This window comes from Pseudomonas sp. PDM32, assembly GCF_019219225.1.
Classification (GTDB): domain Bacteria; phylum Pseudomonadota; class Gammaproteobacteria; order Pseudomonadales; family Pseudomonadaceae; genus Aquipseudomonas; species Aquipseudomonas laurylsulfatiphila.
Genome location: NZ_JAHUWE010000002.1, coordinates 1 through 53,770 on the forward strand (window position 1 = coordinate 1; position 53,770 = coordinate 53,770).

At 56.5% G+C, this 53,770-nt stretch carries 66 protein-coding genes, 1 tRNA gene and 6 pseudogenes (1 of these 73 cut by a window edge); 33 read left to right on the plus strand and 40 right to left on the minus strand.

Annotated elements, in window-relative coordinates; translation table 11 throughout:
* The 5 genes and pseudogenes from KW846_RS03345 to KW846_RS03365 form a co-directional block, all read left to right on the plus strand.
* Positions 1-134 (plus strand): annotated as a pseudogene (locus KW846_RS03345) (electron transfer flavoprotein subunit beta/FixA family protein); the annotation flags it as partial.
* A gap of 2 nt (positions 135-136) precedes the next feature.
* Positions 137-1,081 carry an electron transfer flavoprotein subunit alpha/FixB family protein gene (locus KW846_RS03350; protein WP_218481317.1) on the plus strand — a complete coding sequence of 315 codons (945 nt, stop codon included), beginning with the start codon at positions 137-139 and terminating at the stop codon, positions 1,079-1,081.
* 25 nt (positions 1,082-1,106) lie between these two features.
* Entirely contained in the window at positions 1,107-1,949 is an 843-nt protein-coding gene (locus tag KW846_RS03355; protein ID WP_218481318.1) for a MaoC family dehydratase N-terminal domain-containing protein, read from the plus strand.
* The gene (locus KW846_RS03360) at positions 1,946-2,761 is read left to right on the plus strand and encodes a CoA ester lyase (RefSeq protein WP_218481319.1); all 816 of its coding nucleotides are present in this window, start codon (positions 1,946-1,948) and stop codon (positions 2,759-2,761) included. The genes KW846_RS03355 and KW846_RS03360 overlap by 4 nt, the downstream gene beginning before the upstream one ends.
* Before the next feature lie 104 nt (positions 2,762-2,865).
* Positions 2,866-3,207 carry a hypothetical protein gene (locus KW846_RS03365; RefSeq protein WP_218481320.1) on the plus strand — a complete coding sequence of 114 codons (342 nt, stop codon included), beginning with the start codon at positions 2,866-2,868 and terminating at the stop codon, positions 3,205-3,207.
* A gap of 369 nt (positions 3,208-3,576) precedes the next feature.
* On the opposite strand, the gene KW846_RS03370 is transcribed toward KW846_RS03365, so the two are convergent.
* Positions 3,577-4,788 carry an MFS transporter gene (locus KW846_RS03370; protein ID WP_218481321.1) on the minus strand — a complete coding sequence of 404 codons (1,212 nt, stop codon included), beginning with the start codon at positions 4,786-4,788 and terminating at the stop codon, positions 3,577-3,579.
* A 44-nt stretch (positions 4,789-4,832) separates the two neighbouring features.
* The gene (locus KW846_RS03375; RefSeq protein WP_218481322.1) at positions 4,833-5,978 is read right to left on the minus strand and encodes an alpha/beta hydrolase; all 1,146 of its coding nucleotides are present in this window, start codon (positions 5,976-5,978) and stop codon (positions 4,833-4,835) included.
* A gap of 96 nt (positions 5,979-6,074) precedes the next feature.
* Here KW846_RS03375 and KW846_RS03380 point away from each other — a divergent pair, with 96 nt between their 5' ends.
* From KW846_RS03380 to KW846_RS03390, 3 genes are all read left to right on the plus strand, one after another.
* Entirely contained in the window at positions 6,075-6,968 is an 894-nt protein-coding gene (locus KW846_RS03380; protein WP_218474657.1) for a LysR family transcriptional regulator, read from the plus strand.
* Positions 6,969-7,130: 162 nt separating this feature from the next.
* Complete coding sequence (locus KW846_RS03385; RefSeq protein WP_218474660.1) at positions 7,131-7,589, plus strand: DUF6130 family protein; 459 nt, start codon at positions 7,131-7,133, stop codon at positions 7,587-7,589.
* A 197-nt stretch (positions 7,590-7,786) separates the two neighbouring features.
* Positions 7,787-9,262: a DUF1254 domain-containing protein gene (locus tag KW846_RS03390; protein ID WP_218481323.1), complete on the plus strand. Its 1,476-nt coding sequence runs from the start codon at positions 7,787-7,789 to the stop codon at positions 9,260-9,262.
* 44 nt (positions 9,263-9,306) lie between these two features.
* Here KW846_RS03390 and KW846_RS03395 read toward each other — a convergent pair whose 3' ends face one another.
* Entirely contained in the window at positions 9,307-9,486 is a 180-nt protein-coding gene (locus KW846_RS03395; protein WP_218481324.1) for a hypothetical protein, read from the minus strand.
* Between the two features lie 426 nt (positions 9,487-9,912).
* Here KW846_RS03395 and KW846_RS03400 point away from each other — a divergent pair.
* The 4 genes and pseudogenes from KW846_RS03400 to KW846_RS03405 form a co-directional block, all read left to right on the plus strand.
* A pseudogene (locus KW846_RS03400) lies at positions 9,913-10,140 on the plus strand (site-specific integrase); the annotation flags it as partial.
* A 315-nt stretch (positions 10,141-10,455) separates the two neighbouring features.
* A pseudogene (locus KW846_RS29915) lies at positions 10,456-10,664 on the plus strand (hypothetical protein).
* A gap of 18 nt (positions 10,665-10,682) precedes the next feature.
* Positions 10,683-10,875 (plus strand): annotated as a pseudogene (locus KW846_RS29920) (integrase); the annotation flags it as partial.
* Between the two features lie 178 nt (positions 10,876-11,053).
* Positions 11,054-11,833, plus strand: a complete 780-nt coding sequence (locus KW846_RS03405) for a hypothetical protein (protein ID WP_218481325.1) — start codon at positions 11,054-11,056, stop codon at positions 11,831-11,833.
* 205 nt (positions 11,834-12,038) lie between these two features.
* Here KW846_RS03405 and KW846_RS03410 read toward each other — a convergent pair whose 3' ends face one another.
* Complete coding sequence (locus KW846_RS03410; RefSeq protein WP_218481326.1) at positions 12,039-12,290, minus strand: hypothetical protein; 252 nt, start codon at positions 12,288-12,290, stop codon at positions 12,039-12,041.
* A gap of 23 nt (positions 12,291-12,313) precedes the next feature.
* On the opposite strand from KW846_RS03410, the gene KW846_RS03415 reads away from it, so the two are divergent.
* The 3 genes from KW846_RS03415 (at position 12,314) to KW846_RS03425 (ending at position 13,499) form a co-directional block, all read left to right on the plus strand.
* Positions 12,314-12,748: a hypothetical protein gene (locus tag KW846_RS03415; protein ID WP_218481327.1), complete on the plus strand. Its 435-nt coding sequence runs from the start codon at positions 12,314-12,316 to the stop codon at positions 12,746-12,748.
* A 1-nt stretch (position 12,749) separates the two neighbouring features.
* Positions 12,750-13,106: a hypothetical protein gene (locus KW846_RS03420; protein ID WP_218481328.1), complete on the plus strand. Its 357-nt coding sequence runs from the start codon at positions 12,750-12,752 to the stop codon at positions 13,104-13,106.
* A gap of 81 nt (positions 13,107-13,187) precedes the next feature.
* Positions 13,188-13,499 (plus strand): hypothetical protein, encoded by a 312-nt coding sequence (locus KW846_RS03425; RefSeq protein ID WP_218481329.1) that lies wholly within the window; start codon positions 13,188-13,190, stop codon positions 13,497-13,499.
* A gap of 324 nt (positions 13,500-13,823) precedes the next feature.
* Here the strand turns inward: KW846_RS03425 and KW846_RS03430 are convergent, their stop codons facing one another.
* On the minus strand, positions 13,824-14,129 hold the full coding sequence (locus KW846_RS03430) for a hypothetical protein (protein ID WP_218481330.1): 306 nt from the start codon (positions 14,127-14,129) through the stop codon (positions 13,824-13,826).
* A gap of 113 nt (positions 14,130-14,242) precedes the next feature.
* On the opposite strand from KW846_RS03430, the pseudogene yejK reads away from it, so the two are divergent.
* Positions 14,243-15,250 (plus strand): annotated as a pseudogene (yejK, locus tag KW846_RS03435) (nucleoid-associated protein YejK).
* Positions 15,251-15,345: 95 nt separating this feature from the next.
* Here the strand turns inward: yejK and KW846_RS03440 are convergent.
* Both KW846_RS03440 and KW846_RS03445 read right to left on the minus strand, forming a co-directional pair.
* Positions 15,346-16,116 (minus strand): hypothetical protein, encoded by a 771-nt coding sequence (locus KW846_RS03440; protein ID WP_218481331.1) that lies wholly within the window; start codon positions 16,114-16,116, stop codon positions 15,346-15,348.
* Between the two features lie 69 nt (positions 16,117-16,185).
* Entirely contained in the window at positions 16,186-16,461 is a 276-nt protein-coding gene (locus KW846_RS03445) for a hypothetical protein (protein ID WP_218481332.1), read from the minus strand.
* A 60-nt stretch (positions 16,462-16,521) separates the two neighbouring features.
* Here KW846_RS03445 and KW846_RS03450 point away from each other — a divergent pair, with 60 nt between their 5' ends.
* Positions 16,522-18,327 carry a DNA cytosine methyltransferase gene (locus KW846_RS03450; protein ID WP_218481333.1) on the plus strand — a complete coding sequence of 602 codons (1,806 nt, stop codon included), beginning with the start codon at positions 16,522-16,524 and terminating at the stop codon, positions 18,325-18,327.
* A gap of 307 nt (positions 18,328-18,634) precedes the next feature.
* Here the strand turns inward: KW846_RS03450 and KW846_RS03455 are convergent, their stop codons facing one another.
* Positions 18,635-19,075, minus strand: a complete 441-nt coding sequence (locus KW846_RS03455; protein ID WP_218481334.1) for a hypothetical protein — start codon at positions 19,073-19,075, stop codon at positions 18,635-18,637.
* Positions 19,068-19,547 (minus strand): hypothetical protein, encoded by a 480-nt coding sequence (locus tag KW846_RS03460; protein WP_218481335.1) that lies wholly within the window; start codon positions 19,545-19,547, stop codon positions 19,068-19,070. Before KW846_RS03460 ends, KW846_RS03455 begins: the two co-directional genes overlap by 8 nt.
* A 161-nt stretch (positions 19,548-19,708) precedes the next feature.
* Between KW846_RS03460 and KW846_RS03465 the strand changes: the two genes are divergently transcribed.
* Genes KW846_RS03465 through KW846_RS03475 form a run of 3 tightly spaced genes read left to right on the plus strand, consistent with a single transcriptional unit; the run spans position 19,709 to position 21,241 of the window.
* Complete coding sequence (locus KW846_RS03465; protein ID WP_218481336.1) at positions 19,709-20,296, plus strand: hypothetical protein; 588 nt, start codon at positions 19,709-19,711, stop codon at positions 20,294-20,296.
* Entirely contained in the window at positions 20,293-20,472 is a 180-nt protein-coding gene (locus KW846_RS03470) for a hypothetical protein (protein ID WP_218481337.1), read from the plus strand. The genes KW846_RS03465 and KW846_RS03470 overlap by 4 nt, the downstream gene beginning before the upstream one ends.
* Before the next feature lie 46 nt (positions 20,473-20,518).
* Entirely contained in the window at positions 20,519-21,241 is a 723-nt protein-coding gene (locus KW846_RS03475; RefSeq protein WP_218481338.1) for a hypothetical protein, read from the plus strand.
* A gap of 31 nt (positions 21,242-21,272) precedes the next feature.
* Here KW846_RS03475 and KW846_RS03480 read toward each other — a convergent pair whose 3' ends face one another.
* A complete protein-coding gene (locus KW846_RS03480; RefSeq protein WP_218481339.1) occupies positions 21,273-21,737 on the minus strand; it encodes a hypothetical protein in 465 nt (154 codons plus the stop codon).
* A 131-nt stretch (positions 21,738-21,868) separates the two neighbouring features.
* Here KW846_RS03480 and KW846_RS03485 point away from each other — a divergent pair, with 131 nt between their 5' ends.
* The 3 genes and pseudogenes from KW846_RS03485 (at position 21,869) to KW846_RS30310 (ending at position 24,108) form a co-directional block, all read left to right on the plus strand.
* Positions 21,869-22,603, plus strand: coding sequence for a metallophosphoesterase (locus tag KW846_RS03485; protein WP_218481340.1), 735 nt, complete (start codon positions 21,869-21,871; stop codon positions 22,601-22,603).
* A gap of 35 nt (positions 22,604-22,638) precedes the next feature.
* The gene (locus tag KW846_RS29925; protein WP_256356591.1) at positions 22,639-23,058 is read left to right on the plus strand and encodes a hypothetical protein; all 420 of its coding nucleotides are present in this window, start codon (positions 22,639-22,641) and stop codon (positions 23,056-23,058) included.
* Positions 22,944-24,108, plus strand: a pseudogene (locus KW846_RS30310) (tyrosine-type recombinase/integrase). The gene KW846_RS29925 and the pseudogene KW846_RS30310 overlap by 115 nt, the downstream one beginning before the upstream one ends.
* A gap of 79 nt (positions 24,109-24,187) precedes the next feature.
* Here KW846_RS30310 and KW846_RS03495 read toward each other — a convergent pair.
* The 9 genes from KW846_RS03495 to thrS form a co-directional block, all read right to left on the minus strand.
* Positions 24,188-24,264, minus strand: a tRNA-Pro gene (locus tag KW846_RS03495).
* A gap of 89 nt (positions 24,265-24,353) precedes the next feature.
* The gene (locus KW846_RS03500) at positions 24,354-24,710 is read right to left on the minus strand and encodes a MerR family transcriptional regulator (protein WP_003179985.1); all 357 of its coding nucleotides are present in this window, start codon (positions 24,708-24,710) and stop codon (positions 24,354-24,356) included.
* A complete protein-coding gene (ihfA, locus tag KW846_RS03505) occupies positions 24,691-24,993 on the minus strand; it encodes an integration host factor subunit alpha (RefSeq protein ID WP_002553164.1) in 303 nt (100 codons plus the stop codon). The genes KW846_RS03500 and ihfA overlap by 20 nt, the downstream gene beginning before the upstream one ends.
* A gap of 3 nt (positions 24,994-24,996) precedes the next feature.
* The gene (gene pheT, locus KW846_RS03510; protein ID WP_218481341.1) at positions 24,997-27,375 is read right to left on the minus strand and encodes a phenylalanine--tRNA ligase subunit beta; all 2,379 of its coding nucleotides are present in this window, start codon (positions 27,373-27,375) and stop codon (positions 24,997-24,999) included.
* 26 nt (positions 27,376-27,401) lie between these two features.
* On the minus strand, positions 27,402-28,418 hold the full coding sequence (gene pheS / locus KW846_RS03515; RefSeq protein ID WP_007975711.1) for a phenylalanine--tRNA ligase subunit alpha: 1,017 nt from the start codon (positions 28,416-28,418) through the stop codon (positions 27,402-27,404).
* Positions 28,419-28,527: 109 nt separating this feature from the next.
* On the minus strand, positions 28,528-28,884 hold the full coding sequence (gene rplT, locus KW846_RS03520) for a 50S ribosomal protein L20 (protein ID WP_007905879.1): 357 nt from the start codon (positions 28,882-28,884) through the stop codon (positions 28,528-28,530).
* Positions 28,885-28,912: 28 nt separating this feature from the next.
* Complete coding sequence (gene rpmI, locus KW846_RS03525) at positions 28,913-29,107, minus strand: 50S ribosomal protein L35 (protein ID WP_002553160.1); 195 nt, start codon at positions 29,105-29,107, stop codon at positions 28,913-28,915.
* A 60-nt stretch (positions 29,108-29,167) separates the two neighbouring features.
* Entirely contained in the window at positions 29,168-29,719 is a 552-nt protein-coding gene (gene infC, locus KW846_RS03530) for a translation initiation factor IF-3 (protein WP_172435703.1), read from the minus strand.
* Entirely contained in the window at positions 29,719-31,641 is a 1,923-nt protein-coding gene (gene thrS, locus KW846_RS03535) for a threonine--tRNA ligase (protein ID WP_007975710.1), read from the minus strand. The genes infC and thrS overlap by 1 nt, the downstream gene beginning before the upstream one ends.
* A 374-nt stretch (positions 31,642-32,015) precedes the next feature.
* Between thrS and KW846_RS03540 the strand changes: the two genes are divergently transcribed.
* On the plus strand, positions 32,016-32,318 hold the full coding sequence (locus KW846_RS03540; RefSeq protein ID WP_218481342.1) for a hypothetical protein: 303 nt from the start codon (positions 32,016-32,018) through the stop codon (positions 32,316-32,318).
* A gap of 291 nt (positions 32,319-32,609) precedes the next feature.
* On the plus strand, positions 32,610-32,822 hold the full coding sequence (locus KW846_RS03545; RefSeq protein WP_003179963.1) for a cold-shock protein: 213 nt from the start codon (positions 32,610-32,612) through the stop codon (positions 32,820-32,822).
* A gap of 69 nt (positions 32,823-32,891) precedes the next feature.
* On the opposite strand, the gene KW846_RS03550 is transcribed toward KW846_RS03545, so the two are convergent.
* Both KW846_RS03550 and KW846_RS03555 read right to left on the minus strand, forming a co-directional pair.
* The gene (locus KW846_RS03550) at positions 32,892-33,212 is read right to left on the minus strand and encodes an I78 family peptidase inhibitor (RefSeq protein ID WP_218481343.1); all 321 of its coding nucleotides are present in this window, start codon (positions 33,210-33,212) and stop codon (positions 32,892-32,894) included.
* Positions 33,213-33,381: 169 nt separating this feature from the next.
* A complete protein-coding gene (locus tag KW846_RS03555) occupies positions 33,382-33,687 on the minus strand; it encodes a hypothetical protein (protein ID WP_007975706.1) in 306 nt (101 codons plus the stop codon).
* Positions 33,688-33,830: 143 nt separating this feature from the next.
* On the opposite strand from KW846_RS03555, the gene KW846_RS03560 reads away from it, so the two are divergent.
* Entirely contained in the window at positions 33,831-34,043 is a 213-nt protein-coding gene (locus KW846_RS03560; RefSeq protein WP_218481344.1) for a hypothetical protein, read from the plus strand.
* A gap of 33 nt (positions 34,044-34,076) precedes the next feature.
* On the opposite strand, the gene KW846_RS03565 is transcribed toward KW846_RS03560, so the two are convergent.
* From KW846_RS03565 to KW846_RS03600, 8 genes are all read right to left on the minus strand, one after another.
* Complete coding sequence (locus KW846_RS03565; protein ID WP_218481663.1) at positions 34,077-35,084, minus strand: nucleoside hydrolase; 1,008 nt, start codon at positions 35,082-35,084, stop codon at positions 34,077-34,079.
* Positions 35,085-35,148: 64 nt separating this feature from the next.
* Positions 35,149-35,553, minus strand: coding sequence for a D-ribose pyranase (gene rbsD / locus KW846_RS03570; protein ID WP_218481345.1), 405 nt, complete (start codon positions 35,551-35,553; stop codon positions 35,149-35,151).
* Positions 35,550-36,467 carry a ribokinase gene (gene rbsK / locus KW846_RS03575; protein WP_218481346.1) on the minus strand — a complete coding sequence of 306 codons (918 nt, stop codon included), beginning with the start codon at positions 36,465-36,467 and terminating at the stop codon, positions 35,550-35,552. Before rbsK ends, rbsD begins: the two co-directional genes overlap by 4 nt.
* A gap of 84 nt (positions 36,468-36,551) precedes the next feature.
* Positions 36,552-37,571, minus strand: a complete 1,020-nt coding sequence (locus KW846_RS03580; protein WP_218481347.1) for a LacI family DNA-binding transcriptional regulator — start codon at positions 37,569-37,571, stop codon at positions 36,552-36,554.
* A 3-nt stretch (positions 37,572-37,574) separates the two neighbouring features.
* Positions 37,575-38,552, minus strand: a complete 978-nt coding sequence (locus tag KW846_RS03585; protein WP_218481348.1) for an ABC transporter permease — start codon at positions 38,550-38,552, stop codon at positions 37,575-37,577.
* On the minus strand, positions 38,549-40,102 hold the full coding sequence (locus KW846_RS03590) for a sugar ABC transporter ATP-binding protein (RefSeq protein WP_218481349.1): 1,554 nt from the start codon (positions 40,100-40,102) through the stop codon (positions 38,549-38,551). The genes KW846_RS03585 and KW846_RS03590 overlap by 4 nt, the downstream gene beginning before the upstream one ends.
* 55 nt (positions 40,103-40,157) lie before the next feature.
* Entirely contained in the window at positions 40,158-41,129 is a 972-nt protein-coding gene (locus tag KW846_RS03595; protein WP_218481350.1) for a sugar ABC transporter substrate-binding protein, read from the minus strand.
* Positions 41,130-41,322: 193 nt separating this feature from the next.
* Complete coding sequence (locus KW846_RS03600) at positions 41,323-41,784, minus strand: hypothetical protein (RefSeq protein ID WP_218481351.1); 462 nt, start codon at positions 41,782-41,784, stop codon at positions 41,323-41,325.
* A gap of 365 nt (positions 41,785-42,149) precedes the next feature.
* On the opposite strand from KW846_RS03600, the gene KW846_RS03605 reads away from it, so the two are divergent.
* The 3 genes from KW846_RS03605 to KW846_RS03615 all read left to right on the plus strand — a co-directional run bounded on the left by KW846_RS03605 (position 42,150) and on the right by KW846_RS03615 (position 44,381).
* Positions 42,150-43,238, plus strand: coding sequence for an asparaginase (locus KW846_RS03605; protein WP_007975695.1), 1,089 nt, complete (start codon positions 42,150-42,152; stop codon positions 43,236-43,238).
* A gap of 209 nt (positions 43,239-43,447) precedes the next feature.
* Positions 43,448-43,687, plus strand: coding sequence for a DUF1654 domain-containing protein (locus tag KW846_RS03610; RefSeq protein ID WP_218481352.1), 240 nt, complete (start codon positions 43,448-43,450; stop codon positions 43,685-43,687).
* 4 nt (positions 43,688-43,691) lie between these two features.
* Entirely contained in the window at positions 43,692-44,381 is a 690-nt protein-coding gene (locus KW846_RS03615; RefSeq protein WP_218481353.1) for an endonuclease, read from the plus strand.
* Positions 44,382-44,465: 84 nt separating this feature from the next.
* Here KW846_RS03615 and KW846_RS03620 read toward each other — a convergent pair whose 3' ends face one another.
* Positions 44,466-44,831: an SPOR domain-containing protein gene (locus KW846_RS03620; RefSeq protein ID WP_218481354.1), complete on the minus strand. Its 366-nt coding sequence runs from the start codon at positions 44,829-44,831 to the stop codon at positions 44,466-44,468.
* A 250-nt stretch (positions 44,832-45,081) separates the two neighbouring features.
* Between KW846_RS03620 and csrA the strand changes: the two genes are divergently transcribed.
* A complete protein-coding gene (gene csrA / locus KW846_RS03625; protein ID WP_007975691.1) occupies positions 45,082-45,273 on the plus strand; it encodes a carbon storage regulator CsrA in 192 nt (63 codons plus the stop codon).
* A 185-nt stretch (positions 45,274-45,458) separates the two neighbouring features.
* Here csrA and KW846_RS03630 read toward each other — a convergent pair whose 3' ends face one another.
* Positions 45,459-45,914: a DUF2214 family protein gene (locus KW846_RS03630; protein ID WP_218481355.1), complete on the minus strand. Its 456-nt coding sequence runs from the start codon at positions 45,912-45,914 to the stop codon at positions 45,459-45,461.
* A gap of 203 nt (positions 45,915-46,117) precedes the next feature.
* Here KW846_RS03630 and KW846_RS03635 point away from each other — a divergent pair, with 203 nt between their 5' ends.
* The gene (locus KW846_RS03635) at positions 46,118-46,870 is read left to right on the plus strand and encodes a carbonic anhydrase (RefSeq protein WP_218481356.1); all 753 of its coding nucleotides are present in this window, start codon (positions 46,118-46,120) and stop codon (positions 46,868-46,870) included.
* Positions 46,871-46,945: 75 nt separating this feature from the next.
* On the opposite strand, the gene KW846_RS03640 is transcribed toward KW846_RS03635, so the two are convergent.
* Positions 46,946-47,140, minus strand: a complete 195-nt coding sequence (locus tag KW846_RS03640; RefSeq protein ID WP_007975687.1) for a hypothetical protein — start codon at positions 47,138-47,140, stop codon at positions 46,946-46,948.
* Between the two features lie 251 nt (positions 47,141-47,391).
* Here KW846_RS03640 and KW846_RS03645 point away from each other — a divergent pair, with 251 nt between their 5' ends.
* Both KW846_RS03645 and KW846_RS03650 read left to right on the plus strand, forming a co-directional pair.
* Complete coding sequence (locus tag KW846_RS03645; protein WP_218481357.1) at positions 47,392-47,598, plus strand: hypothetical protein; 207 nt, start codon at positions 47,392-47,394, stop codon at positions 47,596-47,598.
* Between the two features lie 553 nt (positions 47,599-48,151).
* Positions 48,152-48,361 carry a hypothetical protein gene (locus tag KW846_RS03650; RefSeq protein WP_218481358.1) on the plus strand — a complete coding sequence of 70 codons (210 nt, stop codon included), beginning with the start codon at positions 48,152-48,154 and terminating at the stop codon, positions 48,359-48,361.
* Between the two features lie 88 nt (positions 48,362-48,449).
* Here the strand turns inward: KW846_RS03650 and KW846_RS03655 are convergent, their stop codons facing one another.
* From KW846_RS03655 to KW846_RS03690, 8 genes are all read right to left on the minus strand, one after another.
* A complete protein-coding gene (locus tag KW846_RS03655) occupies positions 48,450-49,421 on the minus strand; it encodes a hypothetical protein (RefSeq protein ID WP_218481359.1) in 972 nt (323 codons plus the stop codon).
* A gap of 233 nt (positions 49,422-49,654) precedes the next feature.
* A complete protein-coding gene (locus tag KW846_RS03660) occupies positions 49,655-49,954 on the minus strand; it encodes a hypothetical protein (RefSeq protein ID WP_218481360.1) in 300 nt (99 codons plus the stop codon).
* Positions 49,955-50,006: 52 nt separating this feature from the next.
* Positions 50,007-50,537 carry a DUF2514 family protein gene (locus KW846_RS03665; protein WP_218481361.1) on the minus strand — a complete coding sequence of 177 codons (531 nt, stop codon included), beginning with the start codon at positions 50,535-50,537 and terminating at the stop codon, positions 50,007-50,009.
* Positions 50,534-50,959, minus strand: a complete 426-nt coding sequence (locus tag KW846_RS03670; protein ID WP_218481362.1) for a cell wall hydrolase — start codon at positions 50,957-50,959, stop codon at positions 50,534-50,536. Before KW846_RS03670 ends, KW846_RS03665 begins: the two co-directional genes overlap by 4 nt.
* 58 nt (positions 50,960-51,017) lie before the next feature.
* Positions 51,018-51,377: a hypothetical protein gene (locus tag KW846_RS03675; RefSeq protein ID WP_218481363.1), complete on the minus strand. Its 360-nt coding sequence runs from the start codon at positions 51,375-51,377 to the stop codon at positions 51,018-51,020.
* 2 nt (positions 51,378-51,379) lie between these two features.
* Positions 51,380-52,099, minus strand: a complete 720-nt coding sequence (locus KW846_RS03680) for a hypothetical protein (protein ID WP_218481364.1) — start codon at positions 52,097-52,099, stop codon at positions 51,380-51,382.
* 64 nt (positions 52,100-52,163) lie between these two features.
* A complete protein-coding gene (locus tag KW846_RS03685; RefSeq protein WP_256356593.1) occupies positions 52,164-53,027 on the minus strand; it encodes a hypothetical protein in 864 nt (287 codons plus the stop codon).
* Between the two features lie 305 nt (positions 53,028-53,332).
* Positions 53,333-53,770, minus strand: partial view of a phage tail protein gene (locus KW846_RS03690; protein ID WP_218481365.1) — the final stretch only. 3,546 nt of this gene lie beyond the right edge of the window; 438 of the gene's 3,984 nt are visible here — the last part of the coding sequence; the start codon falls outside the window, past its right edge; the stop codon is at positions 53,333-53,335.

Genomic DNA, 53,770 nt, shown 5'->3' on the forward strand with positions numbered 1-53,770 from the left:
CTTTGGGCGTTTCCACCGCCTCCACCAACAAGACCCTGAAAGTCGAAGCGCCGGCTGCACGCAGCGCGGGTATCAAGGTCAAGTCGGTGGCTGAACTGGTCGAGAAACTGAAAAACGAAGCGAAGGTGATCTAATCATGACTATCTTGGTAATCGCCGAACACGACAACAAAGTGCTGGCCCCGGCCACGCTGAACACTGTGGCTGCCGCCGCCAAAATCGGTGGTGAGATCCACGTGCTGGTGGCCGGCGCATCCGTTGGTGGTGTGGCTGAAGCCGCGGCGAAAGTCGCTGGCGTGGCTAAAGTGCTGGTGGCCGACAACGCCGCCTACGCTCACCAGCTGCCGGAAAACGTTGCGCCGCTGGTCGCTGCTCTCGTTCAAGAAGCAGGGGCTGCGGGCTACAGCCACATCCTGGCTGCCGCCACTTCCAACGGCAAAAACATCCTGCCGCGCGTTGCCGCTGCACTGGACGTTGACCAGATCTCCGAGATCATCTCGGTAGAAAGCGCTGACACCTTCAAGCGCCCGATCTACGCCGGTAACGCCATCGCTACCGTTCAATCGAACGCTGCAATGAAAGTGATCACCGTGCGTGCCACCGGTTTCGACCCGGTTGCCGCTGAAGGTGGTTCGGCTGCTGTTGAAGCGGTTGCTGCTGCCCACGACGCTGGCATCTCCAGCTTCGTCGGCGAAGAGCTGGCCAAGTCCGATCGTCCGGAACTGACCGCTGCCAAGATCGTCGTTTCCGGCGGCCGTGGCATGCAGAACGGCGACAACTTCAAGCACCTGTACGCCCTGGCCGACAAGCTGGGCGCTGCTGTGGGCGCTTCCCGCGCTGCGGTCGACGCAGGTTTTGTTCCGAACGACATGCAGGTCGGTCAGACCGGCAAGATCGTTGCTCCACAGCTGTACATCGCCGTCGGTATCTCCGGCGCGATCCAGCACCTGGCCGGCATGAAAGACTCCAAAGTGATCGTTGCGATCAACAAGGACGAAGAAGCGCCGATCTTCCAGGTGGCCGATTACGGCCTGGTGGCGGACTTGTTTGAAGCGATTCCAGAAATGGCCGCCCTGGCCTGATTACCGACCGACAGGAGCGATAAATATGAGCAGTTCCGATTTTTCAGCCTGGATTGGACGTCGCCAGGAAAGCCAGGACCGGATCAGTTTTACCTTGGTCAAACGTATTGCCGCGACGTTGGGCGAGCCGGCACCCCGGTCGGGTGAATCGCTGCCGTCTTTGTGGCACTGGGCGTTTTTTCAGGAACCGGTTACCGCCGATGAACTGGGTCCGGACGGTCATCCGGCGCTCGGGGGATTCCTGCCCCCCGCCCACAATCGCAACCGCATGTGGGCGGGCAGTCGACTCGAGTTTTACCAGCCGTTGACGGTGGAGGCTGACGTGAACTGCGTGTCAACCATTCTCAACGTCGAAGAGAAGCACGGGCGCACGGGTTCCTTGTTGTTCGTCACGGTGCGCCATGAGTATTTTCAGGACGGCAAACGTGCCCTGCAGGATGAGCAGGACATCGTCTACCGCGAGCCCACTCCACCCAAACTGAGCGGCACCGAAGCGATCCCGCAAGGCCAATGGCGGGACCCGGTCGTCCCCTCCCCGACCTTGCTGTTCCGTTACTCGGCCGTCACCTTCAATGGCCACCGGATTCACTACGACTGGCCATACGTCACGGAGACCGAGGGTTACCCGGGTTTGGTGGTGCATGGTCCCCTGATCGCCACGCTGAATTTGCGCGCGTTTACCAAAGCGCACCCGAACGCGCGCTTGAAGCGCTTCACCTTCCGAGGCGTCCGTCCCTTGATTTCGCCTCAGCCTTTCGAGGTCGGCGGACGCCTGATCGATAGCGGCAAGGCACAGCTGTGGGCAGGCAATCAGGACGGTACGGCGCAGATCGGCGAAGTCGAGTTCAGCTTGGGAGAAACACCATGAATACCTCCATTGTTCGCTCCGCCCTGTTTGTCCCGGCCACACGTCCCGAGCGCATACCCAAAGCCATCGCTATCGGTGCGGACCGGGTCATTGTCGATCTGGAAGATGCCGTGCAGGAGAACCTAAAGGACCAGGCGAGGGATAACCTGGAGTGCTTCTTGAGTGACCATCCGCAAGCCCGGATTCTGGTACGAGTCAATGCTCCGGACCACTGGGCCCACGCGGCGGATCTGAAGCTTTGTCGACGACACGCTGGCGTGATCGGCATTTTGCTGCCCAAAGCGGAAAGCGCGGAGCACGTCCTCACGGCTGCCAAGACCCAAAAATCGATCTGGCCCATCATCGAAAGCGCCAGGGGCCTGGCCGAACTCCAAGCGATTGCCCGGGCCCAGGGCGTTGAGCGCTTGTCATTCGGAAGCCTGGACCTGGGCCTGGACCTGAATTTGACCACCGGCAGCCCTGCCGCCAAAGAGTTTCTGAGTCACGCTCGATACGCAGTACTGCTCGCGACTCGGGTGGCCGGTCTTGCTCCGGCGCTGGATGGGGTATTTCCGGCTATACAGGACACCGTCGGCCTGCACAGCACCGTTCAGTTTGCCCGCGACATGGGATTTGGTGGCGCGCTATGTATCCATCCGAGCCAAGTGGCGATTATCCATCAAGCGCTGAAACCCGGTCTGGAGGAACTGCTCTGGGCACAACGCATCATGGACGCTGCCCGATCGGGTGAAGGCGTGTTCGTGCTCGATGGGCAAATGGTCGATGCGCCTGTCATAGGCCGTGCGCAGGCGATCCTGGCGCGCGCGACCTGACTCAACGGCAGCACGCTCCATGACCTTGGGATGAGATGAAGATTTCACCCGGAACGCGCCTACACTGAAAGGCACAGCGATTGAGAGGACATGGAGCTCCACGCATGCGCCCTAGCGCCATTGTGCTACTCCTTATCAGCTATGCCGTGCTGATGGTGGTTTTTTTCAAGCTAAATGCTCGAAACAACCGACGCCGCAGAGAAAGTCTTTACGAAGCCTTTGAAACTGCAATGCGACAGCATGGGATCAGGACTTTCGAGATCATCAAGGAACGTATTCATATCGGTAACAACTTTCGGCCATCAGAACTGCACCGGATATTGTTGGACGATTCAGGGCACTACTTTCTTTACTCGCACGCCAGTAACGCGCAGCCAACTTTAATGCCGCTGACCGAGGAGCGAGCGTTACAAGCCGCACAGGGGGAGATGGGAATTCAGGCATAGGCCATCGCAACCGCCGTCACCAGGACCATGAAGAAGGGATATCGGTTAACACAACTCGCACCAAAACAGGACCATGCTCGTAGCCAAACCGCTGGTAACGATCCCGATTCCAAACATGACGCCGAGAAGCAGAGTTTTTGCCCACATGGCTCGAATCTCCGGATACCGCATTCAATGAATGCTTCAGTATGAGTACCTGAGCAAAATCCAAGCCATTTGGCATGGGCAAAGCCGGGCCCAGCGATTGCACTGAAACGGTCTATTCGGGTGGTAAAAAATTCCCCATCACGGGGTTCGCTCACCCTATATTTGGGGCTGAACCACCCAGATCCTTGAGCTACGAAACAGCTTCTTGGCATCTGCCTTCTGTTAGCCCTGGTTTCGCGATGTGAAAAAGGTCGTCACTGCCGCAAGTACCAGCAAGATAGCGCTTGCAAGAAATGTCATGCGATAACCGCTCCCGTCGAACAGCAGCCCGCCGAGGGTAGAGCCCAGCGCAATGGATAGCTGAATGACCGCCACCATCAGGCCGCCACCCGCTTCAGCATCCCCGGGTAACGCCTTGGCCAACCACGACCACCACCCCACAGGTGCGGCTGTCGCGGCCAGGCCCCACAGCCCCAGCAATACAAAAGCTGCCACGACTCCGCCGCCAAGGACAATCAAGGAAAGTGCAATGGCGGCCATCAACAGTGGAATGCAGACCAGGACGCGGTACATGCCGACTTTCAGGAAAGTGCCGATCAGAATGTTTCCGACGACACCCGCCACACCGATGACCAGCAGGATCATCGACAACATGGAGACATCTACACCGGTGACGGTCTCCAGGAACGGGCGCAGATAGGTGAACAATACAAACTGCCCCATGAAGAAAGTGCCCACACTCAACATGCCGAAACTGACCAATGGGCTCTTGAACAATCGAAAGACATTGCCCGCGCCCGCTTTGCGCGGCGCCGCCTTCATGGCTGGCAGGCTGATCCACTGCCAGATCAACGCGATGATCGCTACCGGAACAAGGCAGAAAAAAGCCCCCCGCCAACCCATGACGCTGCCCAGATAGCTTCCCAGTGGTGCGGCCACTACGGTTGCCAAAGCATTGCCGCCGTTGAAGATTGCCAGAGCCTTGGGCACGCTACGGGACGGTACCAGGCGCATGGCCATTGCCGCCGACATCGACCAGAATCCGCCGATCACCACGCCGATCAGCGCACGCCCCATCATGTACACCGTATAGTTTGGCGCCAGACCGACCACCAACCCCGACACACACATAATCCCGGTCAGTAGCAGCAACAGCGTCTTGCGGTCCATTGAGCTAGCAAGCCTGGAAATCGAAAGGCTTGTCAGCACCGCGAAGGCGCCGGAGATGGCGATCCCATACCCGGCCAGTCCTTCACTGATTTGCAGATCCAATGCAATCGGTGTGAGCAAACTGACAGGCATGAACTCCGAGGCGATGAGTGCGAATACGCACAGTGTCATCGCAAAGATGCCACTCCAGTAAGCCTGCAGTTCCCCAGCCCCCGGCGTGCCGAGGGCATCACCAGCCGGGGAGTCGAATACTTGAGTCGTCATTAAAAACCTCTCATCAAATAGTGGTTGGCTGAAACACAGGTCTTTTAGCCAACCACCGTCAGATGCCGGGTAAAAAAGGCGGTGAGTCTGGTCCAGGGAATCAAGTTCACGCGGTCGTACAGATCGACGTGCCCCGCGCCGGGAACCCAGGCCAGTTCCTTAGGTTCGGCGGCACGTTGGTAGGCCTCCTCGCTGAACTCTCTGGAGTGCGCCCGATCGCCAGCGATGAACAGCAGCCGTCGCGGGGAAATCGTCTCGATATCGTTGAATGGATAGAAATTCACGAACCGGACTTCACTGGTCAAGGCGCGGTTTTGGGTCAGCTCCAACGTTCTGCCATGAGGGATATGGATACCGCGTGGCGTACGGTAGAAGTCCCAGAATTCACGTGTAACCGGGTCTGCATCTTTACCAGGCTGCACTGGCAAATAGTTGAGGAAATGCATTTGCCCGGTAGAGAACTCGCCGTAGCGTTGCTCGGCGGCTTTGACGAGCATGGCCTGGCGTTGCTCGGCAGTCACTGAGTGCCCCAGACCATGACGAGTGACAGCCCCCATGTCGTACATGCTGACAGTGGCCACGGCTTTCAAACGAGAATCCATCTTGGCCGCACTGATGGCAAAGCCACCGCTGCCACAGATACCCAGTACGCCGATACGCTTGCGATCAATGAAATCCCGCGTACCCAAGTAGTCAACTGCAGCGCTGAACGCGTCGGCGTACATTTCGGGGGCGACCTGGTTTCGAGGCAGGCCCTCACTCTCTCCCCAGAAAGGCAAGTCAATCGCGAGCGTGACGAAGCCTTGTTCCGCCAGCTTTTGTGCATAGAGCATGGAGCTTTGCTCTTTGACTGCGCCCATGGGATGACCGACGATAATTGCAGGCGCTTTAGCGTTTGCAGCCAGATTCTTGGGCGTTACAAGATTGCCCACAATTTGAAGATTGTATGAGTTCTTGAAGGTCACCTTTTGCACGGTGACCTTGGCGCTTTTGTAAAAGTTGTCGGCACCTTCCGGCGGGCTGCCTGCACTTTTTGAGTCAGCTGCAAAGGCGGGGCCGACTGCGCCCGAAAGGACGCCAAGAGCCGCAATGCTAACGCCGGTGGCCTTCACGAACTCACGTCGATCAAGCCCTCGAGGGAGCAAGGCTTCTGTAGCTTCAAGAAGGGTTAAAGGTGTCTCGCTCATCATCAGCACTCCGTTCCAGATAGGTGACAGAGCTTGACGGATTCGAGATATCTTGATTAGTAAGGATAATCTTCATGTGATTTTGAGAAAAATTCAGCAATGGCCAATACCAAAGTCAACGATCTCCAGGCTTTTCTGGCGGTGGCACGCGACCAAAGCTTTACCAAGGCCGCCGCCAAACTGGGCGTTACGCCTTCTGCGCTGAGTCATACGATCCGGGCACTTGAACAAAGACTGGGGATACGGCTGCTGGCCCGCACGACGCGCAATGTGTCGCCCACAGAGGCGGGAGAAAGGTTAATGCGCTCGATCGCCCCGCTTTTTGACCAGATCACCGCCGAGCTTGAAGCGCTGGGCGAACTGCGGGACAAGCCCAGTGGCACGATTCGTATTTCCTGTACTGACGATCAGATTGAGTTGTGCATTCGGCCGATGCTTGCAAGCTTCCTGAAGAGCTACCCGGATATCACACTGGAGTTCTACGTCGACTATGGGTTCACCAACGTGGTCGAGGAGCGATTTGATGCGGGTATTCGCCTGGGCGAATCGATCAGCAAGGACATGATCGCCGTTCGCATAGGGCCGGATTGGCGGTTGGCAGTAGTGGGTTCTCCAGAATACTTCGAACGCAACCCGGCACCCACAACCCCCCATGAGTTGACCGGGCATGACTGCGTGAATATCCGACATAGACCATCAGGTGTGATCTACGCATGGGAATTTGAAAGAAATGGCCAGGCTTTTACAGTCAAGGCAGATGGACAACTTGTGTTCAACAGCATCATGCATGTTCTCAATGCCGCCGTTGATGGCGTTGGCCTGGCCTATGTACCAGAGGAATTGGTAGCACCGTATCTGGCCGACGGCCGACTCAAAGAAGTCTTGGCCGACTGGTGCCCTGAGTTTCAGGGCTACCATTTGTATTACCCCAACAGACGCCAGGCATCTCCCGCCTTTTCTGCGTTTGTGGAGGCGCTGAAATATAGAAGCTGAGCGCTCTGCATTCGACGCGCTGCTATCTGTCGCGAAGGGCTGCAGCCACCTGTGGGCTCAACCGGTCGCTGAAACAAGCAGCCGATTCAGATTTCAAATACACACGGGGGCAATACTCGGTTTGATCTAGGCTTGAATGAGATCACTCGGGAGAAAAACACCATGTCCCTCTCTCTCAGAAATCCATTGGCCTTTGTTTTGGCGGTGTTCTTTTGCGCAGCCGCGCGCGGTGAAGGAACAGCAGACGCCTATCACCCACCGGCAATACTTCCCCTGGAATCCGAGACGGCGCCAAGACTCATTGCCGAGCCGCCGCTTGCCGAGCCCCTTGCCCGCGGAGTCGTCATTATCCAGTACCGCACAGAGCACGCGAGGATCATGCCGGTATTTGGTAAAGCGGCGGCTGATGTATCACCCCGTCTCGGGCACCTTCACGTGACCGTCGACGACTGGAAAGGTACATGGGCGCACACCAGTGAAGACCCGATTATCCTGGTCGGACTGCCCCCCGGCACTCACCAGGTTCTTCTTGAAGTGGCCGACCCGACTCACAAGATCCTTACCAGTACGACAGTGCGTTTCATCGTTCCGGAAAAGAAACCAGCTGACGCCCCTCATTAGTCGCCACTTCGATTCCGTTGTCTGCTTGCCCCAACTGAAGAAGTTTGCCCCCAACATTGGCTGCCCCCCAGTCAATAGCGGGGGTTTGCTTCATGACCTACGCTCAGATACGGCAGTAAACCAGCTGGAGTCTCGACGTGTTCAATCGCTGATCAAGACATCCAGGGCAAAGATGATTTGGTCAGGAGCGACAAAGGATGAAACCGGAATATTCATGCATAAAATGGATCGCCATCGCTGCCACTTCGGTGGCGCTTGTATCAGGCTGTGCCAGCAAGAACGATCCCGTGGCCCAGGCCGAAAAAGCCGATGCAGCCAAGGGCATCGCCGCGCCCAGCCTCACGGAAACGAAGGCCATCGCCGAGGAAGCCTTCATCTACGGACTGCCGATCGTAATGAACTACGCGGTCATGTATGAGTACGCCGTGGACAAAAGCGGCCCGCAGTTCAAGGCCCCCTTCAACCAGATCAAGAACGAACCCCGTGTCTTCACTTACCAGGATACGGCCATCGTCACGCCCAACAGCGATACCCCCTACTCCTTCCTCTGGCTGGATCTGCGCGCTGAGCCCATGGTGCTCACGGTACCCGCAGTGGAAAAGAAACGGTATTACTCGGTGCAACTGATCGACGGCAACACCTACAACTACGGCTACATCGGCAGCCGCACCACGGGGAACGGCCCGGGTAACTACATGGTGGTAGGGCCTGACTGGAAGGGCTCTATGCCACCCGGCATCAGCAAAGTATTCCATTCGACAACGCCCTTCACGGTGGCAGGCTATCGAACCCAGCTCTTCAATCCCAAGGACATGCCGAATGTGGTCAAGGTGCAGTCCGGCTACAAAGCCCAGCCGCTGTCGGCGTTCTTGAAACAACCGGCGGCACCTGCATCGCCGGTTATCAATTTCCCTCCAAGCACCACTAAGGGGATCAAGGAGAACTTCTTCGAATACCTTGATGCCGCACTCCAGTACGTACCGCCAACACCGGAAGACCGGGAAATTCGGGCGCGAATCGCGAAAATCGGCATTGGACCGGGCAAGAGCTTCAAGCTCCAGGACCTCTCGCTCGAACACAAGGCCGCTGTCCTGCTGGGCATGAAGGAAGGTGACGAGAAGGTGGACAAGTGGTTGTCCGGCGGACTCAAGAACGTCAATGGCTGGGGCATCGGCTCGTACTTTGGCGACCGCCATTTCTACAATGGCGACTGGTTGAAGCGCGCGGCGGCGGCCAAAGGCGGTATTTACGGCAACGATGCCGTCGAAGCCACTTACCCCATCACCCGCACAACCGCGACCGGCGAACCACTGGATGGCAGCAAGCATAACTACACACTCACCTTCCCGGCGGGGCAACTACCTCCAGTGAACGCCTTCTGGTCGGTGACGATGTACGACGGCAAAACACAGCTCCTTATCAAGAACCCGATCGACCGCTATCTACTGAACTCGCCCATGCTGCCCGGCATGAAAAAGAATGCCGACGGGTCACTGACCCTCTACATCCAACAGAAGTCGCCCGGCAAGGTGCTGGAAGGCAACTGGCTGCCCGCACCCGACGGCCCGATTTACCTGGTGATGCGCCTCTATTGGCCCAAGGAGACGCCGCCTTCAGTCCTGCCGGCTGGCGAAGGCACCTGGAAGCCAGCAGGCATCGTGGTATCGAAATAGAACCCGCGCCAACTCGCGCAGATCCCCCGGCATTTGTCGGGGGTTCACCGTTCCAATACAAGCCTGTCTTCGCTGACAGGCAACGGGTGTGGGGCATTTATCCTGCCTTCCAATCTGCTCACGAATGCCAGGGCTTCGGCATAGCTGCGAAACGTGACGCACCACGCGTTCATCCAGACATTCCAGTCTTGCGGTGTCCGCGCTTTTTCGATTTTTATCAGCATCCTGGCATCCCTCCTTTGTGCGGTTTAACCCAGTCTCGAACCGGGGAAAAACCGAAATGCGGCGTGTGAACTTTCGTCTGCGAGCCCTGGTTGAAGGTGTGGGGGAACACCCCACAAGGTGAGGAGGAGCAGATTCTGCAGATGCGGATTTGGCGGCATTAGAAGCTTGCGTCAAAGCGAATTGCAGGACCTGCCTTTGCTTACCCTCGAGGCGCATTTAAAACGGCTGAAGGGGGGATTAGAAAATCAATAATCATCAAAAATGTGTCTATAGGAGGCTTGGCGGGACTTGCTGGGACAATCTGTGGGGGTGGTGGTTAGCCTGGATGTTGACGCATCCGATCAGGCTGTTTTTTGTCACTTCGGTGTTGAGACTTTATTGGTGTAGGCCTGACAGGCAATCGGCCTCGCTGCGATCGCCAGGGTGACTTTGGCGGCAGAAACGAGCGGTCAGGTGTGAAAAATGGCGATGAGCGATTGGACGTGCTGAACAGCGTGGCGAAATCGATCATCGACAAGCAGCGCGATCAGAGCAAGGACTGGTATTTTCCGTACAACGGCAATGCGATGTACCGGATGAATGATTCGGCCTGGAAGAAAGCGCGGGTGACAGCGGCGAATCTCTGGCGGGAGGAAAACCTTCGCCCCGCTCACCAATGAAAAAGCCCAACTGGTTAGAGTTGGGCTTTTCATTGAAAAATATGGTCGGGACGGAGTGATTCGAACACTCGACCCCTAGCCCCCCATGCTTGCAGGGGAGCTAAAAAGCTTTACAGATCAGCCCCTTGGAACGGCACCCACTGCAATCGATGCCATACCGTGCTTAACCGTGATTTACGTTTCCCCGCAAAAGTCCCTACAGGCTTTCGACGAGAGGGTCCCTGCATTCCGGCGTTCTGCCGATCGAACACATCCATGCCGAAACTGACCGCGACTACTACGCTTTCCCTCATCTATAGAGGTATCGCGATGCCCAACTCAGACCTGCTCCCTTCCCTGCTCTCAAAATTAACGAAAACCAACTCGCCTTCGAAACCGCCATCCTGGAGCTTTCGAACTGGGTCGAGCAACGCGGCTCGGCCGACGTAGCCGATAACGTCCGCGGCGCCTTGGACACCATCGATAAAAATGAAGAGTTCATCAAGATGACACTCCCGGTGATGATGACACTGGATTGACTGAGCAAGTAGTTTCTTCACAGGCTCCTGCGTTTGTTCTCCACCAAGAAGAACGGCCACGGGTAAACGCGACTGGATTGAGCGCCAACTTGCTCACGCAGACAGCGGCACCATCCGCGACGTGTACAACCACGCCGCCTATCTGGATCAGCGCCGGGAAATGATGCAGGAGTGGGCTGATCTCGTTACGCCCGAAATTAAAGAATCGTAACCCTCTACCCTACATCCAGTGCGGGCGCCAAAGTGGATGGGGCATACTGACTGGACGATGATCGTCAGGTATACGGGCACTGGATTCCAGATGGAGACGATCACTCAGCTAAAAAAGCTGAACGCGCCGCCATTTACAGTAGAAAATTATCTTTTGTAAAACTCAAAAAGGACGCCATATGAAACTACAAATAATGTGTATGGAATGCCATAAAGAGCTTTCACACCCTGGCTTTGAATTTATTACAACGGATTACTACGAGGAAGCTGTTGGCTACATTACTTGTAGTAGAGGGCACAAATCTGCAATTGTTTTACAAAGCCTAAAATTTGAAATATTACTTGAGTCCGCCGCCAAAGCCTTACTACATGGATATACGCTAGAAGCGGCCTCTAGTTTGTCTTCAGCCTACGAAAGAGCAATTGAGTTCGCGATCCTAGTGCTTTCGCGAAAGCTTGGGATTGACTCGAGCCTCTTTACGTTAACGTACAAGCAAATGGCCAAACAATCAGAACGGCAGATCGGCGCATTTCTCGCCATGTACTCTGCTGTATTCAAATCCGAATTTAACCTCTCCACCAAAATACCTCCTAAGCGCAATGAGATAATCCATCAAGGAAAAATACTTAATCCAACAGAGGTGATTCAGTTTGGAGAGCTCGTTTATGCGGAAATTAAACTTATTACCGATAAGCTTAGGACGCTGGACAACGACCTGATGAGAGACATAATTTTTGAGACAGTGAATTCAAGACATTTGAATTTACCCAGTGATCTTCCTAGAGCAACCACCACTGGCACCACATTTTTTGACCTTTCGAGGACCGACAATCCAGATACATTTTTTGAGGCTCTAGAACGACTTGAGGAAGCGGAGCGGGTATTTGCGGAGGCCCAACCGCATCTTGATTTGTTGGCGGCGACATTGTTGGCACTGAGACCGCCAACTGATAAATGACAGAAAAAGGCATATTTTACGCTGCTGCCCATAAAAATACTGGAGTCGGATGTGGATCCACCGGCTCCACCAACGAAGTGCGCCGAGTGCGGACTGCGCTGCAACTGGAGTTTCATACGCTGCTGAAGGATGTAGTGGAACCATATGGGATTCATACAGAGCTCTACGACTTTCAGCAGTATCCAGTCCGACGTCCTGCCAAAACTCAAGCCTCTCTGCACCACCACGACTTCGCATAAAGGCAGCCGTCGATTTCCTCCAGGCCGCTTAGCGTGAAAGCATTGGTCGCCATCCCTGAGATTCGCGCATCCAGCAGCGGCGGAAGCAGTACCGCATCAACATCGAGACGGTTTACCGAGACGAAGACTACATCGCCAACCTGCACAAAGAGCTTGTCCAGTTCAACCTGGAACTGAATCGCATGGTTGATGAGGTCGCGGACAATGCTCGAGCGCAAGCACATCGGCTAGGCGCGTGATCGTGAACGCCGCCGAACTGATGCAAGCAGTTGCCCAGTTCGAAGCCTCCGGCGGCAAGGTTCTGGTCGTCGCGGACTCATTCAGGGCCTATCCAGACCCATTGCATGTTTCTGCGCCACCGATTGACGACGACCTGGTCGAGGCCATCCGTGGCTTCACCGACGTTGGGGTCTGCGCCGCCGCAAAAGCCCTTGGCAAGTCGACCCGAACTATCAACAACATCGCCGGCCTGTACGGCATCAAGTTCGCTACAACCACCGCCGCAACGCTTGATGAGCGGCGCAAGGCTGAAGCGAAGCTGGTGCTGCGCATCCGCCGACTGGCCCGGGCCAACATGAGCCAGATGGCAATCGCTGAACAACTCGGCATCGGGCGAATCGTCCTGCGCCGCATTGCCCACTTCCACGGCATCACCCTCAACTCCCGAGCATCCTGATATGGACCAAGCATTCGAAGAAGCCGCAAAGCGGCAAAGTGGACTGGAGGCGGCGAAAGCTGCCTTCTTCGCATCTGGGGGCCGGGCTCAGTTGATCTCAACTGGCCTTGGCAAGGACAGCCCAGGCGTCAATCAAATCCCGAAGCCGGCGTACGGCTATCGGAACATCGAGGCGCCAAAGACCAAGCGCGGGCGACTCATCAGCGACGACGAAAAAGCCGCCTTGGCTGCTCAATTGGCAGAGTGCAAAGCGGCCGGCATGACGCGGTACAAGGCCAGCAAGCACCTCGGCATCAGCGAAACGCTGTGCCGCCGGATGATCGTCGATTACTCGCTCGACTTCCCGGTATCAGCCTGATGCGCAGGACGGCACGCGTGCAGCAACGCAAACGACAAACCTGGCTGGAATTGCCGGCCAGCGGAATAGAAGAGGTTGACCATGGCCAAAAGTGGACAGGAGCGGTCGGAAAAGACTGCGGCGAGGCGAAAGGCTCGCGGCGAGGAAGAGTTGCGAATGCATGCCATGGCCGGCACCCGGCAAGTGCTGGCCGACTTGATGGAATGGCACCAGATCGATGAACAGGGCGAAGCGATGACACTCGCCCTACATCACCTGCACGCTCTAGGACCTACTAGTTCCGCGCCATTCTTCGCGCCGCCGCGACACGAATACGTGATACCCGAAAACGTGTCGCGCAAACTTGAACTCGCCTACAACCGCGAAGCCCTTCGCATCTGTCACGACGAATAACCACCACCCCACTGTCGCGTCCGGTCACGGAGGGCGGCGCCCACTCTCACCACTTATTGGAAAAGTAAAGCATGAGGCATCCAACTCCGGTGGCGACGAAGCCCTTAAATATGTCATACCCGGACCCGTCGCCTACAACGAACAGGTATATTTTTGAGATCAGAAAAATTAGCGCGAAGAACAGCACGATAAATGATATCCAGCGCTGAGCCCGGAACCTGCTTTTTTCGCTGCCGTACCAAAACATCACAATCCTCCCTGAATGCACAAACCATACGATACATTGTGCTGCGCATCCGGTCACGGAGGGCGGCGCCTGATTGATTAATCCTCGAGCATGGGACTACCTGATGTTGCTTCAGCCCATTCGCAACCTAGCCGGAATGGATTGTTTGGATCATCCCAACTATTGACCTGGGATGGGGTAAGCGAATCGACGGTGATGTGTAGTTCGTTGACGAACGAGCCATCCGGTCTGAAAACCATCGCATAGATCGTCCTAAAGCCGCCTTGTGGATCAGTCACGTAGATTTCGGAAAGGTCACCATTCTGGTGAGTCATCTCCATTACTTCAACACCCGGCTGTCCATAGATAAATCGATGGTAGTAGTCCGTTCTTGCCAATCGCATTGCTTTCTCCTTGACCCAGCCCCATGCCGGGCGAACACAAATACCCCACCACCACCGAAATTGCCACTGTCGCATCCGGTCCCGGAGGGCGGCGCATACCCGAGGTAACCGCAATGCCTGTTCTCCACAGCATCATCCACAAGATCGACAAGAAACCCGACGGCAGCCCGGCAATCCTGCACTATAGCGGCGCCGAATTGGTCGAAAGCCAAGCCCGTGACGAACTTATCAACAAGTTCAACGAAAGCTACAACGCCAAGTCAGGAAAGGCCTGGGGGTTCTTTCACGCCGAATCTGGCGCCTTTCCATTCAGTGGGTGGCTCGGCAAGTACCTGGCCGGTACCGAAGGTTTCGTTTCCTTCAGCGACAACGCCGTCGAGCATCTGACGAAGCTGATGGAAGAGTCGAACCTTTCGGTCGGCGGCAACGTCTTGTTCTGCCATTACCAGCAAGGCCTGACCGATTACCTGATCATCGCCCTGCTGCAGGAAGCCGAGGCGGTGATCATGACCGAGGGGCTGACGTTGACGCCTGTTCGTCGCCTGGATCTCGATCACATCCATCTGGCCGCACGCATCAACCTCAGTGAGTGGAAGAGCAACCCAGCATCGCGCCAGTACCTCTCGTTCATCAAGGGCAAGAACGGCCGGAAGGCAAACGACTACTTCCGTGACTTCATTGGCTGTCAGGAGGGCATCGACGGCCCGGGCGAAACCCGAACACTGCTCAAGGCATTCAGTGACTTCGTGGAAAGCGAGGACCTGGGCGAAGAGTCGTCCCGCGAGAAGACTCACGCCTTGGTCAGTTAATCCATGGCCCAGGCCAAGATGGGCGAGCCGATAACCCTCGACGAACTGTCCGAGCTGATCGATGAAGACCAGCCGAAGATGTTCGCCGACTTCATCCGCGACAAGGACTACGGTCTGTCGGAAACTATCCCCGCCGACAAGAAGACCCTAAACAAATTCAGGCGCTTTACCGGTCGCGCCGAGGGCCTGTCGATCAGCTTCGAGCAGCACCTGCTGGGCTCCAAAGTCGAGTTCGATGAAGCTGGTGGTACGCTCACCCTGCGCAACCTGCCAGGCCAGCTCATCGAGCAACTCAAACGCGCAGCCGTCTGACTGCGATTCGAAGAGTTCGCCCAATTCGCTATCATGTCGCGACCTTAGATCGCAGTTACGAAACAGCAGTTGCGACAGATTGAAGGTTTAACAAGTTACAAAATCCGCTTGGCCTCGTTCAACATTAACTCACATTGATGGTCGATTTCCTCCAGTACCGAGAAAACATTCCATTTATCGTGAACTGTCAAACACGCACGAAACTCTACATAAACTTCAGCAGTGGAATAAAACTCACCTTCAAACTCTTTGAACACTTTTGCAATTTCGCTATCTACACGTAATTTTTCGGGTAGGTCTTTGACCTCAACATATATGGCTTTATCAGCATCGCCGATATTTTTGACTGTGTAATCATTTATTTTGGTTAGCGTAGGATTTAAGGTTCTATGTTTGTCATGGTTTGACATTTCACGCAGAGCCTCAAGCACCATTGTTTGATCGGCAGCGGCATTGAACGGCTGAAATCGCTTTAAAAACTCAACATCCGGCAACGCAACGTGTTTAAAGGATCTGTGCACACCCCAATCACCCTCGACGGAAAGCAGAGGAAACTGCACACCGCCTGCTTCTTTGCTTGTTGGTTCTCTTCCTAGGTTTCTACATGCAAGTTGCCACCACAGATAATCCAATGAGGATCTGTAGTTGTGTATCACATCCCCAAGTATCAAACGAAAACCTGCAGAGATAGGTGGGATCTCTTGGATTCTGAGTGAAATATAGCCTTGCTCAGGAAGAGTGACTTTATATACAGGAATCTGAAGTAACTCTCCGTCAATGAATCCATGAACCTGCCTGTAAAGTTCAGAAAGATGGAATCGAGCCCTCTCAATCTTTCCCCAAGAATCGGATGTAGACAGCTTCATAAAGTCTCCTTGGTTAGGTTCCATGCCGGGCCGAAAACACTCCACTTCTACGAATCAAGCCAACCAAGGCTATTTGTATTGGCGGTTGGCAGACATCAGCCAGTAAAGATCCCAAACGCTCTGAAAAAACTGCTCGTACTCATCGAGCGAAATCGCGGAGCGGCTCGTATCGAACGACACGATTGTCTCGAAAAGAGATCGAGCCTCTTCTGTCGGAAACTCAGAAGGCAAAAGCGGGAATAGCTCACCGAGGACGATTTGGACACGATGAGGTGCGCTACCTCCGGTAGCCATTGCCTCAAGAGCCTTCGTCAATCGCTCAACAGTATTGTGCGGATCTTTCACAGCCTCACCTCAATTCCATAAACCATCGAACTTCTGACTATAGCCTGTCGAGGATCCCCTATGTCCGCACAACAGAAGAAACCCCAGCTCATCCATGGCCTGCCAAGCATGGGCCTGCCCTTCCAGAAAGAACTGGTGGTGGACCTGTTCGCCGGCGGTGGCGGCGCCAGCACTGGGATCGCTCGGGCATACCGAGAGCCAGACGTAGCGGTAAACCATAACCCGATCGCTCTGGCCGTCCACCGCGCCAATCACCCGAAGACGGCACACTATGTTGCCGACGTGTACGAGGTCGATCCGCGGGAAGCCACCGGCGGGCAGCCCGTCGCGATCATCTGGGCATCACCTGATTGCCGCCACCACAGCAAGGCCAAAGGCGGCGCGCCGCGTGATCGCGGAGTTCGCGGCCTGGCCTGGGTTGTGATCCGTTGGCTGTTCATCACACGGTCGCGCCTGCTGTTTCTGGAAAACGTCGAAGAGTTCTGCGACTGGGGCCCGATCAACGACGAGGGGCAGCCGATCAAGGCCGAGCGCGGCCGCACCTTCAAGGCATTCATCGCCGCAATCAGCACCGGTCTGCCGGCCGACCACCCGGATATGCCGGAGATCATGCAGGCCATTGGGGAGTTCGTCCCGATGGAAGCACTGGTGCGTGGCCTCGGCTACAACGTCGAGTGGCGCGAACGCATCGCGGCCAATGCTGGCACCCCAACTATCCGCAAGCGTCTCTACCTGGTGGCGCGCCGCGACGGCAAGCCAATCGTTTGGCCAGCGCCGAAGCGCCACAAGGCCCCGACCGCAAAGCAACTGCCGTGGCGCACCGCAGCCAAGTGCATCGACTGGAGTAACCTGGGCCGCATGATCTTCCGTGACAAGCCGATGGCGGTGAACACCATGCGCCGCGTGGCCAAGGGCTGCTGGCGGCACGTACTGACCAGCGCGAAGCCGTTCATTGTCCCGATGCGCGGCACGTCCGAAGCACATACCAGCACCCACGGCGTCGACGAGGCGCTATCGACCATCAGCGCCGGCGGCACACATCACGCGCTAGTGCAGCCAGCAGTGGCGCCGTTCCTCACCGAGTGCGCCAACGGCTCGTCGCAACGCAACTTCAGCGCACTGGAGCCGCTACGTACCCAGGTCGCACAAGTGAAGGGTGGCCACTTCGCGATGGCGGCGGCGAACATGGTGACATTGCGGAAAGGTTCGGTCGGCGCCGACGTTGCCGGCCCCCTCGGTGTGGTGGCCACCAGCACCGGGCACCATGCAGTCTCGGCGGCCTTCTTCGAACAGGCGAACGGCGGGTTCTATAACGGTGACGGCCGCGCCGCCGACTCGCCGCTCTCGACCATCTGCCAATCAGGTGCTAACCAGCGACTGGCGAACGCTTACCTGGTGAAGTACTACGGCAACGAGAAGGACGGTATATCGCTCACCGAGCCGATGCACACCCTGCCGACAAAGGATCGAGTCGCATTGGTCGAAGTCGTGCAGGTGCCAGACACACTGACGCCTGAGCAACAGGAAGGCGCCCGCCGCTGTGCTGCCTTCATGCATGAACATCTGCCCGAACACTTCAAAGACCCGGCAGATTTGGTGATGGTCGGCGGCTATGTGCTGGTGGACATCACCCTGCGCATGCTCCAGCCGCCTGAGCTGAAGGCCGCCCAAGGCTTCGACAAGGACTACATCATTGATCGCGGGTTGTTCGTCGACCCGGTAACCGGTGCCGAAGAATGGCGCGACATCAACAAGACGGACCAGGTCCGACTGATCGGCAACAGCGTCTGTCCGGATGAGGCGGAGGCCTTGGTCAGCGCCAACGCTGCCGACATCATCGAGCTGTACCAGCGCCTCGCGGCCTGACTCATGCTCACCGATTGGACTGAACCAAACAAAAAAGGCACCCGCTAAGCAGGTGCCTCCCACCGGATTAAGCAGGGGTAGGGCCCCGCTCCGGCACTTCAGTAATACCCCACTTCAACGAATCACGCTAGCCGGCGAGGGTGCACAATGCTTATAGCAATTTGGATATTCTCCGGCTGTGTATAGAGGGCGGCTGAAAAACGTTGAGTTTAATGTCGTATGAGCGGCAAACGCTGGTCTGCCGCCTTATACGGGCAATGACTTAAATTTTAACTTTCAGGTTAAAAATTAGGCCGACCTGGTACTTTTACTGGGTCTTAACCTTAATCTTTAGGATATCGAGGTATCCGCCGGCATCTAGATCACTATCAAAATCAATATTATTGATAGCTGGGCTTTCGTTAAGCAACGTTGCGAGACCTTTCATAGTACTCAAAAGCTCGTCCGCGCTACTCACATTAATGACATTGTGAATCACATTAGACTTTACGGAATGCAACATCGCTTGCTTTTGTTTTAATTGTTTTTTTAGAGCGTCGATTTCATCAGTCTTTTCCTTAAGTTTTTTATTTGTATCGACATCAGATATTTTCTCACGCCCCACAGCTATAAGCGCTGTAGCGGCAATTAAAATTGCACCTATATAGCTGATACTCCAACCTGACGTCTGAGTGCTAAAATATGCAACTAGTGCCGTATAAGCCAAAGACGTAACCAGCGTATATACTATAAGTATGATTTTAGTCATTCTGTTTGACGTCTTTTATTGTTATACCGTGCCCCCCCAAACTCCCAAGCAACAGCCTTCCACTAGTACTTAGAACCTTTACAGCCGGATGAATAATCTCATCATTCAAAAGAACATCTGGACAAATAAACTCCACGCTAAATTTAACCTCAAAGTACTCTTTCTGCACATCACCAAGTACTGCCTTAAGTGCAATTCTAGACTTATTGTATGCGTTTATCATGGAGTATAGCTTTGAGCGCTCTGACTTTTTCTCCGTAGGGAATCGAAACGAAACATTTATAATACTTATAGTAAGAGTATCTGTACTAATTTGAAGACTATGATATACGGCCGATCCCAGTTTAAAATCAATCTCCTCAACACCTGCCCCGCTCGACCTTATTACTTCATCCTTCTCTTTGCTACTCTTCTGATCAATTTCCTGATACCCATCGAGCCTCATTAACGACTGACGAAATTTAGAAGACATTACTACTCCTTTCCTATATTGCTTAAATTTGGCATTACGTTTGAAAACACAGCCTCACGGCACGCTAAATATCATTGATCAATGCCGTTATCAAGCAAGAGCCTCGCCGCAAAACTCTCCACCACCCCACCGCCCGGGCATGACCCGGCATAGGACGCCCCATGCCCACAGAAAACAATCCGGCCGAGCCGCTGCCGAGCCTGGCGACCGGTGCTGACCTCAACCCAGCAACCTGGGCCGACTTCGTTGAGCGCCTCCGCTATCACTGCAACGGCGCCGGCGTTAAGTGGCACCACACTGCGGCCGCGATTTTCACCGTGCAGACCAAACGAATCGATTACAGCTTCGAGATCGACTACGCCGAAGGCCGAGTCGTGTGCCTGGAGGATCGTTCGTGGTTCAGCCCCAAGGAATACTGGGACGATCTGGACGACGAGGAGCGTGCAGAAATCGACCAGTCATTGATGGCTGATCGGGAATGCAGCTTTATGGATCTGGACGAAGACGATCAGTGGGACTATCTCGCCGAGTGCGATGACCACACCGTCACCGGCTGGAACAAGCGTTGGGAGATAGTGAACAGCCACTTCACCAGGGATGCCGCGGAGGCATTCATCCGACGCAAGCAGCACGACTACGGCGAGATGCGCGTCTACGTCGAATCGCAGTATTACGCCTGGGAGTTTGAAGCCATCAAGGCGGCGATCCTCGACGGCACGCTGACCTACACGCCGAAGGAGGCAGCATGAATCGCCTCATTCGCCGTAAGTTCGAAGCTTGGCTGATCCTGCTGGCAGCGAAGATCCTAATCGAACGCAACGTCCAGCGAGCCGCCGTCGTCTCCCGCCGCGACAACAACGACATGTGGGGCATGGCCGAGCAACTCGAAGCCATCGCCAAGCGCATCAGCAAGAACTACCCGTAACTCCCTCCCCCTTCAAAGTCAGCCGCTATAGCGGCAAGGAACCCGCATGTCTGAGATAAAGGAACGGCCGATCTTGTTCTCGGCCCCGATGGTGCGCGCCATCCTGGAAGGCCGGAAAACGGTCACACGGCGAGCTATGAAGATTCAGCCGGACGACGACGCCAGCGTCACAGTGGAAAGCTACAACGTGGCCGTGACGAACCGCCACGGAGAGCAAGTAGCTGGGCCAATGGTGTTCGGGGCTTGGTGGCGGGATGGCGAGTCAGGTTGCAAGTGCCCCTACGGCCAACCCGGCGACCGACTGTGGGTGCGCGAGGCGTGGGCCAGCATTCGTATCGCCCAGGCCCCAGATCAGGAGTGGGTTGTATACCGCGAAAGCGACAACCGCACGGACTACGGCGGCCCTTGGAAACCGGGCATCCATATGTTCCGCCGCGACAGCCGCATCCTGCTGGAGATCACCGCCGTCCGCGCTGAGCGATTGCAGGACATCAGCGAGGAGCAGGCCAAGGCGGAAGGCTGTTTCTTCACCGATTACGGTCGCAAGTGCGGGCACACCGGCAAGGGGTGGACCGATGTCGGGTCATGCCCGGCGCCGGACTCCACTCACAAACAGCTCGACGGCTGGATGTGGGAGAAGACCACCAGCCATGAGCAGTGCCTGGGATCTGCCCGGAACGCCTTCGGCAACCTGTGGACATTCACTGGCGCCGACTGGGACGCCAACCCCTGGGTCTGGGTCGTCGAGTTCAAGCGGGTTGCCCCATGATCTTCGCCCCGCTCTACATACTCTGGCTTATCTACAAGGGACGCTGATCGAAGCTCTCAAGAGCTTCTCGTAGCTCTGGGATGTTTTCCATCCACTTGCACAGCAAATCAGCCAATTCTGAAGTAAGCAATTTGCTCTCAGAAATAACGTCCATACATAGCTGGTAAACATGCTGCCGTTGTTCTGGCGTGACATCGCCAGGCCAAGGTGTTTCGTCGACAAGCCGATGGACAACCCTATGGCGCTTTTCAATTAAAACGCTTATCCGATCTTCGAGGCCTTGAGTCGCCGCGGTCCCTGAAATCTCATTTAGTAACGCCTTAATGGGCTGCCTGAAAGCTGTGGCTGAATTTACGTGAACGATATCCTCCACGGTTCGAGCATCCGGTTGTTTTATTGCGAACTTCGCAGCAAATACAAATACCCGCTCGAACAATTGCGAGCTCATCACCGCCATCCCTACGGCCTTGTATAGATCAACCTCTTCAACCGCCATCCATCACCCCCTTTGACCCACAAATTTTCCATGTAGCCCCAGATCATAAGCGCCCCCCTTGATAATCAGTATCAAATTGTCAATTGAAAGCAATCAGTAGCCTGCCGGTGAACGGCGGGCGAGGAACCCACATGCTCGAAAATATCGAGGTGTCGCGCGTGAAGCGCTTCGCCGCAAACACGGCTGGCCGGGATTTCGCGGTCGGCGACATACACGGGCACTTCACCAGGCTACAGGACGCGCTTGATGTTGCCGGCTTCGATCCGTCGGCCGATCGCCTGTTCAGTGTCGGCGATCTGGTCGACCGCGGGCCGGAATGCCGCGACGTTCTCACCTGGCTGGACAAGCCATGGTTCCACCCGGTACGTGGAAACCATGATGACTATGTGGTGCGCTTCGATACCTGCGATTCGGAAAACTGGGTCTACAACGGCGGCGCCTGGTTCGCCGGCTTGGCCTGGGATGAGCAGCGGGAGTTTGCCACCCAGTTTGCAGAGCTGCCGATCGCCATCGAAGTCGAGACACCTGGCGGACTGGTCGGGATTGTCCACGCCGACTGCCCTTTCTCTTCATGGGAGCAGCTGCGCGCTGAGCTGGAGTCGCCCGAGAGCAACAAGCGGCTGAAGCTGGTGCAGAACAGCTGCATGTGGTCGCGTAGCCGTATTCAGGACGGCGAGATGTGTGGCGTTGAAGGTTTACGCGCCTTGGTGGTGGGCCACACCCCGCTGCGACAGCCGGCCTTGCTCGGGAACGTCCACTACATCGACACAGCCGGATGGATGGACGGCCACTTCACTCTGCTGGATCTCGCCACGCTTCAGTGCACACCACCAATCAACCCCAAGCTCAGACACGACTGGGATTAACCACCATCTGCCGCCACGCGCGGCATGGAGCGTTTATGTCTGCAGAACTGGCGCAGGCGCCGTCCCGGCCCCGGCGCGAAAGTATCCTCCCCCGTTTCATCCGTGCCGGCGCCGCGCCTACCTACCTGGGCATGTGCCGCGCTGAATTCGATAAAACCGTGCGCCCTTATGTCAGCGAATTCCCCATCGGCGAGCGTGGTGTCGGCTTCGACCGGCAGGAACTTGATGACTGGGCAACGGCGTACGTCGAGGCCAAAGCAATTGATAAAAAACGCGCCCCGGAGCAACAATTGCCCCGCAGCGAGCGCCAGAAAGGAGATAAATCATGGCGCGAAAATCGATCACAGGACTCTCCGAGAGGAAAGGCATCTGGCATATCGACAAGAAAATCAACGGAGAACGACTTTACGAAAGCACTGGAACTGGTGACCGGGAAGAAGCGGAACGCTACCTGATCTACCGGTTGGAGCAGATCCGGCAACAGAAGGTGTATGGCGTAAAGAAGGTGAGGATCTGGCGGGAGGCGGCGACTCGCTTCCTACTGGAGTTCAAGGACCAGCCTTCAATCAAGCTATCAGCCCACCACCTTTCACAGCTGGATCCGTTCATAGGCGACATGCCGCTGACCCACATTGATGACCAGGCCCTGGTGCCGTTCATCAAAGACAGGTTGGCGACCAAGAAGCTCGAGGACGGCAAGGTAAAGAAAGGCGTCAGCAACAGAACGGTGAATATCTCGATCGAGCGTGTAGTTCGGGTTTTATCGTTGTGTGCCAGGAAGTGGCGAGACGATGAGCGCAGGCCGTGGCTGGATAGCGTACCGATGCTCACGAAGCTGGAAGAGAAGAAGTCGAGCCGCAAGCCGTACCCGATGTCATGGCAGGAGCAGTCGATTCTATTTGCGGAACTGCCGGCTCACCTGCAAACGATGGCGCTGTTCAAAGTGAACACCGGCACCCGGGAGCAGGAAGTCTGCAAGCTGAGATGGGATTGGGAGATTTCGGTACCGGAGCTCGGCACCAGTGTATTTCTGATTCCGGCTGATTTCGGCGGCAGGCACGAACGGTCGGGAGTGAAAAACGGTGATGAGCGCCTGGTCGTACTCAACAACGTGGCCAAGTCGATCATTGAGCAGCAGCGTGGTCTGAGCAAGGAATGGGTTTTCCCTTACAACGGCAGCGCGATGCACCGGATGAATGACTCGGCCTGGAAGAAGGCGCGGGTGAGAGCGGCGAAACTCTGGCAGGAGGAAAACCTTCGCCCCGCTCACCCAGGTTATGCATCCATCAGGATCCACGATCCTCAAACACACATTTGGCCGTCGGCTACGCGCAGCAGGCGTCACCGAGGAAGACCGCAAGGCACTTCTGGGCCACAAGAACGGCAGCATCACCAGTCACTACTCGGGCGCTGAGCTTGAGCATCTGATTGAAGCTGCGAACATGGTATCAGCAACCGATTCACGTGGACCGGTACTGACAATCTTGAAGAGGAAGCAGGCGTGAAAAATCGAGAAGTCACGCAAAAGTCACGCACATGAAAAAGGCCAATGCTGTGAACATTGGCCTAAGTCATTGAAAAATATGGTCGGGACGGAGTGATTCGAACACTCGACCCCTAGCACCCCATGCTAGTGCGCTACCGGACTGCGCTACGCCCCGACTAGGCGTGTTACCCGTTCCTCACCTCGAGGAACGCTCAAGAATATATCGCAAGCTTTTGAAAACTGGAAGTATTTAAAAGCGAGAATTTATTTCTTGAGTACCACCAGAACATCTTCGAGCTCGGCGATCATCTGGCGGATCATTTGCTTGTATTGGGTGGTGTCGTCTTTGGCTTCATCACCGGACAAGCGCAGGCGCGCTCCGCCGATGGTGAACCCCTGATCATAAAGAAGCGCGCGGATCTGCCGGATCATCAGCACGTCCTGGCGCTGATAATACCGGCGGTTTCCGCGGCGTTTGACCGGGTTGAGCTGAGGAAACTCCTGTTCCCAGTAGCGCAGCACGTGTGGTTTTACCGCACACAGCTCGCTTACTTCACCAATGGTGAAGTAGCGTTTGCCCGGGATGACGGGGAGCTCGTCGTTATGACTTGGTTCCAGCATAAGCCTCAACTCGGGCCTTCAACTTCTGCCCTGGACGAAAGGTGACCACACGGCGAGCCGTGATCGGGATTTCTTCCCCCGTTTTCGGATTGCGGCCAGGCCGCTGGCGTTTGTCCCGAAGGTCGAAATTGCCGAAACCGGACAATTTGACTTGTTCGTTGTCTTCGAGAGCGTGCCTGATTTCTTCAAAAAACAGTTCGACCAATTCCTTGGCCTCCCGTTTATTCAGGCCCAGCTCTTCATACAGACGTTCCGCCATCTCAGCTTTCGTCAGAGCCCCCATACGTCACTTCCTTAACGTGGCGTTCAACCTTTGTTCGAGCGAGGTGAGGATGTTTTGCGTTGCGGTATTCACCTCATCGTCATTAAGAGTGCGCGATGGATGCTGCCAGGTCAAGCCGACTGCAAGGCTTTTTCTATCAGGATCAATGCCTTTACCCTGATACACGTCAAATAGCCTGAGGTCTGTCAGCCATTCGCCTGCATTTTCACGGATTACGTCCAGTACAGCCGTGGCTGCAACGTCTTTGTGCGCAATCAGTGCAAGGTCACGACGCACTTCAGGAAAGCGCGATAACTCGTGGAATTTCGGCATTTTGCCCGACGCCACTTCCGCCAGAACCAACTCGAAGACGAAGACCGGACGGTCGAGACCGAGGGTTTTCGACAATTCGGGGTGGATCGCGCCAATGAAGCCGACCAGACGACCATCGCGTTCGATGCGTGCGGTTTGGCCCGGGTGCAATGCCGGGTGCTTGCCTGGCACGAAAGTGAACGAATCCAGGGCACCGGCGAAGCCCAGCACCGCTTCCACGTCAGCCTTGACGTCAAAGAAGTCGACGGTATCGCGACCCTGCGCCCAGCCTTCCGGCAAGCGACTGCCGCAAACCACACCGGCGAGCATCGGCTCTTGCTTCAAACCTTCGAGCTGACCAACAAAACGCAGGCCGCTTTCGAACAGGCGTACGCGATCCTGCTGGCGGTTCAGGTTGTGCTGAAGCGCCTTGACCAGACCCGGCCACAACGACGAACGCATGGCGGCCATGTCATTGGAGATCGGATTGGCGAGCAGCAACGGCTCAACACCCGGATTAAACAGTTCGAACTGTTTCGGATCGATGAAGCTGTAGGTAATCGCTTCCTGATACCCACGGGCAACCAGCAGGCGGCGCAGTTCAGGCAGGTCGCTACGGGCTTCTGCCTTGGCTTGCGGCGCCAGACGCGCTTGCGGATAACGAACCGGCAAACGATTGTAACCGTACAGGCGTGCCAGTTCTTCGATCAGGTCGACTTCCAGGCTGATATCGAAGCGATGGCTTGGTACTTCTACACGCCACTGCCCTGCCCCGTCGGCAGTAATGGCCAGGCCCAAGGCATTGAGCAGGCGCTCCACTTCAGCCGAATCCATTTCCATACCCAGCATCTGGGTAATGCGCTGGGCACGCAGGGTGACCGGAGCAATTTTCGGCAGGTGCTGTTCGCTGACGGTCTCGATGATCGGACCCGCTTCACCGCCGGTGATGTCCAGCAGCAGGCCAGTCGCGCGCTCCATGGCCTCGCGGGCCAGTTGCCAGTCCACGCCACGCTCGTAGCGATGGGATGCATCGGTGTGCAGGCCATAGGAACGGGCCTTGCCTGCCACGGCGATCTGGTCGAAGAAGGCGCTTTCCAGGAACACGTCACGCGTGGTCGCGGACACACCGCTGTGCTCGCCACCCATGACGCCGGCGATTGCCAGTGCGCGGGAGTGGTCGGCGATCACCAGCGTATCGCTACGCAGGCTGACTTCCTGACCGTCGAGCAGCACCAGCTTCTCGCCGTCTTCGGCCATGCGCACACGGATGCCGCCGTTGATTTCGGCGAGATCGAAGGCGTGCAGTGGCTGACCCAGCTCCAGCATCACGTAGTTGGTGATGTCGACGGCAGCATCGATGCTGCGTACGTCGGCACGACGCAGGCGCTCAACCATCCACAGCGGCGTAGGCCGGGACAGGTCGACGTTACGGATCACACGACCCAGATAACGCGGGCACGCGGCGGGCGCCAACACTTCTACCGAACGCACTTCGTCGTGGGCGGCAGGAACCGAAGCCACTACCGGACGGACCACTGGAGCGGCGTACAGTGCACCGACTTCACGGGCCAGACCGGCCAGGGACAGGCAGTCGCCACGGTTCGGGGTCAGGTCGACCTCGATGCTGGCGTCTTCCAGGTCCAGGTAAACACGGAAATCCTTGCCTACCGGCGCATCGGCCGGCAGTTCCATCAGACCGTCGTTACCCTCACCGACCTGCAGCTCGGATTGCGAGCACAGCATGCCGTTGGATTCAACGCCACGCAGCTTGGCCTTCTTGATCTTGAAGTCACCTGGCAACTCGGCGCCGATCATGGCGAAAGGAATCTTCAGGCCCGGGCGCACGTTGGGCGCACCGCAAACCACCTGGAAGGTTTCCGAGCCGTTGCTGACCTGGCAAACGCGCAGCTTGTCGGCGTCCGGGTGCTGCTCGGTGCTCAGCACCTCGCCAACCACCACGCCACTGAAAACACCGGCGGCCGGCGTAACGCTATCGACCTCAAGACCGGCCATCGACAGACGAGCAACCAGCTCGTCGCGACTTACCTGCGGGCTAACCCAGCCACGCAGCCATTGTTCACTGAATTTCATCCTGCTCTCCTAAGAATTCGTTACGACTAGCGAAATTGCGCGAGGAACCGCAAGTCGTTGTCGAAGAACAGACGCAAGTCGTTCACGCCGTAACGCAGCATGGCCAGACGCTCAACGCCCATGCCGAAGGCAAAGCCCGAGAACTCTTCCGGGTCGATCCCGGACATGCGCAGCACGTTCGGGTGAACCATGCCGCAGCCCATCACTTCCAGCCAGCCGGTCTGCTTGCAGACGCGGCAGCCTTTACCGCTGCACATCACGCATTCCATGTCGACTTCAGCGGATGGCTCGGTGAACGGGAAGTACGAAGGACGGAAACGCACCGCCAGTTCCTTTTCGAAAAACACCCGCAGGAACTCTTCGATGGTGCCTTTGAGGTCGGCGAAATTGATGTCGCGATCGATCAGCAGGCCTTCGACCTGGTGGAACATCGGCGAGTGGGTGATATCGGAGTCGCTGCGGTATACGCGGCCCGGGCAGACGATGCGGATCGGCGGCTGCTTGGACTCCATGGTGCGGACCTGTACCGGCGAGGTATGGGTGCGCAACAGCATGTTCGCATTGAAATAGAAGGTGTCATGCATCGACCGGGCCGGGTGATGGCCTGGGATGTTGAGCGCTTCGAAGTTGTGATAGTCGTCTTCGACCTCAGGGCCTTCGGCGATGCCGTAGCCGATACGGGTGAAGAACTGTTCGACGCGTTCCAGAGTGCGGGTAACCGGATGCAGACCACCGGAGGTCTGACCGCGGCCAGGCAGGGTCACGTCAATGGACTCGGCGGAGAGTTTGGCAGCCAGATCGGCTTCTTCAAACAATGCCTTGCGCGCATTAAGGACCTCTGTGACACGCTCCTTGGCAACGTTGATCAGCGCACCGACCTGCGGACGCTCCTCTGCCGGCAAATTCCCCAGGGTCTTCATCACCTGAGTCAATTCACCCTTCTTGCCAAGGTAGTGAACCCGGATTTGCTCCAGGGCATTGATATCTTCAGCGCTTTGCACAGCCTCTAGTGCTTGAGAGACGAGCGCATCCAGGTTTTCCATGTACAGACTCCAGATACAAAATAGGGGAAGAGCTTGAAGGCTCTTCCCCTATTTATGACGTTTAACACCTGGCCCCACAGATGCGAGGCCGGGTGACTGTCGGGGGTACTTAAGCCAAGGTGGCTTTAGCTTTCTCGACAATCGCAGCAAACGCCGCTTTTTCGTTCACTGCCAGATCAGCCAGAACCTTACGGTCGATCTCGATGGACGCTTTTTTCAGGCCGGCGATGAAACGGCTGTAGGACAGACCGTTGATACGAGCACCAGCGTTGATACGAGCGATCCACAGAGCGCGGAACTGACGTTTTTTCTGACGACGGTCACGGTAGGCGTATTGGCCTGCCTTGATTACCGCTTGCTTGGCAACACGGAATACGCGGGAGCGTGCGCCGTAGTAGCCTTTAGCAAGTTTCAGAATTTTTTTGTGACGCTTACGGGCAATGACGCCACGCTTTACACGAGCCATGAGTTACTTCCTCTATTCTTGACTAAAATTAACGAAGGCGCAGCATGCGCTCGACTTTTGCCACGTCAGACGGATGCAGCAAGCTGCTACCGCGCAGTTGACGCTTACGCTTGGTCGACATTTTGGTCAGGATGTGGCTCTTGAAAGCGTGCTTGTGCTTGATACCGTTAGCAGTTTTCAGAAACCGCTTAGCAGCACCACTTTTGGTCTTCATTTTTGGCATGTTCGGATACTCCGCATTCAGTTGATAAACATAATCAGAAGGCCTGCCGTGCCCTGTTGATTACTTCTTCTTTTTCGGGGCGATGACCATGATCAGCTGGCGTCCTTCCATCTTAGGATGCTGTTCGACCGAACCGTACTCGAGCAAGTCACCTTCAACTCGCTTGAGGAGTTCCATCCCCAGCTCCTGGTGGGCCATCTCACGGCCGCGGAATCGCAAGGATACCTTGGCCCTGTCCCCGTCACTCAGGAAACGTACCAGGTTGCGCAGTTTTACCTGGTAATCCCCTTCCTCCGTCCCTGGACGAAACTTGATTTCTTTAACCTGAATCTGCTTCTGGTTTTTCTTGGCCGCAGCAATCTGCTTCTTCTTTTCGAAGATCGATTTGCCGTAGTCCATCAGTTTGCAAACAGGTGGTACTGCATCGGCGGAAATCTCCACCAGATCCAGCTTGGCCTCTTCAGCCTTAAGAAGCGCGTCTTCGATTGACACAATCCCGAGCTGTTCACCTTCAGCCCCAATTAACCGAACCTCGCGTGCCGAGATATTCTCGTTGATCGGGGCTTTCGGTGCAGTTCGTTTATCTTGTCTCATTTCACGCTTAATAATAATTACTCCGAATCTTGGCGACCACGCCGGGAAACCGCTTGGGCGAGGAACTCAGCGAACTGGGCGACGGGCATCGAGCCCAGGTCAGCACCTTCACGAGTACGCACAGCGACAGTCTGCATCTCGACCTCCCGATCTCCGATAACCAAGAGATAAGGAACCTTGAGCAAAGTATGCTCGCGGATTTTAAAGCCGATCTTTTCATTTCTCAAGTCAGACTTGGCACGAAACCCGCTTTCGTTGAGAGTTTTTTCCACTTCGGCGGCAAAATCAGCCTGTTTATCAGTGATATTCATCACCACTGCCTGGGTCGGAGCCAGCCACGCAGGGAACGCGCCCTCGTAATGCTCAATCAGGATTCCGACGAACCGCTCGAAGGACCCCAGGATCGCCCGGTGCAACATCACCGGGTGCTTGCGGCTGTTGTCTTCGGAGACGTATTCGGCTCCCAGACGCACAGGCAGGTTAAAATCGAGCTGCAGGGTACCACATTGCCAGACGCGACCGAGGCAATCTTTCAGCGAGAACTCGATCTTCGGACCGTAGAACGCACCCTCGCCCGGCTGCAGATCGTACGGCAGGCCCGCGCTGTCAAGGGCTGCGGCCAGTGCAGCTTCGGCGCGATCCCAAAGCTCGTCGGAGCCGACGCGTTTTTCCGGACGAGTGGACAGTTTCATCTCGACATCTTTAAAGCCGAAATCGGCGTAGACGTCCATGGTCAACTTGATGAACGCGGCGGACTCGGCCTGCATCTGCTCTTCGGTGCAGAAGATGTGGGCGTCGTCCTGGGTGAATGCGCGCACACGCATGATGCCGTGCAAGGCACCCGATGGCTCGTTACGGTGGCATGCACCGAACTCGGCCAGGCGCATCGGCAGCTCGCGGTAGCTCTTCAGGCCCTGGTTGAACACCTGCACGTGGCACGGGCAGTTCATTGGCTTGATCGCGTAGTCGCGGTTTTCCGACTGGGTGGTGAACATGTTGTCGGCGTAGTTGGCCCAGTGCCCGGATTTCTCCCACAGGCTGCGGTCGACCACTTGCGGCGTCTTGATTTCGAGGTAGCCGTTGTCGCGCTGAACCTTGCGCATGTATTGCTCGAGCACCTGGTACAAAGTCCAGCCGTTCGGGTGCCAGAACACCATGCCCGGCGACTCTTCCTGGGTGTGGAACAGGCCCAGGCGCTTGCCGATCTTGCGGTGATCGCGTTTTTCGGCTTCTTCGATGCGCTGGATGTAAGCCGCCAGTTGCTTCTTGTCCGCCCATGCGGTGCCGTAGACGCGCTGCAATTGCTCGTTCTTGGCATCGCCACGCCAGTAGGCGCCGGACAGCTTGGTCAGCTTGAAGGATTTCAGGAAGCGCGTGTTCGGCACGTGCGGACCGCGGCACATGTCGACGTATTCTTCGTGGTAATACAGGCCCATGGCCTGTTCGTTCGGCATGTCCTCGACCAGGCGCAACTTGTAGTCTTCGCCACGGGCCTTGAACACTTCGATCACTTCGGCGCGCGGAGTGACTTTCTTGATCACGTCGTAATCTTTCTCGATCAGCTGCTGCATGCGCTGTTCGATGGCCGCCAGGTCGTCCGGAGTGAAAGGACGCTCGAAGGCGATGTCGTAATAGAAACCTTCGTCGATGACCGGCCCGATGACCATCTTGGCGGTCGGGTACAACTGCTTGACCGCGTGGCCAACCAGGTGGGCGCAAGAGTGGCGAATGATCTCCAGCCCCTCTTCATCCTTTGGCGTGATGATTTGCAGCGACGCGTCGCTGTCGATGATGTCGCTGGCGTCGACCAGCTTGCCATCGACCTTGCCCGCAACGGTGGCCTTGGCCAGGCCTGCACCGATGGATGCGGCGACCTCGGCAACGGAAACCGGGTGATCGAATGAACGTTGACTGCCGTCGGGAAGAGTAATAGTTGGCATGGCGCCTCCTCTCCTAGTGGTGACCCCTACCAAAGGTCACGTGGGTTGGGATGAGCCAGTACAAGATCCGATCCAGGCCATTCAATGACGAACGCCTGCCTTACAGCGGCAGGAGCCTTGCGGCCAACCGGAAAACCGAACCAGAGTGACTGGGATTCAAATCAGGGTTAATCGCGCATCTGCCGCCACCGGGACTGAAGGTCCATCGGAGCCTGCAAACGCCCGAGCGGGGCATGCTAGCACAGATGAACGGTGGTAGCTGCGCAGAGGCTTTCCAACGCGGCAAATCAAGTGTTTTTATGCCAGAGTGATGAACTTGAGCCGCGCGTTAGCGCTCAGATAACAAGACATTGACCTCAAAGGAGCATCCTGGCATGCGTCTGAATCGTTTATTCGCTGTAGTCGCACCAATCGTTCTGCTGCTGCCGCTGGCCGCCCACGCCGAATGGCCAAAAGGTGAACGCGAGAAGTACATGTCTCAATGCGTGCCTGCGGCCGCAAAGACTGTCGGTGATGCAAAGGCAAAAGCTGTCTGTGGTTGCGGTGCCGACCAGCTCAAATCATATCCTGCCAAAGACATTCAGGCCCTGATGGACGGAAAAGCAAGTGACGCGCTGGGGCAACAGGCAATGGCGAAAATCGCCACCTGCAAGGTCGATAGCGGTGCGAAAAAATAAGCCTGCGGAATTACTTTTTTCACCTGCAACAATCGAAAAAGAGCCTGAATGTCGCTTTCACAGACATTTTATGCAGGTTTTACAGCTTTTTTTATCGCCTTCACTTTCGGCTAGAAGCCTTATAAAACGGGGCTTACAGCCATTCCAAGGCATAAAGAAACCACGACTGATCGGCAAACAGCTCACCCGGGGGGCTCCCAAACCGAACATTTCGACTATGATACTCGGGTGTGCCCAGTTGGCCTGAGCAGCACAGTACTACTGAAAATATATGTTTCTTGGAGATACACCATGTCTAATCGCCAAACCGGCACCGTTAAATGGTTCAACGATGAAAAAGGCTTCGGCTTCATCACTCCTCAAGGTGGCGGTGACGACCTGTTCGTACACTTCAAAGCTATCGAAAGCGACGGTTTCAAAAGCCTGAAAGAAGGCCAGACTGTTTCCTTCGTGGCTGAGAAAGGCCAAAAGGGTATGCAAGCTGCTCAAGTTCGCCCAGAGTAATTTCCAGGCGCACTAAAAAAACCCCGTCCATGTGACGGGGTTTTTTATGGGTGAAACAAAAGCGAACGATCAGCCGCAGTTGACCCGGGTGACCACCCTGCCGGCATCGGTGTTCAGGTTCAGGCGATCGGAACGGTACTCCAGCGTCACCATATCGGTTGGCAGCAGGAACCGCGCGCTTTGCGCCCCTGCGCGGGTACGTGCCTGCTCAAGCAGCTGCGGCGATGCCTGTTTGCCGATGGCGAACTCGGCAGCCTTCGCTTCACAGCGGCTGTGACCCGTGTCAGTCGTCGCCACATCCGCGGTTGCCGACTCCGTAGAGGCAGTGCTGCAACCGGCCAGCGTGGCAACGGCCAGCAAAGTACCCAATGACGCGAGCTTCCAAGGCATGAAGCCTCCTTATTCAATGATTAAGCTGAGATCGTGCGACAACCAGACTGGCGTTTGGTTTCACAGGCAGGCAGTGCCAGCGCCCTGCCCGCAATCCGGACGAGCCGCGATTCTGCCTGAGCGCCGCCCCCCCCTTAATCACTGAATCGTGACTGAATATGAACAACGCTCAATAGACGTCGATGTAGTCGTAAGGTGGATTGGGCCAGTTCTCTTTCAAGGCATTGAAGATTTGCATGACCCAGACTTCATCGCTGGCCGCGACCCGTCCGACATAACCGGAGCCCTTGGCCCAGGTTTCGAGCCGGAACAACAACCCGTCGATATCGGTACCGCCCACGACACCCGAGGAGATGTAGGCAATACCTCCCTTGGTGACCCGCAACTGGGTGTGCTCATCGTCACTGGCGCCGGCCAGCAACTGACGCACTGCCTCGAGGGTCAGGCCATCCGGGGAGTTCAAATCGATCTGCACAGCGTGCTCCTTGAAAATTCGACAGAGACCAAGTGTCGCACAGCCCTCTTTTCATGCCTAAGTCGACGTGTCAAAAGCCCCGCAAAATGGTTAACTCGGCACTCAGACTTCCCCCCCCCCCCCCCGACTTCACGAGTGCCATCATGACCACCGTAAGCATCGACGCCGACATCAAGGCCAAGTGGCAAGACGGCCACAGCTCCTACAGTCCAAGCAGCACGGAAGAGCTTGCCATTATCGGTATCGACCTGCTGGTCAGGGACCTGGGAACCGAAGCCGCCCAATCGTTCATCGAGCAGATTTTCGAGAAGCACCTATCGGACCAGAAGGCCGAAGCTGCCAGCGCGAGGGAGTGAGACCCGCAGGCAGGCACCTGCGGGAGATGACACTTACTTCAGACGGGCCAGACGCTCGGTCAGCAGATCGAAGAAGCCCTGGGCATCGCCGCTCTCAACCCAGAACGCATTCTTCGGCGCTTTCAATCCGTCATACCAGTCAACGATGGTTTGCCCGAATGTCGGTCCCTCACGACTGTCGACCACCACGTTGACCGAGCGGCCGCTGAACAATTGCGGTTTGAGCAGGTAGGCGACCACCGTGGCGTCATGCACCGGGCCACCTGAAATGCCGTAGTGTTCCATGTCGCCTTTGATGTATTCATTGAGAATGTCGCCCACCAAACGGCCGGCATTGTTGTTCAGCGCAGCAATCTGTTGCAGACGCGCGTCGCTGGTCAGGATCTTGTGGGTCACATCCAGCGGCAGGTAGGTCAGCTTCACGCCACTCTTGAGCACCACTTCGGCGGCTTGCGGATCGGCGAACAGGTTGAATTCAGCCACCGGCGTGATGTTGCCGCCATTGAAGTGCGCACCACCCATGACCACCACTTCCTTGATGCCCTGGACGATACCCGGTTCCTGGATCAGCGCCAGGGCCAGGTTGGTCTGCGGGCCAAGCATGGCGATGGTAATGCTGTGGGGCTCGGCGGATTTCAGGGTGTCGATCAGATAAGCGATGGCACTGCCCTTGGCCAAGCCTTGTTTGGGCTCATGCACGGCAATGCCCGAGAGCCCTTCCATGCCATGAATGTCCTCGGCATAGATAGGTGTGCGCATCAGGGGCTTCGGCGCGCCCGCATAGACCGGCACCTCTTCGCGCCCCGCCCACTCCCGGGCCAGTCGCGCATTGCGCGAGGTCTTGTCCAGGCGAACGTTGCCGGCAACGGTGGTCAGCGCTCGAACATTCAGCTCGTCCGGCGACGCCAGGGCGAACAACAAGGCAACGACATCATCAGCGCCAGGATCGGTGTCGATGATCAAGTCGATTTTTTGTGCCGCCGGGGCGTTTGTTGCGGTAATCAGGGACAAAAGCAGCAGACTCCGGAGCAGTGGAAGCAGTTTCCTAGCATAGCGATACGTGGCGCGCTCCTTGCGCCAGGGAAATCAAAGCACGGACAGCCAGTCAGAATGTTACGCCAGCGACCAGCACAATATTGCAGTACGGCTGGCACTCGCCTGTACGAACAATCGCCCTCGCCTGCCGGTTCAGGGCCTTGAATTGTTCATGGCTGAGCACCTCACGCCGCCCCAGTGCGCCTTCGCCGTTCAGTTCATCCAGTGCGATCAGGGCCAACGGTTTCTTATCGAGAATCTCCTGAGCCAGCACATGGCTTTCGACCTGCATCTCACTGAGCACCACCTTCAGGGTGCTGACAAAATCCGGAATGCCCTGGGTCAAGGCCAGGTCGATCAATTCAACGCCAGGTGGAACCGGCAGACCGGCGTCACCGATGACGACCATGTCGCCATGCCCCAATGAGGCGATCAGCCGTGACAAAGCGATGTTGAGCAAGGGAGTCTTTTTCATGGAGTTTTAAACGCCTGTACATCGCTCAAGGCGGGAATCGACGGTTGCGCGCCGGCACGGGTGACCGACAGCGCTGCAGCCACCTGACCGAAGCGGATCGCCTGCACTTCATCCTGCCCCGCAGCCAACGCCGCAGCGAAACCACCGACGAACGTATCGCCCGCCGCCGTGGTGTCGACAGCCTTTACGACCGGCGCGGGGAAATGCTCGAAGCGCTGGCCATCGGCAAACAGCGAACCTTGCGCGCCGAGGGTGATGATCACCTTGCCGGCGCCCAGGGCAATCAGCCGGGTTGCCGCGGCTTGCGCACTCTCCAGGGAGTCCACAGTCACTTCGCTCAATGCCGACGCTTCGCTCTCGTTGGGAATCAGGTAATCGATAGACCCGTACCAGTGCGATGGCAACGGACGGCTGGCCGGCGCCGGGTTGAGGATGACCGTCTTGCCCAGCTCGCGGCCGCGTTTGAGCGCATGGCCAACGGAGGCATCGGGCACTTCCAGCTGGCAGATGAGCACGTCCGCCGCCTGTATCACTGAATCAAAACGGTCAATGGCTTCAGCGGTCAATGCACCGTTGGCACCGGGAACGATCACAATGGTGTTCTGACTGCTGTCGTCGACCACGATCAACGCCACGCCGCTGGAACCGTCAATGGTGCTCACCGCCTGGCAATCGATCTGCTCGGCCAACAGCGCCCCGCGCAGTGCGTCGCCATAGGCGTCATTGCCCACACAACCGATCATCGACACCTGGGCGCCAAGCCGCGCCGCCGCCACGGCCTGATTGGCGCCCTTGCCGCCGGAGACGGTGGCAAACGACTGACCAATCAGCGTTTCACCGCCCTTTGGCAAACGCGGCGCGCGGGTCACCAGGTCCATGTTCAAACTGCCTATTACCACTACTTTTGCTGGCATACATTGCTACTCATCGATTCTGTTTCGGCGGCGCTGTTGGGTCAGCGGCTTTCTGTTTTCAACGGCTCTCAACGGCTCTCTGTTTCAACGGCACTGGGCAAACACGCCGGCCAGCGGCGCCGTCGATTCACGGATGACAATACTCGGCGTCACGATCCGCTGATCGGTCGCCAGGCCCGGTGTGGCGATTCGCCGTAAAAGCACTTCGGCAGCCATCTCACCGAGTTGCAGGATCGATTGCCCCACCGTAGTCAACGACGGGTAGACATACCGACTCATCTGGATATCGTCGAAGCCGATCACCGACAACTCGCTCGGTACGCGAATATTGCGCTCGGCGGCGGCCCGCAGCACACCGATGCCGATCATGTCGTTGGCGGCAAAAATGGCGGTAGGCGGATGGCTTTCCAGCAAAATCGCGGCAGCGCTGTAACCGCCGGTGCTGGTGAAATCGCCGGCCAGCATGCGCTCGGGAGAGACTTCGACGCCCGCCTCTTTCAAGGCCCTGCGATAACCCGCCAGACGCATCTGCGCCACACTGGTGTTTTCCGGCCCGCTGATCGTGGCGATGTCCCGGTGGCCCAGCTCCAACAGGTGCCGGGTCGCCAGGTACGCGCCGTATTCATGGTCGATGCGCACCAGGTCGGCATCGACACCGTCCAGTCCGCGGTCGACGATCACCATGGGCGTGCGCACGCCTTTCAGCCCCTGTACCAGGCCACTGTCGCCACCGGCCGAGGCGACGATCAGGCCGTCGATGCGTTTTTCCAGCAGCACACGCAGGTAGCTGCGCTGCTTGTCCGGATTGTCGTCGGAGTTGCACAGGATCACGCAGTAACCGTTTCGCTCGCAGTAATCCTCGATCCCCCTGGCCAGCTCGGCGAAGTACGGGTTGAGGCTGTTGGGGACCAGCAGGCCGATGGTCGCCGTGGTCTTGGCCTTGAGTGAACGGGCCACGGCGCTGGGGACGTAGTCGAGGGTCTTGATCGCGGCCTCGACCTTGATCCGGACTTCTTCACTGACCGGGCGGGTCTTGTTCACCACATGGGAAACCGTGGTGTAGGAAATGCCGGCAAGGGCTGCCACATCTTTGATAGTCGCCATGACTCAGGTCCGCCGGCTTGCGCGTTGACTGCGATAAGTGTCCAGCACCACCGCCACCACGATCACCGCGCCGGTAATGATGCGTTTGGTCGGCTCGGTTGCCCCGATCTGCGCCAGCCCCGCGGCCAGCACGGAAATGATCAGGACGCCAAAAAACGTGCTGATCACCGAGCCGCGCCCGCCCATCAGACTGGTCCCGCCGATCACCACGGCGGCGATCACCTGCAACTCAAGACCGGAGCCGGCATTCGGGTCGGCGGCTTCCAGGCGAGAAATCTGGAACAGCGCAGCAATGCCGGCCAGCAATCCCATCAGGCTGAACACCAGGATTTTGTAGGGCTTCGGATTGATCCCTGCCAGCCGTACAGCCTCTTCGTTGGTGCCGATTCCGATCAGGTAGCGACCGAACACCGTGCGGGTCAACACGGCCTGGGCGACGAATATGATCAGCAACGCAATGATGAACGAGGGTGAAATGCCGAAGGCGATCGGATTGGACAACCAGGCGAATGCGTCGCCGATGTAGGCCGTACGCGAACCCGTCATCTGGTACGCCACCCCGCGCGCCATTTCCAGCACACCCAGGGACACGATGAACGACGGTATCCGCCACGCCACCGTGATCGAACCGGTGAGGGTGCCGGCGAGCGCCGCGACAGCCATGCCGAGCAACGCTGCGGGCAGAACGCTCCAGCCCCAGCCCAGTATCGCCACGCTCACGGTCGAGGCCGCCAGTGCCAGCACCGAGCCTACCGACAGGTCGATGCCCCCGATAATCAACACAAAGGTCATGCCGACCGCCAGCACCATCAGGTCGGGAATCTGGTTGGCCAGGGTGCTGAACGTATCGTAGGACAGGAAGTGACTGCTCAGCACCGAGAACAGCACGATCATCGCCAACAAGGCACCCGCCAGGCCCAGATAGGTGCCCAGGCCATAGAAGTTGCCACTGCGTGTGCCGGCGATAGAAGCGGTTTTCATGGAAGATCCCTAGGCGCGGCATCGAAGCGCTGCGCATCACGTTTTTGGTAGCCGGCAAAAGCAGCGGCAAGCAACTCATCCTGGGTCCAGCTGTCGCGCTCGAACGTATCGATCAGGCTTCCTGCCGACAGCACACCAATCCGGTCGCAGATCAGCATCAGCTCGCGCAAGTCGCTGGAAACCACCACCAGCGCCTTGCCCTTGCGAGTCAACTCACCGAGCAGGTTGTAGATATCGAACTTGGCACCGACGTCGATGCCCCGGGTCGGCTCGTCGAACAGCAGCACCGAGCAATCGCGCTCCAGCCAACGGCCGATGACGACTTTCTGCTGGTTACCGCCGGACAACTCGGACACCAACTGTGCCGGACCGGAGCTGCGAATGCGCATGGCGTCGATCTGCCGCTGGGCCAGGGCGTTTTCGCCATCGTTGTCGACAAAGCCGGCGCTGGAGATGCCGGGCATGTTGCCCAAGGCAATATTGGCACCGATCGACTGCGTCAACAAAAGGCCTTCGCCCTTGCGATCTTCAGTGATCAGCGCGATGCCATGCCCGACTGCATCCACGGGCGAACGCACAGTGATGACCTGCGCCGGCGAGCCCAGGGCAATCGTGCCGCTGTCGGCGATATCAGCACCGAAGATCAGGCGCAGCAACTCGGTGCGCCCCGCGCCGATCAAACCGGAAATGCCGAAAATCTCGCCGGCACGCACTTCGAACGACACGTCGCGAACCTTGTCGGCACGGGTCAGGCCCTTGACCGTCAACACCGGGGCGCCGATCTTGCGCGCCCCCATATCAATGTGTTCGCCGAGCTCGCGGCCAACCATCAGGGTGACCAGTTGCTCGCTGTTGTAGTTGGCCATCGGCGCGACACAGACCAGATTCCCGTCGCGCAGCACGGCAATGCGCTGCGCGACCCGCGCCAGCTCTTCGAGGCGATGAGAGATATAAATGATCGATACGCCGCGAGCCTGCAGGCGGGTGATCTGCTCGAACAGCATTTCGACTTCGCGTGCCGTGAGCATCGCGGTGGGCTCATCGAGAATCAGCACATGACAATCGCCGATCAGGTTGCGGGCGATCTCTACCATTTGCTGATGACCAATGCCCAGTTCGCCGACCAGGGTATCCGGGTCAATGGCGTCGAGTCCGACCTGAGCCATGGCCTCGAGGGCAGCCTTGCGCAATTGCTTGCGATTGATCCAGCCGCCGCTGTTGGGCAGATTGTGAAGAAACAGGTTTTCCGCCACCGACAGGGTCGGCAGCAGATTGAGTTCCTGCATGACCATGCGGATGCCGAGGTCTTCTGCCTGGCTCCGGCTGCCTGGGCGATAGTCATGCCCCTGAAACTGCATCTGTCCGGTAGTCGGCGCGACCAGCCCACCAATGATTTTCGACAGCGTGCTTTTGCCTGCGCCGTTCTCGCCGGTCAGCGCCAGCACTTCACCGCGCATGAGCGTCAGGTCGATGCCGGCCAGGACCGGTTGGGCGTAGGTCTTGCCGATACCGCTGACCGAGAGGACAGCGTTCGTAGCGCAAGCGGACATAAAAACTCTCCACGCGCCCGTCCGGCTGGACGAGCGCCATTGCGTCGCCAGAAGGTTACTGTGTGACCTGCTCTTTGGTGACCAACTCTACCGGCGTTTCGATCACGCCATTGGCACCGCCATCGACCTTCTCGCCCTTGAGAATCTTCAATGCCGTCTCGATGCCGAACACCGCCTGCCTGGCTGCAAACTGGTCGGCAGTGGCCAGCACTCGACCATCCTTGAGCATCGGCTGGATGGCGTTGATGTTGTCGTAGCCGACCACTTGCACCTTGCCGGCCTTGCCCGCGGCGCGCACGGCAGACACCGCACCGACCGCCATGCTGTCGTTGCCGGCCAACAGGGCCTTGGTTTGCGGGTATTCGCTGAGAATCGAGGCGGCCACCTTGTTGCCTTTGTCGATTTCCCAGTCACCGGATTGCAACGACACGACCTTGATCTGCGCCGCCTCCATCGCATCCTTGAAGCCTGCGGTGCGCTGCTGGGCATTGGTGGTGGTGGACACACCTTCGATGATGCCGACTTCGTCACCGGCCTTCAGCTGTTTGGCCAGGTAATCGCCGACCAGGCGTGCGCCCTTGCGGTTGTCCGGGCCTACGAACGGAACACTGATGTTTTTGCTTTTGACCACGGCGGGGTCCAGCTGGTTGTCGATGTTGATCACGGTGATACCGGCATCGATGGCTTTCTTGATCACTGGCACCATGGCCTTGGAATCTGCCGGCGCAATCACTAGCGCATTGACCTTGGCCAGGATCATTTGCTCGACGATGCGCGTCTGGCCTGCGGTGTCGGTTTCATCCTTGATGCCGTTGGAAATCAGCTCGAATTCGCCGGAGTGGTCTTTCTGATAGGCCTTGGCGCCGTCTTCCATGGTCAGGAAAAACTCATTGGCCAGGGATTTCATGACCAGTGCGACTTTCGGTTTTTCTGTGGTTTCAGCGAAGGCAGAGGAGACAGGCAGTGCAGCGGATGCGGCAGCCAGCACAGCGACAGCGAGAAGACGTCCAGCAAATGGCAGCTTCATGGGTTCACTCCGATCTTATGATTATTGTGAGCAACGCTTGCGCCGGCGTAAGCTTCACGACCCACTGTGATGGAAAGCCAATACAGTGGATCGCGCAAACGTTTGCGTGACCCGGACTATGCGAATCCTGCCGGTATTTGTCAACGACCTGAAAAGTGCTTTCAGAGAGGATTGGCGAAAAACGGCATTCAACTCATGCCGTGGTGTTGACCACCGATCCCGTGCCGGAACCCTTGGCCAACTCTTTGATCAGACTCGCACTCACCTGCAGGATGGCGCCGTTGGTTTCGGCAACCTGCCCCTGAATGGCCGCTACCGCGGTGGTCTTGGCTTCCGGGGTCGGATAGGACGCCGCCTGGGCCCGGGCCAATTGCTGCTGTTGCTCACGCAATTGATCCTGCAACTCCTTCAGGCGCTTGAGCAGGACCTTTACCGCAATACTGGTGTTATCGCTGGTTTCCGATTCGGCCTGTGCGCCGGCACTTTGTCCCAGACCTACCGAACCGGTTTTAACCTGGCTACCGTCGCCTTCCTTTACACCCAGCGCTTGGGCAGCCGAATCCTCTGTTGCATCGCCCAAGGCACGAATGGTCGCCGCGGACTTTCCGCCGATGGTGATGCCCGCGGCATTCGGGAAGCCAATAGATAACGACATGTGAACTCCTGCAGAAATAGATCCCTTGAAGGAGCATCGACCGACGCGCGTTTTTCTTTAGTCGTTAACGACGATTTGACGCCCTTAAATTTTAAACAGGAATCTTAAACAGGACTGCCATCTGTTTCGGAGAGCCGAACGCAAAAGTTAAACATGTTCGGCAATCCGGACGCCCGACCCCAGAACCGCCTCCGGACACAAACTGCAATACCTTTACAAATCATTAAGTTAAGCGTGTTTTTCGATTCAGGGTGTTACTGGTACAGATCCTGCTCTCCTCCTCGCACCTCCGGCGCTCAGATTCGCCCGGGGCGTATCTAGATGAACCTGCATCTGCACCGTCTCACAACTAGAAGAGAAAAATAATGACATCTGCACTCAAGACCTTTGTTCCGGGCGCCTTGGCCCTGCTGCTGCTTCTGCCGACCGCCCTTCAGGCCAAAGAAGCCGAAACCCAACAAAAACTGGCCAACGTGGTGATCCTGGCCACCGGTGGCACCATTGCCGGCGCCGGCGCCAGCGCCGCCAACAGCGCGACCTATCAAGCGGCGAAAGTCGGCATTGAACAACTGATCGCCGGCGTTCCAGAACTGAGCCAGGTGGCCAACGTTCGTGGCGAGCAGGTCATGCAAATCGCTTCCGAAAGCATCACCAACGAAAACCTGCTGCAACTGGGCCGCCGCGTAGCCGAACTGGCCGACAGCAAAGACGTCGATGGCATCGTGATCACCCACGGGACCGACACCCTGGAAGAAACCGCGTATTTCCTGAACCTGGTGGAAAAAACCGATAAGCCGATCATTGTCGTGGGCTCCATGCGCCCGGGCACCGCGATGTCCGCCGATGGCATGCTCAACCTGTACAACGCAGTGGCCGTGGCCAGCAGCAAAGATGCGCGAGGCAAAGGCGTGCTGGTGACCATGAACGATGAAATCCAGTCGGGTCGCGATGTCAGCAAAATGATCAACATCAAGACCGAAGCGTTCAAAAGCCCCTGGGGTCCGCTGGGCATGGTGGTAGAAGGCAAATCCTACTGGTTCCGCTTGCCAGCCAAGCGCCACACCATGGATTCCGAATTCGACATCAAGACCATCAAGAGCCTGCCTGACGTCGAGATCGCCTATTCCTACGGCAATGTCAGCGACACCGCCTACAAGGCCCTCGCCCAATCAGGCGCCAAAGCCATCATCCACGCCGGCACCGGCAATGGCTCGGTATCGTCTCGCGTGGTCCCTGCCCTGCAAGCCCTGCGCAAGGACGGCGTGCAGATCATTCGTTCCTCCCATGTCAACGCCGGCGGCTTCGTATTGCGCAACGCCGAACAGCCTGACGACAAATACGACTGGGTCGTGGCCCACGACCTGAACCCGCAAAAGGCCCGGATCCTGGCGATGGTTGCGTTGACCAAGACCAATGACAGCAAAGAGCTGCAGCGGATGTTCTGGGAATACTGATTCGCCCTCGCCCGACCGATCCGGTCGGGCACCCTGTGCGCCATTCTCCAGCCCTGGCGATTGGCGCCGCTCGATCTGACAAAAAACTCCCTGCGCCTTACACCAAATGGAACAAACCGCTGTCAGAGGATTTTCTTGATTTTTAAGCAGTTGCGAAATTGCCTACAGTTAAATACTGTATGCACGTACAGCTCAATAAGGATAATCCCATGGACACTACCTCTGCCGCTCCTGACGCCTATGTACGCATGGGCCTGCGCGTTCAGAAAATCATCAACTCCCCCACCGCACAAAAGGCCAGGGCAGCACTGATCTTCCGCCTGCCTGACGAGCCGGTGGACGAATGGGAGCACTTGCTGGAAGAAATCGACGAGAACGACAACGTCACCCTCGCTTATCGCGACGATGGCGGCGTGCAGATTTTCTGGGTTGTGCCGAAGGAAGATTGAGTTGATGAGTGTCCGCTGGTTTGCTTTGTTTTTTGTATTTTTTGCCATGCCTGCGCAAGCCGACGCTCCACGTACCTTCACCGAAGCGAAAAAGGTCGCATGGAAACTCTACGCCCCCCAATCCACCGAGTTTTACTGTGGCTGCAAGTACACCGGCAACCGGGTGAACCTTGCCGCCTGCGGTTATGTGCCGCGTAAAAATGCCAAGCGCGCATCCCGCATCGAGTGGGAGCATATCGTTCCAGCCTGGCAGATCGGTCATCAACGCCAGTGTTGGCAAGAAGGCGGTCGCAAGAACTGCACCCGCTACGATCCGGTTTACCAGAAGGCCGAAGCTGACTTGCACAACCTGGTGCCCAGCATTGGCGAGGTCAATGGCGATCGCAGCAACTTCAGTTTCGGTTGGCTGCCCGAACAGTCGGGACAGTATGGTTCGTGCCTGACCCAAGTCGACTTCAAGGCCAAGAAAGTCATGCCCCGCCCTTCCATTCGCGGCATGATCGCCCGGACCTACTTCTACATGAGCAAGCAGTATGGCTTGCGCCTGTCGAAACAGGATCGGCAACTGTACGAAGCCTGGGACAAAACCTATCCCGTACAGGCCTGGGAGCGTCAACGCAACCAGAGCGTGGGGTGCGTCATGGGACGCGGCAACGAGTTCGTCGGCCCGGTGGACATGAAGGCCTGCGGCTGAATCCAGGCGACATCTGAAACAAAAAAGGCCTCGCGGCTAAACCCCGAGGCCTTTTTGTTTGCCCAACACCTTCGCTGTCGAACGTTATTGAGCGGCCGGACGCTCAAGCACCAGCAATTCGATGTTCTGCTTCTTCGAACGAGTGAGCGCCGCACGGACTTCATCCTGCTTGGCCTCGGCCTCGGCTTTCGAATTGAACGGCCCCATCAGGATTCGCGTATTGCCATTTTCCTTGACGACGCTGGACATGAAGCTGTGCTCGATCAGCCAGCCACTCAAATCGCTGACCGCCTGAGGGGTTTCACCTCGCACTTCAAGATCCCATTGCGGGCCGGACACTGCCGCGGGTACGGCAGCCATCGCCGGCTTAGGCTTCGGCGCATTCACACTGCCGCCCTCACCACATCCCGTCAGTGCCAACATCGCGAATACCAAGACCATTTTGTGCACGGCGTTTCCCTCTAAATGCTTAAAGCGCAGATTTTAACATCCATGAATACTTCACGAGTGCCGTAAAATGGGCTCAAAACAACGAGAATCATGGTGGCGGCCTCTGTATAGTTACGCCTTGGGAATTAATGCCACATCTGCGCGTCAGAAAGAGGCACCCAAACTGTGAGACTTCGCACTAATCTATACATACCACCGACCTCTGCACTGTCCGAATCAGGTGCCCCACAAAGCAATCAAGGAGAAGACCATGCTGATACTCACCCGCAAAGTCGGTGAAAGCATTAATATCGGTGATGACATTACGATCACCATCCTGGGCGTAAGCGGCCAGCAAGTCAGGATCGGCATCAACGCTCCGAAGGACGTTGCAGTGCACCGGGAAGAAATTTATCAGCGCATTCAGGCCGGCCTGACCGCCCCGGAAAAGCCGCAATCCTGAATTCTGCTGCAGTCAGTAGCCAGCCCGTTCAGTGCGCAACCACGGCTGGCTAAAGATTCAGCATCGCAACGCTTCCGCCTGCTTTCCCACGCAAGCTTTCAGGGGGCGATACTAGCGACAAGCTCAAGTCCCTGGCTGTCAGACATTTCTTGTTTATCCTGGGGAAGGACGCGTTCACTGCGTGATCAACCAAACATCACCCCGCGCGTCATGCCAGTCGCCGCCACCACCATCAACAGCACCAGTAGTGCCTCGACATGACTGATCCGTGCAAACAGCTTTGCACGGCCGGTATCGAAGGCGACTTTACGGCCCAACGCTATCCGCCATTTGATCAGCGTCATCATGGGCGCAATTTCCAGCAGCAAGATCAGCACGAACAGCGTCATCTTCAAATGAAACAGCGGCTGATGCAGGTAATAGTCCGTGCCTTTCTCGTACCCGCCAAAGGCTCGCATCCCCCCGCTGATCAGCAGCACTACAGCCGAAATACCCCAGATATTGTCCGCGATCAGGACACTGCGCACCTCTCCTGCCCCATCGGCCAAGCGCCGAAAAGCCGTGCCTCGCGTCAGCACCGCCCAGAATCCCAAGGCAACCGCCAAAAGATGAACCGCCGCCAGAAACCAATGAGTCAGCATCGAGAAACTCCTGCCAGGTAGAAGCTGTATGAGCCTGACAGTAGTAGCCCATGAAGTGGTTGCTTGCACGGCATCCGCAGACCAGACCCGGTACACAATATGACAGACCAACTAGACTCCACTGCGCTGGCATTGAGCTACCGTGGCAGTTCCAGCCCCAACAGCAACTCACTCTCACCGCATTGAACTGAGTAAACAAAATCATGTGTGAATCATGTGATTCAAGCTCTGCTTCAAACACAACAGGCCGTCGTCGTTTTCTTCAATTTGCCGGATTGAGCGCAGGCGCCCTGCTGCTGACCGGCACACTGCCCGGCAAGATCATCCAGGCAGCCGAGAAAGCGTCAGCCCCACCCAAACCACAAAACGTGCTCAGTCCCGACATGGCGCTGAAAAGACTGATGGAGGGCAATGAACGATATGTAAGCGGTACATCCAAGACTCATGATTTCAAGGCTGAGCGAGAGGCCCTGGTGTCGGGCCAAAATCCGTTCGTGGCCGTGCTGAGCTGTTCTGACTCGCGCATCGCCCCGGAGTATGCGTTTGATACTGCGCGCGGCGATCTTTTCTCCATCCGCGTCGCGGGCAACTTTGTCACCCCGGAAGGCCTGGCCAGTCTTGAATACGGGGTCGCCGTACTGGGCGCCCCGCTGATTCTGGTACTCGGCCACGAGAGCTGCGGCGCCATCGAGGCCGGCATCAAGGCCGTCAAGGACCAGACGGTTTTCCCCGGCCATATCCCGAAACTGACCGACGCACTCAAGTCGGCCATCGAGGCCGTGCTCAAGCAACCCGGAAACCTGATGGAAAACGCCACCGCGCAGAACGTCAAAAACTCGGTCAACAGCCTGAAACAGGCTTCACCCTTGCTGACCGATGCGCAAAGCAAAGGCATGCTGAAGATCGTGGGAGGTGTCTATCGCCTGGCGAGCGGCAAGGTAGAGCTGATCGCCTGACCCACAACCCGCACATCGCCAGCATCGGCGCATAGCGCCGCATGCAAAGAGCCCAGCGCGATGGCTGGGCTCTGGTTACTTCCGGTTTTCCATCATTTTGTCGGCCAGGGTTTTAGCCCTCTCGATCAACAAATTCTGCCTGTCTTCATGCGTAGCCCCGCCCACAACCGGGGCTGTCAGATTGCTTTCGGCAATCAATGCGGCGCAGAAGTATTGATCCCAAACGGCTTTGTCTACGGGTGCCTGTTTGCTGATTTGATCGACGTTCATAGGCGGCTCCTTTCAATGAGGCAGCCCCACTAGTTTACGCCTGAATGGCAAAGAATCCGGACCAACATCCACCGCTGCCCGCCATTCGTCGCCTGCGAAAACACGACGATGAGTTCAACCGCATCCGTGGCTTGAGGATTGCACAGATCGCGCGTAGCAGCGCCGGAACGACATAATTCTGACGCAACAGCCATTCAATCAATGCTTAAGGACTCCAGCGATACGCTTGGTCAGTCACCGGGAGATGTAACGTGTCAACGCTCAACGAAATCGCAATGAACCACGCGAGAATGGCTAAGGAAAAGGCAGCAGAGTCGACCGAACTGAGCGAGCGACACCTCCAGATTGTAGGGAGCTTCGAGGTACCGTCCATTGATGTACAACAGAACATCCCCATGCACCTGATCGCGGGAGCGCAGGAGGTGCATCTGGTTCATGCGACGGGTTTCGCGCTCTGAGCTTTTATGAGGCAAGCGACACACTGATCGATTTACCCGGCAGCAGGTAAGTGAATTCAGCACTGGTTATGGAACATGCCATCTGGATGCAATCATCTGTTGCCTGGCTCCCACCCGCCCCTCGCCTCACAATCCCCCGAAAAATCTCGCAGGCGTAACGCAGTGGGTGAGGCTCGTGGCCAGACGGCGACGGACCTGGCTTCGCTTTCGTTGAGTCTGGAGGTAGACAGCAACAACAAAAAAGGGCCCACCTTTCGGTGAGCCCTTCTAGACCGCCCAGCAGAGCGGATTTTGTTTGGTAGGCGCGATTGGACTCGAACCAACGACCCCCACCATGTCAAGGTGACCCCGAAACCAGTGCAAGCTATTGATCCGAAAGGAAAAGTAGGTGGTTTTGACGAGGTACAAAATCAGCATTTCACCCTATAAGAATCAATAACTTAGCGTTGTATATTCCTACAGTAGTGTCATCCCTCCCCGGCGTTCTGCCGACCTGAACCCCAAGCCAATAGCTCGCCCCCTGCTACGCTGAAAACTCCACGGAGGATTCGCGATGCCAAACTCAGATCTGCTCCCTTCCCTGCTCTTCAAAATTAACGAAAACCAACTCGCCCTCGAAGCTGCCATCCTGGAACTGTCGAACTGGGTCGAGCAACGCGGCGCGGCCGACGTCGCCGATAACATCCGTGGAGCCTTACACACCATCGATAAAAATGAAGAGTTCATAAAGCTGACGCTCGCGGTGCTGATGACACCCGATTGACATTCATTAGAATGGATTGAGACCGGGATAGTCTTTGACGCCGGAGGCAACTCAAGCAACCATCAGCATTTAGCATTGCTGCCAATTCTTACTCATCCGGTAGACCAAGCTTCCCTCCCTCAGTAAAAACTAGATGTTGGTCAAGATTAACCACTATCCGGGAATATTCAGGCGCCTCTGCTATCGGCCTTTGTGTGAATAGAGAAACGTTGCAGTAATCAAGCACACGCAAACCGGATTTAAAAACTTGAAACTCCAAATCCAGTACATCACCGTTACCTTGTGGGACTGCACAGCTAACATTGCCCACTACCTGAAGCTCTCCGAAGGTATTCTCTTTCAACTCAAGTGGAAAACCATTCATTACGGCGTTATTTTCAGCAGAGATCTGGCAGCTTCCGAGCGCATCGCCCCCGAAGTCGTATGCCGTTTGATGCATCAGTAGCATTACGCAAATTATTATACCCGACTGCTGCGCTCTAATTGCTTTCTCATCAAAAACTAGGTCGTTCGACTTCAGAACAGAAATCAAATCATCTATCAGCTCATCTCCTGAAAATGCAGGATAATTTCCTAAGAAACTAAGAAGATGTTGAATAGGCGCAAAACTCTTTTCATCCTGGGGTATCGGCTTCTGGAAAGTAGTCGTTTTTTTTGCTTTGTCGTCTTTAAAATAATTATCAATCCGTGCCCGGAGCCCGTCAGGACTGATATTAAATCTCTCTCGTAGCTCTTCTGGCTTGCACTTACCTACCTGATACTTCATTAGCTTTTTTACATACAGCGGCATTGGGTGATAAATGGGAAGCGGTTTTTTTTGATATGGGTAATCGAGATAAAACTTGAAGCTCAGAAAAAAAGCCTCTAGTGAATCACTTATGAGCCCGCGATTCCGAACGTCGTTGTGAGCAACAAAGTCAGCGGCCTCCCGAAAGACCTTGGCTGCACCAGAGTAGGCGCGGAGCCGCATAAACAGGCTATCTATATCATTTTCATCAAAAGTGCCTTCTTGGATTTTACTAACCATTTTTTGCGCTTTCGCTTTTTCATTGGCTTTCATCGCCTAGACACTCCTTTTTGATGATTGATTCTGGCGAACGCGCCGCTGCTAAATTGGCATTCAAATTCGATTAAAAGCCTTACTCTAGCTGTTTTTAAATCGTCGAAGCATGACGACGCCCACTCCCTATATCAGCATCACAGGCTCCCGCTGGCAACCCACGTATCAGCAGAGCAAGTTCAAGTCCTTATGGTAGCTCGCTGCGTTGATGACGCCGGGTTGACGTTTCGGTGTCATACCTCCCTGCACCACCACGACTGCGCATACAGGCAGCCGTTGATTTCCTCCAGGCCGCTCAGCGTGAAAGCGTTGGTCGCCATCCCTGAGATTCGAGCATCCAGCAGCGGCGGAAGCGGAACCGCATCAAGCGGCATGCCCGCTGGCCGGATCTCGGCGATATCGCTGGTCCGGTTCAATTGCTCGCACATCTGATTCCTGATGTTGATGTCGGCACGAATCCCTGGCGTTTGCCGGATTGCCTTCCACTCCCGGGCGACACCCTTCTCTCTCATGCGCGTAATCAGGAAATACATGGCTTTCTCGATACTGGATAAATAACCAGTATCGTAATCGAACGCCGGTCTTTCAATGAAGAGCTGACGATCGGATCAACCCGTCATACGCCTGCTCGCAAGTCATTCCCCTGGCTCTGGCTTGGTCAGCAACTGCAGCCAGGTCGCCCGCTCGCTGGTCAGCGCGCTTGAGCACGTCGGCAAGCACAGCGGCGGCACGGGCAGCTGCCTTGCTTGCGGCGGCAGTGCAGGAATTGCCACTGGCTTCACTGGCTGCGAGGCGACGGGCAAGGTTGTCGGCTGCGCCGCGCAGGCCGTCAGCAGAAGCGCGAGCGGCAGCAGCATCAGCCATTGCTTGATCGATGTTTCGTTGCCCATCTTGAACCGCCTTGTTGATTGACTGTTGGTAGGCCTGCTCTCTGGTGCGCTCGGCGGCTTCGTTGAGGGATTTCGCCTCAGCATCTCGGGTGTCGCGGGCATTCCATGCCGACTGCCACTTTTCATCCGTTACCGTTACGCCGTGGTGATAGGCGCCGAACAGCGCCCCGGCCGCCAGAGTCAGTGCAGCGATGCAAGGAAGGACCTGCAGCCAGATCGGTTTCATGGCACGTCCTTGAAGAAGACGTGCCCGCCCAGTTTGAGCGTCTGCTTTGCCTTCGCCGCCCAGGCTGGAGGCGTCTTCATGGCGATCGCGTAATAGTGCGTGGCGCCGCCGGTGGGATCTGGCACCTTGCCATCAATCACTTGGTCAGCGGCAATCCGCACCTGCGCCAGCTCGCGGAAAGGGATCTGCTTGGCGCCACTCAGGGAGGCAAAGTTCGGGTCGTTCCTGTTCCAGCAGCTGAACTGGTAGGGCTTCTGGCACACGCCGGCATAGCCCTCGCCCCACCACGATCTGTCCTTGCCGTCGTTCACGCGATTGCGGATGGTCCAGGCCACAGCAATCCGGCCGGCCAAGGATTCGCCGCGGGCCTCGCCCCACAACGTACGGGCGAGGATGTCGCGGTCTTTCTCGGATACAGTCATCACTTTTCTCCAAGCGAAAAAAAACCGCTCAAGGCGGTCATCGATGTGCAAGTCATGATCAGGCGTCAGCGACCACTTCCTCCGGTGTCGAACGCGGCGTTTCCATAGCCGGCGCTTCCGGCACCAGGATGTGCAAGGTGATCATGTGCTTCAGGTCATACGGTTGACCGTCCTTCGTGACCGTCACCGTCAGCACGCCGTCAGCGAAGTCCGTTTCCACATCAGCGCGGCCGTCCACCTGGTTGATCGTGTAACCCCATCCATCGTCAAGCGGCGGGAATGGAACCATACCCAGGCATCCGGTAATGCGGTACACGCCAACAGATTCGCGCGACGACGCAACGAGACCTGCCCCATTGGTTACGAAGTCGTAGGTCGCGCCCGTAGCGCCGAGGACATTGATTGCTGCTCTTGCCATGGTCAGATCGCCTTCAGGGTGCCGTCAGCGGCACGGGTGGTGTTGCCAGTGTGGTAAACCTCGCGCATCAAAGCGGTCGAGTACGTTCCAGATCGGAAATACATCCGCCCAGAAAAAGACATAAGGATCTGCGATCCGTATGAAGGGCTGTCGTAGCCCGCATTGATCATGGTGCCTTGGGTGGAAGACTCAGGCGCTCCAGTCGTCGAGGCCGACCACGTTTTGAAAGAATTCCCATACACGTTAATGGTGCTCGCGTTCGGAGACTTCACATCATCGACAAGCATCACGTTTCCGGTAGCAGATCCTGCGGCGAGCGTAGAAGCACTGCCCAGCCCCAGGCCGTTACGCGCAGTCGCTTGTGTCGTCCCGCCAGTCCCGCCCTTGGCCACCGGCACGATGTTCTCAGTCGAAACCGAGCCGAGCCCTGCGAGCGTCGTACCCCATTGCTGCAGAATGTCCCGCGCCTGATCGGCGAGTTGTTTCACGTAGCCTTGAACCGGGGCCACCGTATAGCCAGCACCACCTACCGTGACGCCCGCATAAGGCGGATAAATCGCCAACACCGTTGCGCTGGCGATGTTGGTCACTTCATGCAGCGCGCCATTGGGGCCGATGAAAGCATCCCCCACCCGGGCATTGGCCGCGAAATCCGTGCTAACGCCAGTAACGGTCGTTGATCCATTTGTAACAGTCACTGTTCCCGCTCTGTACCAGGGCATAACGACGTCCTTAATTTGGTCAATAAAAAACCCGCTCTAGGCGGGCTTGTTTGAATTAGCAGAATCAGTTGAATGGGAATGGAAGATTCGCAGTAGTGATAATTAACGCTACTGGATACCTGTCAGAAGGGATGTTGTACCAACCGCTCGGTCTTGGGGCCACACCTGTTACGAGTGTCGTTCCTGCTGACGCCCCAAAGAGGAAACTGATACCACCAACACGCCCATAGACCCCTTCCTGAACAGCATACGAAATCGGTGTTGAACCTTGGGTATCAACTGTAGATCCACCCCGTGACCACGGTAGATATGCGGCGTATTCAACACCTGCCGTTAACGCCACATCAAACCGACAATCTTGCTTACTGCTGTTCCAGTTATTATCGTTTTGACGTGATACAAAGTATCCACCGGTGTATGCCGTTTGAACCCCATAGGCACCAGCTGGCGCTGTCGGGCCCGGAGGTTGATATGTACCTGCAATATTCAATGGTGGCTGTAACGAGTTGAACGTCAGGATGCCGCTTTCGTTGTAAGTCTTTAAATACGGTGACCCCGCAATATTGTCAGCCATTAAATCAAAGCAGTAAAACTTAGTGTTTGCACTGGCATTGGAATAATGATAAGCAATACTAGTCCCTGAAGTTGTGGAGCCATTTAGACAACCTGACCCAACGATAAACACAATGGGGGATTTAGCGTTTGTTACAGTGAGGCTCCAAATTTGGTCCCAGTTTGCGAGATCATTCACCTGAGTCGAAGCATACCAATTGGACCCATCAGATGGGTCAAGTTGGGCCGACCTTAGAGTGCGACGTGTCCAAGACGAACTATACGCAAGGTAGCCACTTTTAACCAATCCATATGTGATTTTTCTTGTATCAAACAGCAAACTACCATCTGACTTAGTAACAATTAGTTTTGACATCAATAATAGCCATAGTAGATTCGTGCGTTGACCGAAAAGAACCCCCACCCATTTGTCGGATAGGAGTATGCCCACGTCAACGAAGTACCAGACAGCGTTACGCCGGGCAGTTTGCCAGTGCCAAGCCCCGTACTTACCAACGGCACAATGATGTAATACATAGTTTTACCAGCCGGAGGGGATGGAATGGTGATACCACCATTCGCAGCCCCCGTATCGACCGACCCCATTGTTTGGCTAATGTTCATGGTCATATCAACCATTACTTTATTATCCGCACTTCTAATTGTAAGTCCGGCCATTTTTTATAAACTCAAGTCGATACCCAGCACCCCATTAGGGTGGTAGAACTTCAAGGCGGTTGGTATGAGTGACATCCTGCCGTTTGCGTTTGCACCGTTCATTTCAAACCCGCCATTCTTATTGATCGCCCAACCACTCACGCCAAATTGATAGTCGTCAGATTTAATGTACGAACCAATTTTGGCGTTCCCAATGGTGCCGTCCTGAATGAACGCTTCACGAATAAACGTCTGCCCACCCGACACCGCGAACGGTGAAACGGGGGTTCCGTTCGCCAGGTTCAGCAGCATGAAAGTATCCGCCCTGACCACAAACTGCGATGACACGCCAGAGGGATCGACCTGCAAACCGAGCCCGAAGGAAGCGGCGTACTTCTGTCCGCCGGCGGTGGTTTCCATCTTCACCGACCAGATCGTCGACAGCTTCCCGTCAAGCGCTGC

Excerpts from the sequence above, each read along its gene's own strand:
- KW846_RS03610 (WP_218481352.1), top strand. The coding sequence starts at position 43,448 with ATGGACACTACCTCTGCCGCTCCTGACGCCTATGTACGCATGGGCCTG.
- rbsK (WP_218481346.1), bottom strand. The coding sequence starts at position 36,467 with ATGCCAGCAAAAGTAGTGGTAATAGGCAGTTTGAACATGGACCTGGTG.
- rbsD (WP_218481345.1), bottom strand. The coding sequence starts at position 35,553 with ATGAAAAAGACTCCCTTGCTCAACATCGCTTTGTCACGGCTGATCGCC.
- KW846_RS03640 (WP_007975687.1), bottom strand. The coding sequence starts at position 47,140 with ATGAACGTCGATCAAATCAGCAAACAGGCACCCGTAGACAAAGCCGTT.
- KW846_RS03390 (WP_218481323.1), top strand. The coding sequence starts at position 7,787 with ATGAAACCGGAATATTCATGCATAAAATGGATCGCCATCGCTGCCACT.
- KW846_RS03475 (WP_218481338.1), top strand. The coding sequence starts at position 20,519 with ATGTCTGAGATAAAGGAACGGCCGATCTTGTTCTCGGCCCCGATGGTG.
- KW846_RS03395 (WP_218481324.1), bottom strand. The coding sequence starts at position 9,486 with ATGCTGATAAAAATCGAAAAAGCGCGGACACCGCAAGACTGGAATGTC.
- KW846_RS03595 (WP_218481350.1), bottom strand. The coding sequence starts at position 41,129 with ATGAAGCTGCCATTTGCTGGACGTCTTCTCGCTGTCGCTGTGCTGGCT.
- KW846_RS03455 (WP_218481334.1), bottom strand. The coding sequence starts at position 19,075 with ATGACTAAAATCATACTTATAGTATATACGCTGGTTACGTCTTTGGCT.
- KW846_RS03660 (WP_218481360.1), bottom strand. The coding sequence starts at position 49,954 with ATGTATTTCCTGATTACGCGCATGAGAGAGAAGGGTGTCGCCCGGGAG.
- KW846_RS03500 (WP_003179985.1), bottom strand. The coding sequence starts at position 24,710 with ATGCTGGAACCAAGTCATAACGACGAGCTCCCCGTCATCCCGGGCAAA.
- KW846_RS03375 (WP_218481322.1), bottom strand. The coding sequence starts at position 5,978 with ATGATGAGCGAGACACCTTTAACCCTTCTTGAAGCTACAGAAGCCTTG.
- KW846_RS03360 (WP_218481319.1), top strand. The coding sequence starts at position 1,946 with ATGAATACCTCCATTGTTCGCTCCGCCCTGTTTGTCCCGGCCACACGT.
- KW846_RS03355 (WP_218481318.1), top strand. The coding sequence starts at position 1,107 with ATGAGCAGTTCCGATTTTTCAGCCTGGATTGGACGTCGCCAGGAAAGC.
- KW846_RS03600 (WP_218481351.1), bottom strand. The coding sequence starts at position 41,784 with ATGTCGTTATCTATTGGCTTCCCGAATGCCGCGGGCATCACCATCGGC.
- KW846_RS03385 (WP_218474660.1), top strand. The coding sequence starts at position 7,131 with ATGTCCCTCTCTCTCAGAAATCCATTGGCCTTTGTTTTGGCGGTGTTC.
- KW846_RS03590 (WP_218481349.1), bottom strand. The coding sequence starts at position 40,102 with ATGTCCGCTTGCGCTACGAACGCTGTCCTCTCGGTCAGCGGTATCGGC.
- KW846_RS03655 (WP_218481359.1), bottom strand. The coding sequence starts at position 49,421 with ATGAAAGCCAATGAAAAAGCGAAAGCGCAAAAAATGGTTAGTAAAATC.
- KW846_RS03420 (WP_218481328.1), top strand. The coding sequence starts at position 12,750 with ATGGACCAAGCATTCGAAGAAGCCGCAAAGCGGCAAAGTGGACTGGAG.
- pheT (WP_218481341.1), bottom strand. The coding sequence starts at position 27,375 with ATGAAATTCAGTGAACAATGGCTGCGTGGCTGGGTTAGCCCGCAGGTA.
- KW846_RS03635 (WP_218481356.1), top strand. The coding sequence starts at position 46,118 with ATGTGTGAATCATGTGATTCAAGCTCTGCTTCAAACACAACAGGCCGT.
- KW846_RS03685 (WP_256356593.1), bottom strand. The coding sequence starts at position 53,027 with ATGTCAAAACTAATTGTTACTAAGTCAGATGGTAGTTTGCTGTTTGAT.
- KW846_RS03540 (WP_218481342.1), top strand. The coding sequence starts at position 32,016 with ATGCGTCTGAATCGTTTATTCGCTGTAGTCGCACCAATCGTTCTGCTG.
- pheS (WP_007975711.1), bottom strand. The coding sequence starts at position 28,418 with ATGGAAAACCTGGATGCGCTCGTCTCTCAAGCACTAGAGGCTGTGCAA.
- KW846_RS03485 (WP_218481340.1), top strand. The coding sequence starts at position 21,869 with ATGCTCGAAAATATCGAGGTGTCGCGCGTGAAGCGCTTCGCCGCAAAC.
- KW846_RS29925 (WP_256356591.1), top strand. The coding sequence starts at position 22,639 with ATGTCTGCAGAACTGGCGCAGGCGCCGTCCCGGCCCCGGCGCGAAAGT.
- KW846_RS03630 (WP_218481355.1), bottom strand. The coding sequence starts at position 45,914 with ATGCTGACTCATTGGTTTCTGGCGGCGGTTCATCTTTTGGCGGTTGCC.
- KW846_RS03405 (WP_218481325.1), top strand. The coding sequence starts at position 11,054 with ATGAAACTACAAATAATGTGTATGGAATGCCATAAAGAGCTTTCACAC.
- KW846_RS03670 (WP_218481362.1), bottom strand. The coding sequence starts at position 50,959 with ATGACTGTATCCGAGAAAGACCGCGACATCCTCGCCCGTACGTTGTGG.
- KW846_RS03650 (WP_218481358.1), top strand. The coding sequence starts at position 48,152 with ATGCCAAACTCAGATCTGCTCCCTTCCCTGCTCTTCAAAATTAACGAA.
- KW846_RS03480 (WP_218481339.1), bottom strand. The coding sequence starts at position 21,737 with ATGGCGGTTGAAGAGGTTGATCTATACAAGGCCGTAGGGATGGCGGTG.
- KW846_RS03580 (WP_218481347.1), bottom strand. The coding sequence starts at position 37,571 with ATGGCGACTATCAAAGATGTGGCAGCCCTTGCCGGCATTTCCTACACC.
- KW846_RS03440 (WP_218481331.1), bottom strand. The coding sequence starts at position 16,116 with ATGAAGCTGTCTACATCCGATTCTTGGGGAAAGATTGAGAGGGCTCGA.
- KW846_RS03380 (WP_218474657.1), top strand. The coding sequence starts at position 6,075 with ATGGCCAATACCAAAGTCAACGATCTCCAGGCTTTTCTGGCGGTGGCA.
- KW846_RS03460 (WP_218481335.1), bottom strand. The coding sequence starts at position 19,547 with ATGTCTTCTAAATTTCGTCAGTCGTTAATGAGGCTCGATGGGTATCAG.
- KW846_RS03665 (WP_218481361.1), bottom strand. The coding sequence starts at position 50,537 with ATGAAACCGATCTGGCTGCAGGTCCTTCCTTGCATCGCTGCACTGACT.
- KW846_RS03470 (WP_218481337.1), top strand. The coding sequence starts at position 20,293 with ATGAATCGCCTCATTCGCCGTAAGTTCGAAGCTTGGCTGATCCTGCTG.
- KW846_RS03615 (WP_218481353.1), top strand. The coding sequence starts at position 43,692 with ATGAGTGTCCGCTGGTTTGCTTTGTTTTTTGTATTTTTTGCCATGCCT.
- rpmI (WP_002553160.1), bottom strand. The coding sequence starts at position 29,107 with ATGCCAAAAATGAAGACCAAAAGTGGTGCTGCTAAGCGGTTTCTGAAA.
- thrS (WP_007975710.1), bottom strand. The coding sequence starts at position 31,641 with ATGCCAACTATTACTCTTCCCGACGGCAGTCAACGTTCATTCGATCAC.
- KW846_RS03680 (WP_218481364.1), bottom strand. The coding sequence starts at position 52,099 with ATGCCCTGGTACAGAGCGGGAACAGTGACTGTTACAAATGGATCAACG.
- KW846_RS03560 (WP_218481344.1), top strand. The coding sequence starts at position 33,831 with ATGACCACCGTAAGCATCGACGCCGACATCAAGGCCAAGTGGCAAGAC.
- csrA (WP_007975691.1), top strand. The coding sequence starts at position 45,082 with ATGCTGATACTCACCCGCAAAGTCGGTGAAAGCATTAATATCGGTGAT.
- KW846_RS03425 (WP_218481329.1), top strand. The coding sequence starts at position 13,188 with ATGGCCAAAAGTGGACAGGAGCGGTCGGAAAAGACTGCGGCGAGGCGA.
- KW846_RS03545 (WP_003179963.1), top strand. The coding sequence starts at position 32,610 with ATGTCTAATCGCCAAACCGGCACCGTTAAATGGTTCAACGATGAAAAA.
- KW846_RS03675 (WP_218481363.1), bottom strand. The coding sequence starts at position 51,377 with ATGGCAAGAGCAGCAATCAATGTCCTCGGCGCTACGGGCGCGACCTAC.
- KW846_RS03365 (WP_218481320.1), top strand. The coding sequence starts at position 2,866 with ATGCGCCCTAGCGCCATTGTGCTACTCCTTATCAGCTATGCCGTGCTG.
- KW846_RS03605 (WP_007975695.1), top strand. The coding sequence starts at position 42,150 with ATGACATCTGCACTCAAGACCTTTGTTCCGGGCGCCTTGGCCCTGCTG.
- KW846_RS03585 (WP_218481348.1), bottom strand. The coding sequence starts at position 38,552 with ATGAAAACCGCTTCTATCGCCGGCACACGCAGTGGCAACTTCTATGGC.
- KW846_RS03370 (WP_218481321.1), bottom strand. The coding sequence starts at position 4,788 with ATGACGACTCAAGTATTCGACTCCCCGGCTGGTGATGCCCTCGGCACG.
- KW846_RS03350 (WP_218481317.1), top strand. The coding sequence starts at position 137 with ATGACTATCTTGGTAATCGCCGAACACGACAACAAAGTGCTGGCCCCG.
- KW846_RS03550 (WP_218481343.1), bottom strand. The coding sequence starts at position 33,212 with ATGCCTTGGAAGCTCGCGTCATTGGGTACTTTGCTGGCCGTTGCCACG.
- KW846_RS03465 (WP_218481336.1), top strand. The coding sequence starts at position 19,709 with ATGCCCACAGAAAACAATCCGGCCGAGCCGCTGCCGAGCCTGGCGACC.
- KW846_RS03430 (WP_218481330.1), bottom strand. The coding sequence starts at position 14,129 with ATGCGATTGGCAAGAACGGACTACTACCATCGATTTATCTATGGACAG.
- KW846_RS03450 (WP_218481333.1), top strand. The coding sequence starts at position 16,522 with ATGTCCGCACAACAGAAGAAACCCCAGCTCATCCATGGCCTGCCAAGC.
- ihfA (WP_002553164.1), bottom strand. The coding sequence starts at position 24,993 with ATGGGGGCTCTGACGAAAGCTGAGATGGCGGAACGTCTGTATGAAGAG.
- rplT (WP_007905879.1), bottom strand. The coding sequence starts at position 28,884 with ATGGCTCGTGTAAAGCGTGGCGTCATTGCCCGTAAGCGTCACAAAAAA.